The organism is Pseudomonas sp. IT-232MI5 (assembly GCF_949767845.1).
Classification (GTDB): domain Bacteria; phylum Pseudomonadota; class Gammaproteobacteria; order Pseudomonadales; family Pseudomonadaceae; genus Aquipseudomonas.
In genome coordinates this window covers 56747-114417 of record NZ_CATKQE010000006.1, presented here as the reverse complement: position 1 = coordinate 114417, position 57671 = coordinate 56747, and the positions used below count along the sequence as shown (strand labels likewise).

Sequence of the window (57671 nt, the reverse complement as noted above, 5' to 3'; positions counted from 1 at the left end):
AGCAGATGGCCGTTGAGGTCATAGGCGTACGCCGTGCGCCGACCATCAAAACCGCTTTCCTGGCGAATCAGCCCGGTCGGCGTGTAATCCAGCCGGTACTTTTCCCCGGACTCGTTTTCAATCTCGGTGAGCAGCAGTTGCGCATGGTCGTAGCGGTACTGCACCTGCGTGCCGTCGGGGTTGATCCGCCGCGAGACCAGGTGCAGGTCGTCGTCGTATTCGTAGCGGGTGATGCGCCCGAGTTCATCGCGCTCGGCAGTGACCTGACCGTAGGCGCCGTAGCTGTAGGCGCGGGTGCTGCCGGTAGGAAATGTCGTCTGGATCAGTCGGCCAACCGCATCCCAATGCTGACGGGTGACCGCACCGTGTTCGTCGGCGGTTGTGGTCCGTCGCCCCAGTGCGTCGTAGGAAAAACGCCGCACGCCGCCGTCGGGCAAGGTCTCTTCAATGAGTTGGCCGAGGGCATTCCAGACCAGCCGATGCCGGCTGCTGTCCGGGTAACGGATCGACAGCAACTGGCCACGAGTGTCGTAGTAGTAATGGGTAACCTGACCATCGGGATCGACCGCTTCGGTGACATCGCCCTCGGCATTGCGCCGGTAGATCCACACCGCGTCACCGCGAGAGCGTTTATGCAGGAAACCGTTGCGATACTCGTAGGACGTTGGCGCGTCAGCCGGCGGAATCAGCGCCACCAGCCGTCCGACCTCGTCGTAGCGGTATTCGGTGACCGCACCCAAGGCATCCTGTTCGGCGATCAACCGCCCCGAAGAGTCGTACGCCTTGAGCTGCTTGCCACCATCCGCTGAGACTTTACTCACCAGCCGCGCACGATCATCGTGGACGTAAGTCTCTTCGGTGCCATCGACGTAATGCACTGCGACACTGCCGTCGTCGTTCCAGACGTAACGCGTGTCCATCTGCGAAAACGACGCCCAGTGGCGCACGCAACGCGCAGCCTTGCCCGACCGTTCCCACTCCCAGAAGAAGCTCGCGCCGCCCGCCAGTTGTCGTTGCAGGATCACGTGAGCGTCGTCGTAGTCGTAACGCTCGCTGTCACCGACGGCGTTGCTGGCCTCGATCAGGTGTTGATAAGCGTCGTAGCGGTAACTGACCAGCGCCTGTTCAGTGCTCCAGGCACCGTCGCGAAACATCTGGTAATCCACACCGAGCAACTGCGCCCGGTCATAGCGCAACAACAGCGAACGCCCGGCGCCGTTGTCCAGTCGCTGCACCCGGTCAGAGCGATCGCGCTGCACCGTCAGACGGTTGCCATAGCTATCGCTGATCGCCGTCAGCCGTCCTGCGCGAAAGTGATAGAACCGCGCCGTTTCCCCGGCCAGCGCCAGGATCAGCTCTTCCGGTTCATCCCCCAGAAAGATCGCCGCCCGCGACAGGCTGTTGTGAATCGCCGGTCGTTCAACGCTCGGCACTGGAAAGCGGGTACGACGGTTTTCGTGATCGACCCAAACCACCTCATCAGCGAAAAACTCCAGCCGATGCGCCAGCGAATGACTCCAGCCAAACCCCAACCCGACATCGATTTCGGCGGCACTGCTGCGATACAACCGCGTGAACTCAAACGGCAACACGCCATCGAGCACCGCATCGCTCAGGGTCAGCAGTTCTTCACCGGTGACCATCGACACCGGGCAGCCGTTGGTGCAGGTGCGCGGCACGCAATCGGCGCTGTCGCCGTTGGGGTTTTTCGCCTGATCCGGCGAGTCGTCGTGAGGCTCATGCCGTTCCATTCGGCTCGAAGCGCCAGGCTTGTCCCGCACCACAGGCGCCGGATTCGGCACCGTCAACACCAGCGAATCGGCCTGACGAATGTTCAGCGGTATCGACGGTGTCGGTTTCAACTCAACGTCACGCGCGTGAAACATCAGTGGCTTCAACGCGCCCGCGTGTCTATTCAGCTCCGGCGCAGAAGTCAGTTCCGCCAACCGCAACGCGGATGCCGCCAACCACTCTCGAGCCCGGGGCGACTTGATCTTCGCCAGCACTTTGCTGCTCAAACGCAGTGGCACGCCGACGCCACCCGACAACGACGTCAGCAGAAGACCGATCAGCAGTTCGGCCCGAACCTCGGCCACCACTTCAGCCAGATACTGCGGCGGGAGCATCTTCAACCAACTGGTAAACGCGGCCAGATGAATGAACAGCAGCGGTTCGTCACTGAGGACCAGCAGACCGTTGGCAATGGCGTCGCTGGAGGCATTCAACAACGCCTCAAGCTCGGCCTCGCTGAGGTATTCCAGCAATTTTTCACTGTTGGCCTGCAAATCGGCGAGCAGGGCGAATACCTGGCGGATGTCATCCCAAACACCATTCAGTGCTTTCTCGAATCCACGCCAGTCGGCCTGTTGCAGCTGACCGTAACGCTCAAGAAATCCGGCGCTGGAAAACTCCGTCCACTGTGGTTGAAACCCTGCCCACTCAGCGCGCAGCCAGCCTTCCAGGCCTGCAACGACACCTTGATAAGAGGCATACAGAGCACGCACATGGTCGGTGGAAACATCGGGAAAGAAGGTGATGCGATAACGCTGGCCCCGATCGCAGTCGGTCACCTGCAGAATGCCGCTGGGGCCGATGGTGTAATGCAGCGCTTCGCCGAAAGTCAGCACGCCGCCGACATCGGCAAGCACCGGCTCGAGGGTCACCGGGGTATCGCCAATCGGCACAAACCGCGCGGCGTCGAACATGTGCACCAGCGTCAGCGCCCCGCTGGCCGGGCACATGACCACCGATGAACTGAGCGGCTGACGCGACTTGATCGGCGCGCTGAGGCGCACGTCGTTGCCGACAGTAAACACCTGCTCGACATCCAGCGCGGTCCCGGTCCAGAACTGCTCGGCCCAAGCGTCGTAGTGGTTCAGACACAGGTGAAACTCGCGGATCAGGTGTTCGAAGTCCGGCTCATCGGGATTCAAAGCAGCAACAACGAGCAGGCCGATGCTGTTGTTCAGGACCAGAAGCCGATCGGTTGGAAGCATTCGCAGTCTCTCGCGCACATCAAAAAGGTGCGGGGACTTTGCGGGGGATCAATCAGGAAAGAAGTCGGGCGAGTAGGCGTTATCTGTAGGATGTTTCGCTAAATATCTGCGAGTAGTTCATCGCCCAACAAACATTGCCCGTTGCTCAATGTCCGTCGCGCTCGTTATGCTGCTGAACCCTTTAATCAGATCCGCGTAGCGGCACCAACCGTGCCGCCCGGGATGTCTTTGTTAACGGATCCGATGATGAATGCACCGCTGAAGGCGTTCGGCCCGATCAAGGCCGTGATTTTCGATATGGACGGTTTGCTGCTGGACACCGAGGGCATTTACACCGAAGTCACCTCGCTGATTGCCCAGCGTTACGGGCGCACCTTCGACTGGAGCATCAAGCAGAACATCATTGGTCGCGGGGCCAACGATCTGGCCAATTACGTGGTGCAGGCACTGGATCTACCGATCACCGCCGAAGAATTTCTGGTGATTCGCGAGCCGCTGATGCGCGAGCGTTTTCCCACCGCACAAGCGATGCCGGGTGCCGAAGAGTTGATCCGCCATCTCAAGGCGCACAACATCCCGATTGCCGTGGGGACCAGTTCCTCGCGTCAGTCGTTCGGCCAGAAAACCACGCTGCACCGCGACTGGTTCGCGCTGTTCGATTTCATTGTCACGGCAGACGATCCGGAAGTTGGCGCGGCCAAACCGGCGCCGGATATCTTTCTGACCGCTGCCCGACGCCTGGGCGTGGCACCTGAGGATTGCCTGGTGTTCGAGGATTCACCGTTCGGTGTGACCGCCGCGAAAGCCGCCGGCATGACCGCGATCGCCATCCCCGATGCCGCCATGGCCGATGAAAAATACGCACACGCTGACGGGATTCTTCGTAGCCTGAAAGCGTTCACGCCAAGTGCCTGTGGCTTGCCGGCGCTGGAATGGGCGTAAACATCTGACAAAAAAACGCCGCCCCTGTGTAAACAGAGGGGCGGCGTTTTTCGTTCAGTCGACTCAGATAAATCAGGCGCCGAAACCACCGTCGATGGTCAGGCTGGCACCGGTGATGTAACCGGCTTCCGGGCCTGCCAGATAGGCAACGAAACTGGCGATTTCTTCGGCTTTGCCGTAACGACCGACCGCCATCAGCGGGATCAGGCTTTCGGCGAAATCACCGTGCGCCGGGTTCATGTCGGTATCGACCGGGCCGGGTTGCACGTTGTTGACGGTGATGCCACGAGGACCGAGGTCGCGGGCCAGACCTTTGGTCAAACCGACCAGCGCCGATTTGCTCATCGCATACACACCGCCGCCGGCGAAGGGCATGCGGTCGGCGTTGGTGCTGCCGATGTTGATGATGCGTGCGCCTTCGCCCATGTGTTTGGCGGCTTCCTGGGAAGCGATGAAAACGCTGCGAATGTTGATTGCCACGGTCTGGTCGAAATCTTCGAGTTTGAAGTCTTCCAGCGGTGCAACAGCCAGCACGCCAGCGTTGTTGACCAGAATGTCGAGGCGGCCAAAGGCTTCGACCGTGGCGCTGACGGCGTGGCGGATGGCGGCGGCATCGGCGCTGTCGGCCTTGATCGCCAGGGCTTTGCCGCCGTTGCTGGTGATGCTGTTCTGCAACTCTTCGGCTTTCGCCGCGGAGCTGACGTAAGTGAAGGCTACTGCAGCGCCTTCAGCGGCCAGACGTTTGACGATGGCTGCGCCGATACCACGGGAACCGCCTTGAATCAGAGCGACTTTGCCGCCGAGGTGTTGAGTGGTCATGTTCGATCTCCAGAGTGTTCAAGGCGGGAGTGCCTTGGTGTTGGTGGCGAGTATCGGCGTAGTATCGACAACTGTGTAGACCATGATTGCTATAGTCTGTGTAAACCAGAAGTTTATAGTGGCGATCATGGAAACCTTCAGCAGCATTGAATGCTTCGTGCGCAGTGCCGAAGTCGGCAGCTTTGCCGAGGCCGCACGACGCTTGAGTCTGACCCCGGCAGCCGTCGGCAAGAGCGTGGCCAAACTCGAGGTTCGGCTCGGCGTGCGGCTGTTCCAGCGTAGTACACGCAGCCTGACACTGACCGAGGCCGGACAACTGTTTCTGGATCAAGTCAGCGGTAGCCTGACCACCATTCAAAATGCCGTGGCCAATCTCTCCAGCGTCGAAGGGCTGCCGGCGGGAACGCTGAAAGTCAGCATGGGCGCCGCGTTTGGCTGTCTGCATATCGTGCCGATGCTGGGTGAGTTTCTGCAGCGCTACCCCGCGATCAATCCGGACTGGCATTTCGATAATCGACAGGTCGATCTGATCGCCCAGGGCTTTGATGCGGCCATCGGTGGCGGTTTCGAACTGCCGCAAGGCGTGATCGCGCGCAAGCTGAGTCCGGCGCACCGGATATTGGTCGCGTCTACCGACTATTTACAGGCCCATCCGCTGATTATCGAGCCGGATGACCTTAATCATCACGACGGCATTCTGATCCGCTCGCCGCAGACCGGACGCGTGCGTTCCTGGCAATTGACCGGACGCAATCCACAGAACTGTCAGCCGTTGATGCTCAAGGCGCGGATGACCATGAGTGATTCCGAGGCCGCTTGCAGGACAGCAGCGCAAGGCTTGGGAATTGCGCTGGTGAGTATGCCGTTTGCGGTGGGGTACTTGGAGGCGGGGACGTTGCAGCGGGTGTTGCCGGACTGGTTTGTCGATGATGGCAACATCTCGATCTATTACGCCGAACATAAGTTGTTGCCGGGCAAGACGCGGGCGTTTGTCGATTATGTGATTGAGCAGTTTGCGGAGCAGGGGTTGGCGCGGCGGTTCAGTGCTATCTGAGCAAGGTATCAGACCGAGGTGTGGCCTTCGCGAGCAGGCTCGCTCCCACATTTGGAGTGCACTTCCCCTGTGGGAGCGAGCCTGCTCGCGAATGGGTCGACTCGGTTTTCGCTGATGACCTCAGCGGGCAAACCGCCCCGGCCAGCCAATGATGTTCTTCGGCCGTGGCGTTGCATAAGTCCGCACTTTCGACGTCGACAAGCGCAAGCGCACCAGCGATTCCGCAATCGTCACCGCTGCTGTCACCCCGTCCACCACCGGCACGCCAGTGCGTCGACGAATCTGTTCATCCAGCCCGGCCATGCCACCGCAACCCAGGCAAATCACCTCGGCTTTGTCCTGCGTCACCGCCAGTTCAGCCTGATGCACGATCGCTTCCAGGGCGCGTTGTGGTTCGTGCTCCAACTCTAGAACGGCCAGACCACTGGCCCGAACAGAAGCACACCGATTCCACAGACCGGACAATTTCAGCCGATCCTCAATTAACGGCACGGTGCGATCCAGCGTGGTCACCACCGAATAGGCATGGCCGAGAAACATCGCCGTACTCGCCGCCGCATCAGTGATATCCACCACCGGCACATTGAGCAATTCCTGCAGGCCTTCGCGGCCGTGCTCGCCGTAACCGGCCTGAATCACCGCATCGAACGGCTGATCGTAAGACATCACCCGATCCATTACCGCGATGGCCGCCAGATAGCTTTCGAAGTTGCCTTCAATCGAGTCGGCACCGAAGTACGGTGTCAAACCGACGATTTCGGTACCGGGTGACGCAACAGCCTGCGCCGAGCGGGCGATGGCTTCGGTGATGGATTCGGTGGTGTTGACGTTGGCCACGAGAATACGCATGGGGAAATCCTTATAGCGGGCAGTTCTGCGGCCCGAAGTCCGGGCCGCGAGGGAGTTAATGGCAGACGTTGTCGACAGCGATCGATTCGCCGCTGATGTCGGCGTAGTGCGGTTGGCGTTTGGCGATGATCAGATAGAGCATTCCGGCGATCCCGGCGCCGATCAGCCAGGAGAACGGCGAGACACTGTGGAAACCCGGGACCAGCGCCAGGACGATGGCAATCAACGCCGCAGGAATAAACGCCGCCACCGCGCGGAAATTGACGCCTCGGCTGTAGTAATAGGCGCCGTTGGGATCTTCGCTGTAGAGCTGCGGCACGTTGATCCGGCCTTTGCGGATCAACCAGTAGTCGACCATGATCACGCCGTACAACGGGCCGAGCAGGGCGCCGAGGCCAGACAGGAAGTACACGATCACCAACGGGCTGTTGTAGAGATTCCACGGCAGGATCAACACGGCGATGGTGGCGCTGATCAGCCCGGCGCGGCGGAAGGTCAGGTACTTCGGCGCCAGGTTGCTGAGCACGAAGGCCGGGGCGACGAAGTTGGCCATGATGTTCACCGCCACGGTGACGATCAGGAACGCCAGGCAACCGAGTACCAGAAAGAAGGTGTTGGGAATCGAGGCAATGATCTCGGTCGGGCTCTCGATGATCCGGCCATTGATCTGAAATTGCGCACCGCACAGCAGGACGGTAATCGCAGCGAACACCAGAATATTCACCGGCAAACCCCAGAAGTTTCCTACCTTGATGGTCTTGCGGCACGGCGAAGAGCGGGCGAAGTCGCAGAAATTCAGAATCAGCGTGCCGTAGATCGCCAGCCACAACGCGCCGCCGGCAAAGATGTTGCGCCACATCTCGCCACCGGTCAGCGGTTCGCGGATCGACCAGGCGATGGTCGCGTCCGCCTGGAAGTACATCCACGCGGCGAGGGCGGCCACGGTCAACAGAATCACCGGCCCGGCAAACGCTTCATAACGGCGAACCATCTCCATGCCATAGGCCAGAATCGCCAGTTGCACGAACCAGATCGCCACGAAGCACACCCAACCCAGCGTCGACAGGCCAAGAATCGAGTCGTGGTCGTACTCGGCGAAGCCCGGATGCACGGCAGTCAGCAGTACGCGGAAAACCACTGACGCCAGATACGTCTGAATCCCGAACCAGGCAATGGCGATTACTGCCCGGATCAGTGCAGGAATTTGCGCGCCGTGGATGCCGAAACTGATCCGGCTGATCACCGGAAACGGCACGCCGGTTTTCTGCCCCATGTAACCGGACAGGTTCATGAAGAAGTACACCAGCGCCGCGCCGATCCCCAGCGACAGCAGAATCTGCCAGCCACCCAGACCCAGGGCGTAGAGGCCGATGGCGAACGAGTAGTTGGCGATGTTGTGCACGTCATTCGTCCACAGGGCGAAGATGCTGTATTTGCCCCAGCGCCGACCTTCGGCCTTGGTCGGCGCGAGATCATTGTTGTGCAGGCGCGGACTGAGTTGTAACGGCTCGCTCAGACCGTCATGAGGTAACGGTTGAGCGGGGACAGAGGCGGGCAGATTCAGCGCGATGTTGTTGGAGAGACTTGTACGCATTCCGGCAGGCTCCTGATGTTCAAGGCTGCGATGACTGTGCATAAGCCGTCAGGCTCGACAAATCTTCGTCGCAGCAGTGAAAGCATCACTGGTTACGGGGCATCTGCAGCCTGTACGGGATAGGGCGCTTCAGGCTTGCGGATCGAAAGTGGTTTTATGTTTTGCAGTTTTGTATACAAAACATGCATGCACCAAAGCCAGATTTGTGCCAGTTGCGGATCTATAGGCGGCCGTGTTCATTTCGAAAAATTATCGATGAGTGCTAAGTCTTTGAAATTGGCTGGTTAAAAATTGACCGTTCGAACAGGTATTTATTTTTGGCGGGGGATTTTGATGGCGGGCGGAGGCGAGGTGCTTTTGGCAGGGATGTAACTTTTCAGGGCGCTGAAAGTAAAAAGTGCACACATAAATGGCACCGATGGTGACATTCGTGTGTACACATTTATGGAGTCGCTACAAATCCATGTAGGAGTGAGCCTGCTCGCGATAGCGGTGTATCAGCCAAAAAATTCATCGACTGAGACACCGCTATCGCGAGCAGGCTCACTCCTACAGGGGGAAATCAGCGCGGCAGGGAGTTACGCTTTGCTAATGATATTCCCGGCATGCAACCCGCATTCTTTCTGCGTCGCCTCTTCCCACCACCAGCGGCCTTCGCGCTCGTGCTGGTTCGGCAGGACAGGGCGGGTGCACGGTTCGCAGCCGATGCTGATAAAGCCGCGCTCATGCAGGCTGTTGTACGGCAGCTCGAGCATGCGGATGTAACCCCAGATCTCTTCGCTGGTCATCTGCGCCAGCGGGTTGAACTTGTACAGGGTGCGCTCCGGGGTGGAGAACGCGGTATCGATTTCCATCACCGCCACGGCGCTACGAGTGCCCGGGCTCTGGTCGCGGCGCTGGCCGGTTGCCCAGGCGTTGACGGCGGACAGTTTGCGCCGCAAAGGTTCGATCTTGCGGATGCCGCAGCATTCGCCGTGGCCGTCCTTGTAGAAACTGAACAGGCCTTTTTCCTTCACGAACGGTTCCAGTTTCGTGTAGTCCGGCGACACCAGTTCGATGTCGATCTTATAGTGCTCGCGCACCTGATCGATGAAGCGGTAGGTCTCCGGGTGCAGACGGCCGGTGTCGAGGCTGAACACCTTGACGTTCTTGTTGAGCTTCCAGGCCATGTCCACCAGCACCACATCTTCGGCGCCGCTGAAAGATATCCACAAGTCATCGCCGAACTCGGCAAACGCGAGTTTGAGAATGTCTTGCGCGGATTTGTTGGCATAGGTCGTGGCGAGTTCCACGACGTCGAACGTTGCACTCATCAGGGCGGCTTCCTACAGGTCGGTGGCGCTGGGCGCTCTATATGGGGCTGATGGTAACAAAAAGCTGCACGGCTCGGGGGCCTGCCGTGCGTTGCGCGTCTGCCTGTGAGTCGCTAGAGTTCGGCATCGCTCGACTCAAATAATCAATACAAACGGGAGTGTCTTGTGGAAATTGCTTGCCTGGATCTTGAAGGGGTGTTGGTGCCGGAAATCTGGATCGCCTTCGCCGAAAAAACCGGAATCGAATCCCTCAAGGCCACCACCCGGGACATTCCCGATTACGACGTGCTGATGAAGCAACGTTTGCGCATCCTCGATGAGCACGGTTTGAAGCTGTCGGACATTCAGGAAGTGATCGCCACACTGAAGCCGCTGGACGGCGCGGTGGAGTTCGTCAACTGGCTGCGCGAACGCTTTCAGGTGGTGATTCTGTCGGATACGTTTTACGAGTTTTCACAGCCGCTGATGCGCCAGTTGGGCTTCCCGACCTTGCTTTGCCATCGCCTGATCACTGACGAAACCGGGCGGGTGACCAGCTATCAGTTGCGTCAGAAAGATCCCAAGCGCCAGTCGGTGCTGGCGTTCAAAAGCCTGTATTACCGGGTGATTGCAGCGGGGGATTCGTATAACGACACGACGATGCTGGGCGAGGCGGATGCGGGGATTCTGTTCCACGCGCCGGAGAATGTGATTCGCGAGTTCCCGCAGTTCCCCGCGGTGCACACCTTTGCCGAGTTGAAGCAGGAGTTCCTTAAGGCCTCAAACCGCGACCTCAGCCTGTAAACCCAACCACCTGACGATCATTCCCACGCTCTGCGTGGGAATGCCTCAACGGACGCTCCGCGTTCGGCTTTGGATGGGACGCGGAGCGTCCCGGGCTGCATTCCCACGCGGAGCGTGGGAACGATCATTACTCAGAGGTTTTGCAGGGTTTCGAGGAGGATTCTGACTTTGGTGATCGACTCCTGATACTCAGCCTGCCAATCCGAGTCAGCGACAATCCCGCCACCGCCCCAGCAACACACCTGCCCATCCTTGACCAACAGACTGCGAATCGCGATGGAGCTGTCCATCTCGCCGCGCACGTCCAGGTACAGCAACGAGCCGCAATACAACCCGCGCCGGGTCGGCTCCAGTTCATCGATGATCTGCATTGCACGAATCTTCGGCGCGCCGGTGATCGAGCCGCCGGGGAAACTGCCGGCAATCAAATCCAGTGCGTCGCGATCATCGGCCAGTTCACCGGTGACGCTACTGACCAGGTGATGCACGTTCGGATAGCTTTCCAGGCTGAACAACTCCGGCACCCGCACCGAACCGATGCGGCAAGTGCGGCCGAGGTCGTTGCGCAGCAGGTCGACGATCATCAGGTTTTCCGCACGATCCTTGGGGCTGGCCAGCAGTTCGGCGGCGTTCGCGGTATCTTCGGCTGGCGTCAGGCCACGCGGGCGAGTGCCTTTGATTGGCCGGGTTTCCACCTGACGCTGGCTGACTTTGACGAAGCGCTCCGGCGACAGGCTCAACACGGCGCCGCCGTCGGGCAGGCTCTGGAAACCGGAGAACGGCGTTGGGCAGGCCTTGCGCAATGCGCAGTAAGCCAGCCATGGGTCGCCCTGGCACGAAGCGCGGAAGCGTTGGGCGAAGTTGACCTGATAGCAGTCGCCGGCCTGGATGTAATGCTGAATGCGTTCGAAGGCTTGGCGGTAGTTGTCAGCCGAGAGATCGGCGGTCATTGGCTGGTTCAGTTTGAACGGCGCCATCAACTCGACAAGCGGCTGACTGAACAGCGCGATCAGCCGCTGTTTCTCGCTATCGATCACGGATGGATGAAACACCAGTTGGCTGCTGGCCGTCTGGTGATCGCTGATCAGTGCCCAGGCGTACAGGCCAAAACGTGCATCCGGTAATTGCAGATCATCGCGGGCCTGGCTCGGCAGGTTTTCCAGATGGCGGCCGAAGTCGTAGCTCAGATAGCCGATCAAACCGCCGGCGAAGGGCAGGTCGAAACCCGTTGGCAAATCAGCTTCGCCGAGGCGATTCAGATTGTCGCGCAGACGCTGCAGGAAGTGATCGCCGCTTTCGTCCGGCATTACCGCCAGTTGTTCCAGCGGCCAGGCGCTGAGCAGGTCATAACGGCCACGGTCGGCACTCGGTCGGCCGCTGTCGAGCAGCACGGCGCCAGGCGCGTTGCGGATGGCCGCGAAATAGTCGGCGGGATTGGCGCGGTAGGGCAGCGGGTGTACGGAGCAGGTCAACATGGGCGGGGCAGATCGGCCGTTGAGGCGGGGTGGGGATTGTAGTCCTCTCTCGGCTGTCAGATCAAAATCAAAAGCCTACCCCCTCACCCCAGCCCTCTCCCCCAAGGGGGGCGAAGGGGAAAGGGAGCAGATCGGGGGCTTTTCCAAACTTGGGTTCGGCTCGATATCTTGGGGGATGGAGCCGATCTGCATGCTTTTCAAGGCCAGGGTTCGGCTTGATATTTTGGGGGAAGGGAGCAGATCTCCATGCCTTTCAAGCCTGAGTTCGACTCAAGACGTTCAGGTCGGCGTACCTCCAACATCCACCTCGGTCAGTCCCCTCTCCCTTTGGGAGAGGGTTAGGGTGAGGGGCTCTTCAGCTTTTAGCCCTCGACAGCAGGAATATGCCCAAACATTTCCTGGGTAAACGCCACCCGCTCTTCAACCGATTCCGTCACCCCACGCGCCTTCAGCTCTTCCAGTCGCGCTTCCACCGCGTGCGTGCGCAATGTCAGCCCACAGTCATTGGCGATCTGGATATTCAGCCCCGGCCGCGCATTCAGCTCCAGAATCAGCGGACCTTTCTCCTGATCGAGCACCATGTCCACGCCGATATAGCCCAACCCGCACAGCTCATAACAGCCCGCGGCGAGTTTCATGAAACCGTCCCAGTAGGGCAGTTGCACGCCGTCCACCGCATTGGTGGTGTCCGGGTGTTTGGTGATGATGTTGTTCAGCCAGGTGCCGCGCAGGGTCAAACCGGTCGCCAGATCGACACCCACGCCAATCGCGCCCTGGTGCAGGTTGGCCTTGCCGCCCGACTGCCGGGTCGGCAGGCGCAGCATCGCCATCACCGGATAACCCATCAGCACTATGATGCGGATGTCCGGCACACCTTCGTAGCTGATGCTTTTGAAGATCTGATCCGGGGTCACGCGGTATTCGATCAGCGCCCGGTCACGATGGCCGCCCAGCGAATACAGGCCAGTGAGGATGCTCGAGATGTGATGCTCAAGCTCTTCGTGGGCGAGGATTTTGCCCGATACCGTGCGATAGCGACCTTCGAAACGGTCGGCGATGACAATGATGCCGTCACCGCCAGCGCCTTGGGCCGGTTTGATCACGAAGTCGCTGCGCCCGCCGATGATCTCGCCGAGCTTGTCGATTTCCTTCTCGGTGGAAATCACGCCATACAGCTCTGGCACGTGAATGCCGGCCGCGATGGCGCGCTCCTTGGTGATGATCTTGTCATCGACGATCGGGTACAGGCTGCGCTTGTTGTACTTGAGCACGTAGTCGGCGTTACGCCGATTGATGCCCATGATGCCCCGCGCCTCGAGGGCCTTCCAGGTCTTCCAGAAACCGAACATCAGGCGTCAGCCTTCTTCAGGAAAGCCTTGAAACGCACCAGTTCGGTCAGGCGGTAGCCGCGATAGCGACCCATCGCCAGCATGAAACCGACCAGAATCAGCAGGATCGCCGGGAAGGTGAACACGAAGTACACCAGCTCAGGCACGGTCATGATCAGGTGCGCCAGAGAAGCGGCGAACAGCGTGCCGATCGCGACTTTCATCGCATGGCTGGCGCCGCGCTCTTCCCAGGTGATCGACAGGCGTTCGATGGTCATGGTCAGAATCACCATCGGGAACAGCGCCACCGACAGACCACGTTCCAGCCCGAGCTTATGGCTGAACAGGCTGATCGCCGCGATCAACACCACGACAAAGGTCAGCACCACCGAGAGTCGCGGCAGCATTTGCAGCTTCAGGTGTTCCAGGTACGAACGTAGCGACAGACCCAGCGCGGTGATCACGGTAAACAGCAGAATGCCGAAGCCCAGCTGCGTTTCGCGGAAGGCGAGGGCGATCAGTACCGGGGTGAACGTGCCGAGGGTCTGCAGGCCGATCAGGTTGCGCAGGATCAGGATCACCAGCACACCGATCGGGATCATCACCATGATCATGAACGTCTGTTGGGTCTGCAGCGGCAGGCCGTACAGCGAGTATTCGAGGAAGTTGGCGTCGGTGTTTTCGTCGGTCAGCTTGGCCAGACGAATCGCGTTCATCTCGCTGTTATTCAGGCTGAAGGTCACGTTGGCCTTCTTGCCGCCATCGACGGTGATCAGGTTCTCATCGCCGGTCCACCACAGCAGACGGTCGGTCGGCAGGCCTTGTTCGCCGGTTTCCGGATTGAAGTACAGCCAGTCGTTGCCGTTGAAGCTGCGCAGCCACAGTTCAGGCGTTTGCGGCTGGTCGGCGACGAGGCGGATGGTGTGGACTTTTTCCACCGGCACGTGGGCGATGGACAACAGCAGTTCAACGATTTTGGCTTTGTGCGGCGTCGACGGATCGCCGGCCAGCAGCAGTTTCACGTTGTCGTCGTTAACGTTGTTGACGCGTTTGATCGCCTCGCCAATAAACGTTTCGACGTCGGCGGAATGCTGGCGGATCGGCGCGAGCAGGGCTTCGGCGGCGATTTTCTCCGGGCCTTCGATGACCATGCTGTCGCGGAAGGTCGGGCCTTTGATCTTGGATTTTTCCGCGGTGTAACGCTTGGTCAGCACCAGACGGTAATAAAGCGTCTGATTCCCTTTGGCCCGGCGCGCCGACCAGGTGACCTTGCGGTTGCCGTCGACGCGGTTCACGGCGACGCCGTAGTTATTGGAGATAAAACTCTCGTTGAGGCTGACGTAATCGCGGCTCAACGGCGGCACGAACATCTGGATCTTCACCGGATCCTTGGTGCTGGCGACGAATTCGACCTTGGCGTCGATGTTCCACAAGTCGTCGGTCGCATCTTCGGTCACCGGGATGCCGAGCACGAAAATCTGATAGGCCGTAACCGAAACGCCCAGGAGCACCAGAATGGTGATCAGGATTTTCAGGTGGAAGGTTAGAGAACGCATGGAAATTACTCGGCGGTATGAGCGGCGATGGTGCAGGCGGGTTTGCCGGCAGCGTATTTAAGACTGGGGTCGACCAGCGCGTCGAAGCGTTTCAGCGCCTCGGAGCCAATCAAAAGCGGGTATTGGAACGCACTTCGGTCGGTCAGGTTCACTTCGATGCTGCGCAGCGCTGATCCCATGCAGATATCCAGCTCGATCACCGGACGGGCGGTGTACTTCTTGCCTTCTTCCGGGTCGTAGTCGCCGGCGCGGCGCTTGATCTTGCTGACCCGCGCCAGCGGCCGTTCGATCGGGTGCGAATGCGCGGCGTCGATGGCCAGGTAGAAGCGCACCCAGGACTCACCGTTGCGTTTAAAGCGTTTGATGTCGCGGGCACTCAGCGAGGCGGTTTTCGCCCCGGTGTCGAGTTTGGCCGCGACTTCCAGATTGATGCCGTCAAGCGAAGCGTATTCGTTGAGGCCGTACACGGTTTTTTCCCCCGCGGCGGCGAGGCCGGGCAGGCAAAACAGGGCAAAGAATGTGGGGAAAGGCTTGAGTCTCATAAATCCTGGTGCGCAGCGTTCCGTTTTCGGTTCAGGTCCTTGGCAAAACTTGCGCAAGGCCCTTCGTGTGCCTATCAGCTTTTTATGACAAGCCGTACAAATGGCCAGCAAATGCGGGCGGCATTCTAGCACGGTGGGTTTATGGCGCCAGCGCCTGCACCGGTCTATAAAAGATCAAAAGATCGCAGCCTTCGGCAGCTCCTACATTGGATTTGCGTGCGCCCTGTAGGAGCTGCCGAAGGCTGCGATCTTTTAAGGTTATTAGACGATTGTCGACAATGTCTATTTATCCTTTGACTGATGCGGGCGAATTGGCTAGTTTTTGCCGCATTGGATTTAAAGGTGTCGACAATCATGCTGGATCAACTCGATCCCCCGGTCATCAGCGGCGACGATTCCGAGACGCTTTCGGAAAACGTCTTCCGACGCATTCAGGCGGCCATCGTCAAAGGCGAGATCGCCCCGGGCAGCAAGATCTCCGAGCCGGAGCTGGCGCGCACTTACGGCATCAGCCGTGGGCCATTGCGTGAGGCGATTCATCGCCTGGAAGGTCAGCGCCTGCTGGTGCGGGTACCGCACGTCGGCGCGCGGGTGGTGTCGCTCAGCCACGCCGAACTGCTCGAACTCTACGAAATCCGCGAATCCCTCGAAGGTATGGCCTGCCGTCTGGCGGCCGAACGCATGAGCGTCGAAGAAATCGACGAACTGCGCCGAGTGCTGGAAACCCATGAGCGCGACGCCGCGTTTCAGGCCGGCGTTGGCTATTACCAGCAGGAAGGCGATTTCGACTTCCACTACCGGATCATCCAAGGCAGCGGCAACCGCACGCTGACGCAGATGCTCTGCGGCGAGCTGTATCAACTGGTGCGCATGTACCGCATCCAGTTCTCCACCACGCCGAACCGCCCGCGCCAGGCCTTTGCCGAACACCACCGGATTCTCGATGCCATCGCCGACCGTGACGGCGAACTCGCGGAATTGTTGATGCGCCGTCACATCGGCGCCTCGAAACGCAACATCGCCCGTCATTACCAGGACGGCGCCCACAATAAGACAGCCACTGAACGAGGTGAGTCATGAGTTCCAAGCACAGCACTCCAGGCCAGCGTTTCCGCGATGCGGTCGCCAGCGAGCACCCATTGCAAGTGGTCGGCGCGATCAACGCCAACCACGCGCTGCTGGCCAAGCGCGCCGGTTTCAAGGCGATCTACCTGTCCGGTGGCGGGGTGGCCGCAGGTTCCCTCGGCGTTCCGGATCTGGGCATCACCGGTCTGGATGACGTGCTGACCGATGTTCGGCGGATCACTGACGTTTGCGATCTGCCGCTGCTGGTCGACGTCGACACCGGTTTTGGTTCGTCGGCGTTCAACGTCGCGCGCACGGTCAAGTCGATGATCAAGTTTGGCGCGGCGGCGATTCACATCGAGGATCAGGTCGGCGCCAAGCGCTGTGGCCACCGTCCGAACAAAGAAATCGTCAGTCAGCAGGAAATGGTCGATCGCATCAAAGCCGCCGTCGATGCCCGTACCGATGACAGCTTTGTAATCATGGCGCGTACCGATGCGCTGGCGGTGGAAGGTCTGGAGTCGGCTCTCGATCGCGCAGCGGCGTGCATCGAGGCCGGCGCCGACATGATCTTCCCGGAAGCCATCACTGAACTGGAGATGTACAAGCTGTTCGCCAACCGCGTGAAAGCGCCGATCCTGGCCAACATCACCGAGTTCGGTTCGACACCGCTGTACACCACCGAGCAACTGGCCGGCGCCGACGTGTCGCTGGTGCTGTATCCACTGTCGGCGTTCCGCGCGATGAACAAGGCTGCGGAAAACGTTTACACCGCGATCCGTCGCGACGGCACGCAGCAGAATGTCATCGACACCATGCAGACTCGCATGGAGCTTTACGATCGCATCGATTACCACACCTTCGAGCAGAAGCTCGATGCGTTGTTTGCCGCCAAGAAATAAAGATCAAAAGATCGCAGCCTGCGGCAGCTCCTACATGAACCGCATTCCCTTGTAGGAGCTGACGAGTGCAACGAGGCTGCGATCTTTTGCGAACAACACCGTAATTGCAGATTCCCTAACAAATTCAAGAATTGGAGACAGCAATGGCCGAAGCAAAAGTACTCAGTGGCGCCGGGCTCCGTGGCCAGGTTGCCGGGCAAACCGCACTGTCCACCGTGGGCCAGGCCGGTGCCGGGCTGACCTATCGCGGCTACGACGTGCGTGAACTGGCAGCCGATGCACAATTTGAAGAAGTCGCGTACCTGCTGCTGTACGGCGAGCTGCCAACCCAGGCGCAACTCGAAGAATACCAAGGCAAGCTGAGCAAGCTGCGCGACCTGCCGCAAGCGCTGAAAGAAGTGCTCGAACGCATCCCCGCCGACGCCCACCCGATGGACGTGATGCGCACCGGTTGCTCGTTCCTCGGCAACATCGAACCGGAGAAAGACTTCTCCGAGCAGCGTGACAAGACTGACCGCTTGCTCGCCGCGTTCCCGGCGATCATGTGCTACTGGTATCGCTTCAGTCACGACGGCAAACGCATCAATTGCGTCAGCGACGAGCCAACCATCGGCGGCCACTTCCTGCATTTGCTGCACGACAAGAAGCCAAGCGAACTGCACGTCAAAGTGATGAACGTTTCGCTGATCCTTTACGCCGAGCACGAATTCAACGCCTCGACCTTCACCGCCCGCGTTTGCGCCTCGACCCTGTCCGACCTGTACTCCTGCGTAACGGCGGCGATCGGTTCGTTGCGCGGCCCGCTGCATGGCGGCGCCAACGAAGCGGCGATGGAAATGATCGAGCGCTTCTCGTCGCCGGAAGAGGCGATCAAAGGCACCCTCGGCATGCTCGAGCGCAAGGACAAGATCATGGGCTTCGGTCACGCGATCTATAAGGACAGCGATCCGCGCAACGAGGTGATCAAGGGCTGGTCGAAAAAACTCGCCGATGAAGTCGGTGACAAGGTGTTGTTCGCGGTTTCCGAAGCCATCGACAAGACCATGTGGGAGCAGAAGAAACTGTTCCCGAATGCCGATTTCTACCATGCCTCGGCGTACCACTTCATGGGCATCCCGACCAAGCTGTTCACGCCGATCTTCGTCTGCTCGCGCCTGACCGGCTGGGCCGCGCATGTGTTCGAACAACGCGCCAACAACCGCATCATCCGTCCAAGCGCCGAATACGTCGGCGTCGAACAGCGCAAGTTCGTGCCAATCGAACGTCGCTGAAATGGTGAGGGCCGAATACTGATCTCGAAGCTCACCTAAATCCCTGTGGGAGCTGGCTTGCCAGCGATGACGGCGTCACATCCAACAATGATGCTGACTGACCCACCGCATCGCTGGCAAGCCAGCTCCCACAGGGTTCAGTGTGAATTTTGAGGTCGGTGTCTGGCCCCACCCTTTGAAACTACCGTGACCCGAGTCCTGACCCGATGAACACAGAATTCCGCAAAACCCTGCCCGGCAGCCCTCTGGATTATTTCGACGCCCGCGCGGCGGTCGAGGCGATTCAGCCCGGCAGTTACGACACTCTGCCGTACACCTCCCGCGTGCTGGCGGAAAACCTTGTGCGTCGCTGCGACCCGGCCACGCTCACCGATTCCCTCAAACAACTGATCGAACGCAAACGCGACCTCGACTTCCCGTGGTTCCCGGCGCGTGTGGTCTGCCACGACATTCTCGGCCAGACCGCGCTGGTCGACCTTGCCGGCCTGCGCGACGCCATCGCCTTGCAGGGCGGCGACCCGGCGCAGGTCAACCCGGTAGTGCCGACGCAATTGATCGTCGACCACTCGTTGGCAGTAGAAGCGGGCGGTTTCGACAAGCAAGCGTTCGAGAAAAACCGCGCCATCGAAGACCGGCGCAACGAAGACCGTTTCCACTTCATCAACTGGACCAAAAAGGCCTTCAAAAACGTCGATGTGATCCCGCCGGGCAACGGCATCATGCACCAGATCAACCTGGAGAAAATGTCGCCGGTGATTCAGGTGCGTGAAGGCGTTGCGTTCCCCGACACCTGCGTCGGCACCGACAGCCACACCCCGCACGTCGATGCGCTGGGCGTGATCGCCATCGGCGTCGGCGGCCTCGAAGCCGAGAGCGTGATGCTCGGTCGCGCGTCGTGGATGCGTTTGCCCGAAAGCGTCGGCGTCGAACTGACCGGCAAGCTGCAACCGGGCATCACCGCCACCGACATGGTGCTGGCGCTGACCGAATACCTGCGCAAGCAGAAAGTCGTCGGCGCATGGCTGGAATTCTTTGGCGAAGGCGCGGCGGCGCTGACCCTCGGCGACCGCGCGACCATTTCCAACATGGCCCCGGAATACGGCGCCACGGCGGCGATGTTCTACATCGACCAGCAAACCATCGATTACCTGAAACTCACCGGTCGTGAAGACCAGCAAGTGCAGTTGGTCGAGCAATACGCCAAGCTCACCGGCCTGTGGGCCGACAGTTTGAAAGGCGCGCAATACGAGCGCGGTCTGACTTTCGATCTGTCGTCGGTGGTGCGCAACATGGCCGGGCCGAGCAACCCGCACGCCCGCGTCGCGGTGGCGGATCTGGCCGCTAAAGGCATCTCCGGGCAGTGGGATGACGTGCCGGGGCAAATGCCCGACGGCGCGGTGATCATCGCCGCCATCACCAGTTGCACCAACACCAGCAACCCGCGCAACGTCATTGCCGCCGGCCTGCTCGCACGCAACGCCAACAAGCTCGGCCTGACCCGCAAACCGTGGGTGAAATCCTCGCTGGCGCCGGGTTCGAAAACCGTCGCCCTGTACCTCGACGAAGCAGGGCTGACCACTGAACTGGAGCAGCTCGGTTTCGGCGTCGTCGCCTTCGCCTGCACCACCTGCAACGGCATGTCCGGCGCGCTCGATCCGCTGATCCAGCAAGAGATTATCGACCGCGATCTGTATGCGACCGCTGTGCTCTCGGGCAACCGCAACTTCGACGGCCGCATCCACCCGTACGCCAAGCAAGCGTTTCTCGCGTCACCGCCGCTGGTGGTCGCTTACGCCATTGCCGGGACCATCCGTTTCGATATCGAAAAAGACGTGCTCGGTGTTGTGGACGGCAAGGAAATCCGCCTCAAAGACATCTGGCCGAGCGATGAAGAAATCGACTCGGTGGTGAAGTCTTCGGTCAAGCCTGAGCAGTTCCGTCAGGTCTACATTCCGATGTTCGCCGTCCACGAAGACACAGGCCCGAAAGTCACGCCGCTGTACGACTGGCGCGAGATGAGCACCTACATCCGTCGTCCACCGTACTGGGAAGGCGCACTGGCCGGCGCCCGTCCGCTGAAGGGCATGCGCCCGCTGGCGGTGCTGCCGGACAACATCACCACCGATCACCTGTCGCCATCCAACGCGATCATGCTCGACAGCGCCGCCGGCGAATACCTGGCAAAAATGGGCCTGCCGGAAGAGGACTTCAACTCTTATGCAACCCACCGTGGCGACCACTTGACTGCGCAGCGCGCGACCTTTGCCAACCCGAAACTGTTCAACGAAATGGTCGTGGAAAACGGCAAGGTCAAACAGGGTTCGCTGGCGCGTGTCGAGCCGGAAGGCAAAGTGATGCGCATGTGGGAAGCCATCGAAACCTACATGGAGCGCAAGCAGCCGCTGATCATCATCGCCGGCGCCGATTACGGCCAGGGTTCGTCCCGCGACTGGGCGGCGAAAGGTGTGCGACTGGCCGGTGTCGAGGCGATTGCCGCAGAAGGTTTCGAGCGCATTCACCGCACCAACCTGGTGGGCATGGGCGTGTTGCCGCTGGAGTTCAAGCCGGGCACCGACCGTCACACGCTGGCCATCGATGGCAGCGAAACCTATGACGTAATCGGCGAGCGCAAACCGCGTGCGGATCTGACGCTGGTGATCCATCGCAAGAACGGCGAGCGCGTTGACGTGCCGGTGACCTGCCGTCTGGATACCGCTGAAGAAGTGTCGATCTACGAGGCTGGCGGCGTGTTGCAACGCTTCGCTCAGGACTTCCTCGAAGAGTCGGCGGTTGCCGTTTAAATCAACTGATGCGGGCATGGGATTTTAAGTCCCATGCTTTCGGTAAGGAGCAATATGGCTCACGCACCACAGATTAAAATCCCCGCCACCTACATGCGCGGCGGCACCAGCAAAGGCGTGTTCTTCAGCCTCAAGGATCTGCCCGAAGCGGCGCAGATTCCAGGCCCTGCTCGCGACGCTTTATTGCTGCGCGTGATCGGCAGCCCCGACCCGTACGACAAACAAATCGACGGCATGGGCGGGGCCACTTCAAGCACCAGCAAAACCGTGATCCTGTCGAAAAGCATCAAGGCTGATCACGACGTCGATTACCTGTTCGGTCAGGTCTCCATCGACAAGCCCTTTGTGGATTGGAGCGGTAACTGCGGCAACCTCTCGGCAGCGGTCGGTTCGTTTGCCATCAGCAATGGCCTGGTCGATGCCAGCCGCATTCCGCACAACGGTGTCGCGGTGGTGCGCGTGTGGCAGGCCAACATCGGCAAAACGATTATTGCCCACGTGCCGATCACCAACGGCGAAGTGCAGGAAACCGGTGATTTCGAGCTCGACGGCGTGACCTTTCCGGCCGCCGAAGTGCAAGTCGAATTCATGGACCCGGCGGCAGAAGAAGAGGGCGGCGGCGGTTCGATGTTCCCCACCGGCAACCTCATCGATGAGCTGCAAGTGCCGGGTGTTGGCACGTTCAAGGCGACCATGATCAACGCGGGTATCCCGACGATCTTCGTCAACGCCGCAGACATCGGTTACACCGGCACCGAACTGCAGAGCGCGATCAACAGCGATCCGCAAGCATTGCAGATGTTCGAAACGATTCGGGCTTATGGCGCGTTGCGCATGGGGCTGATATCGAATCTGGATGAAGCGGCGAAACGGCAACATACGCCGAAAGTTGCGTTTGTTGCCAAGCCTGCGGATTACGTGGCCTCCAGTGGCAAAGCGGTTGGCGTTGGGGATGTCGATTTGCTGGTGCGCGCGTTGTCGATGGGCAAGTTGCACCACGCGATGATGGGCACGGCGGCGGTGGCGATCGGGACGGCGGCAGCGATTTCCGGCACCTTGGTCAACCTTGCGGCCGGTGGTGTTGAACGCAACGCCGTGCGCTTCGGGCATCCGTCCGGAACGTTGCGCGTTGGCGCTGAAGCCAGTCTGGAGAACGGTGAGTGGGTGGTGAAGAAAGCCATCATGAGCCGTAGCGCACGCGTTCTCATGGAAGGCTACGTGCGCATCCCGGGTGATTCTTTCTGATTTGAGATTTTTCACCCTCATCGGAACGCCGCCCGCCCATCCCTCTCCCAAAGGGAGAGGGGGCCGACCGAGGTGTCTGGGGTTGTACATCGACCTGAAAGATCGAGTCGATTATGGATTCAGGGGGCCGACCGAGGTGTCTGGGGTTGTACATCGACCTGAAAGATCGAGTCGATTATGGATTCAGGGGGCCGACCGAGGTGTCTGGGGTTGTGCATCGACCTGAAAGATTGCGGCGATTATGGATCCGGGGGCTGATCGAGGTTTTTGAAATTATGCATTGACCCGATCGATTATGGATTCAATGGAGATCGCTCACGTCGGTGAACCTCTAAAGCATCCCCCAATCAGTTCCCTCTCCCTCGGGAGAGGGCTAGGGTGAGGGGCCCCACCCACTGAAGAAACACCAAACAAGCAGGCACCCCAGACCTGCAATCAACCAAACCCGCCAAGCCCTGAGGAAGACCGCACCACTCATCATTCCCGCACAGGAGAACCGCAATGAGCGCCAACGTCGACCTGAACAACCGTCCCGACTACGACCATGTCCTGCAGGACATCGCCGATTACGTCCTCACCTTCAAAGCCCCCTCTGCCGAAGCCCTCGACACCGCCCGCAATTGCTTGATGGACACACTGGGCTGTGGCCTGCTGGCACTGCGTTTCCCCGAATGCACCAAGCACCTCGGCCCGATCGTCGAAGGCACCGTCGTCCCGTTCGGCGCACGCGTTCCCGGTACCTCCTATCGCCTCGACCCGGTCAAAGCCGCGTGGGACATCGGCTGCATCGTCCGTTGGCTCGATTACAACGACACGTGGCTCGCCGCCGAGTGGGGTCATCCATCCGACAATCTCGGCGGGATTCTTGCGGTGGCTGATCACCTCTCACAGAAGCGTCTGGCCAACGCTGAAGCGCCGCTGACCATTCGCGATGTGCTGGAAGCGATGATCATGGCCCACGAGATTCAAGGCGTGATCGCTCTGGAAAACTCCTTCAACCGCGTAGGACTCGATCACGTCATTCTGGTGAAAGTTGCTTCAACCGCTGTCACCGCCAAACTGATGGGCGCCAATCGTGAGCAACTGTTGTCGGCGTTGTCTCACGCGTTTGCCGATGGTCAGGCGCTGCGCACTTACCGGCACGCCCCAAACGCCGGTTCGCGAAAATCCTGGGCAGCAGGGGATGCGTCGAGTCGTGGCGTGCGTCTGGCCGATATTGCCCTGCGCGGCGAGATGGGCATTCCCGGAGTGCTGACTGCGAAACAGTGGGGTTTTTATGACGTGCTGTTCAGCCACACCAACAGTGATCTGGCGTTGAAACCCGAGAACAAACGCGCCTTCAGTTTCTCGCGGCCGTTCGGCAGTTACGTGATGGAAAACGTGCTGTTCAAGATCAGTTTTCCCGCCGAATTCCACGCGCAGACCGCCTGTGAAGCAGCGGTGACGTTGCACCCGCAAGTGCGCAATCGTCTGCATGAAATCGAACGGATCGTCATCACCACTCACGAATCGGCGATTCGCATCATTTCCAAAGTCGGGCCGCTGGCCAATGCCGCCGACCGCGACCACTGCATCCAGTACATGACCGCCGTGCCGCTGGCGTTCGGCAATCTGGTCGCCGAGCAGTACGAAGATGATTTCCACAAGGCGCACCCGATCATCGATGTGCTGCGCGAGAAAATGGTTATCGTCGAAGATCCGCGTTTCACTCGCGAATATCTGGAGGCCGACAAACGCTCGATCGCCAACGCCGTGCAGGTGTTTTTCAAGGACGGCAGCAGCACCGACAATGTCGTGGTGGAATACCCGATCGGTCATCGCCGCCGCCGTGTCGAGGGCATTCCGTTGCTGGAAGACAAGTTCAAAGCCAACCTGGCCACGCGTTTCACAGGCCAGCGCAGCGGCGAAATCTTCGCGTTGTGCAAGGATCAGACGCAGCTGGAGTCCACCCCGGTAAACCGTTTCGTCGACCTATTTGTGATCTGACGAAAAACCTGTAGGAGCTGCCGCAGGCTGCGATCTTTTGACTTTGATTGTAAAAAACAAGATCAAAAGATCGCAGCCTTCGGCAGCTCCTACATGGACCGCGTACGCCATTTTTCGATGGGCAATTTGGTGATCGCAAAGCCGCTCAATAAAATCGCCGAATAGATCATCAGCTCCCGGGACAGGGTTTGTCCCTCGTACCAGGCGCCGATGATCACGGCAAACACCGGGAAAATGATAAACACGAACGACAGGATGATTGGGCTTAGGCGTTTAAGCAGCAAAAAGTAAACGATGAATCCGCCGACCGAGGCCACCAGCCCGAGATAGAACAGGGCGGCCCACGAGCGTGTTGTCACTTGCGCAAACACCGGCGTTTCGACGCTCAATCCGACAATAAATAACATCGCTCCGGCAATGCCGATCGGCAGCGTGTTGTAGGTAATCACGCTGATCGCGCTGCCATGTTTTTTCGTCACCACGTAACACAGCGCATGCATCACCGCCGCACACAGAATCGCCAACACGCCAAGCCATTCGGCCTGATCCAGATGCAGACCCTGGCTGCGAATAATCATGAACAGACTGCCGAAACCGATCGCGATACCGAGCATTTGCGACGGGTAGATTTTCTCGCGCAGAAACAGCGCGGAAAACAGCAGGATAAACACCGGCATGCAACTGAACAGCAGCGCTGTCAGGCCGGACGACACGTGCATCTCGCCATAGTTGAGCAGGTAGTAGGGCAGACTGAAATACGACAGCGTGACGAACACAAAAAACCAGCGGCTTGGTCGAGGAAACAACAGCGGTTCCTTGCGCAACAGCGCAAAGCTCAGGAACAGCGGAAAGGCGATCAGAAAACGCAGGCCGGCAGCGGTCAGCGGCGGCACGCTTTCCACCGCGATCTTGATCCCCAGCCACGTCGTACCCCAACTCAGGCAGACGATCAGAAACAGCGTGCTGGTGAGCAATCCGGCGAGCCAGGGTTTGCTGATGTTCATCGGTGTGCTGACGGCGGTCGACATGCGGCGTGCTCCGAACGGTGGAATTGACCTGATCGTGGAATCGGTCTATTTCTGATTGAACCTGTTTTCAGCACGCTATTCGGGGCGAGAATGACTGTCAAAGTAAGTATTGCCATGGTGTCAATCCTCCGCGACGGCCTCGCCAATGGCGTCGGCGTGAAGTACAAACGCTTGGCCGATGCGGTCGCACAGGCCATCGACGAAGGTGTGATCGATACGGGATGCAAGTTGCCGCCCCACCGATTGCTGGCTGACAGTCTGGGCGTGACCATCGGCACTATCAGCCGTGCTTACGGTGAACTTGAGCGTGTCGGATTGGTGGTTGCTCGCGTAGGAGATGGCACTTATGTGTGTCAGCGCGGGATGGAGCGGCCACAGGACAAAGGCTTTCGTAATGTCAGCGATGAGCCGTCAGCCTGCTTCGACATGAGCCGCAATCAGCCGATGCCAGGACAAGAGGCGGCGTTCATGAGCCAGAGTCTTCAGGAGCTGGCGAGTGATCCACGGGTGTTACGGCAGTTGACTGGATACACCGCTGAAGGTGGGCTGGCACGGCACCGCTTGGCGGGGGCGGTCTGGTTGCAGCACGGGACGTTTGTCCCGCATGTCGATCAGGTGTTGTGCGTCAACGGCGGCCAACATGGTCTGTTGTGCGCGTTGATGGGTTTGCTCAAGGCCGGCGACACGCTGGTCACCGAGCATTTGTCCTACCCGGGATTGATCGGCGTCGCACGTCAGCTCGGGATAAAACTCATTGGCGCGGCGATGGATGACGAAGGACTTGTGCCGTCGGCACTGGAAGAAATCTGCCGTCAGCATCGCGTTTCTGCACTGTATTGCACCCCAACGATCCAGAATCCTACAGCCGCTGTGATGTCGATCCCACGGCGCGAGGCGATTGCCGACCTCTGTCGCCAGTACAACCTGCTGATCATTGAGGATGAAGCCCATGCCGTGCTGGATCGTCAGCGCCCGTTGCCGCTGAGTTATTTCGCGCCGGAGCGTTCGGTGTTGATCGGCAGTTTGAGCAAAGCGGTTTCCGCGGGTTTGCGCGTCGGTTACCTGCACGCGCCGCAAGCGTTGATCGGGCGTTTGAGTGCCGCCATCCGCGCAACGTGCTGGATGGCCAATCCGTTATCGATGGAAGTGGCCAGTCTGTGGATTGAAAGCGGTATGGCCGAGCGTTTGCTGGACGAACAGATCAGCGAGATCGCTCGGCGCAAGGCTTTGGTGGCACCTGTTCTGCAAGGCTTGGACTACAAGACTCACCCTTACAGTCCGCATTTCTGGGTGCAAGTGCCTGAGCTGTGGCGGGCGTCGCAGATTGCGGCGGAGTTGAAGGAGAACAACTATCTGGTGGCCACCGCTGAGGCGTTTGCGGTGGGGCATGCAGCGGTGCCGCAATTTATTCGGGTGAGTGTGTGTAATGCGGTGGGGGATGATCGGTTGTTGCTTGCAGGGTTTGAAGCTTTAAGCCGGGCACTGACAGAGATCGTGTAATCGTTCATCGCGAGCAGGCTCACTCCTACAATGAATCTCTGTCGTCCACATGATCTGTGCCCGCTGAAGATCAACTGTAGGAGTGAGCCTGCTCGCGATAGCGGTCGCACAGACACCAGCAATCTACTTGAACCGCCGCTCCACACCTTTCTCCACCAGAATCTTCGCCGAAATCTCTTCCACCGAAAAATGCGTGGAGTTGATGTTCGGGATGTTCTCGCGGCGGAACAGATTCTCCACCTCACGCACTTCGAATTCGCACTGGGCGTAGCTCGAATAACGGCTGTTGGGCTTGCGCTCATTGCGGATAGCGGTGAGGCGGTCCGGGTCGATGGTCAGGCCGAACAGCTTGTGCTGATGGGCGCGCAGGGCCGTTGGCAGGGTCAGGCGCTCCATGTCGTCTTCGGTCAGCGGATAGTTGGCCGCGCGGATGCCGAACTGCATGGCCATGTACAGACACGTCGGCGTTTTACCGCATCGCGACACGCCCACTAGTATCAAATCGGCTTTGTCGTAATAGTGCGTGCGCGCACCGTCGTCATTGTCGAGGGCGAAGTTCACCGCCTCGATGCGCTCCATGTAATTGGAGTTATGCCCGATCGAATGCGACTTGCCGACGGTGTAGGAAGAATGCTCGGTCAGTTCCTGCTCAAGCGGGGCAAGAAAGGTCGAGAAAATGTCGATCATGAAACCATTGGAGGTTGCGAGAATCTCACGGATGTCCTGATTGACGATGGTGTCGAAGATGATCGGGCGGAAGCCGTCGGTTTCGGCGGCTTTGTTGATTTGTTGTACCATGGCCCGCGCTTTATCCACGCTGTCGATGTACGGTCGCGTGAATTTGCTGAAGGTAATGTTTTCGAACTGCGCCAGAAGGCTTTGACCCAGGGTTTCGGCAGTGATGCCGGTGCCATCGGAGATGAAGAAAGCAGATCGTTTCATTTGCACCTTGGGCCTTAAGCTAGTAACGAATCTTGGATATGATAGGCGCGATTTGTCGGCCGCGATTGGCCCGCATTCTCACTTATTTTCCAGGTCCAGGCCATACAACCGGCCAAGGCTCCCCCGGGCCGCCGGTTTCTGAGCTTTTCCAACACAGTTAGTGGAGAGATCACCTTGGTAGAGTACGTAGTTTCCCTCGATAAGCTCGGCAAACACGATGTTGAGCATGTGGGGGGCAAGAACGCATCCCTGGGCGAGATGATCAGTAACCTGGCAGGCGCCGGTGTTTCGGTCCCCGGCGGCTTCGCCACGACGGCTCAGGCTTATCGTGATTTCCTCGAACTGAGCGGCCTCAACGACCAGATCCACCAGGCCCTCGACGCGCTCGACGTTGATGACGTCAACGCCCTGGCCAAGACCGGCGCGCAGATCCGTCAATGGATCATGGAAGCCGAATTCCCTGAAAAACTGAATGCCGAAATCCGCACCGCGTTTGCCGCGCTGTCGGCCGGCAACCCTGACGTGGCCGTGGCCGTGCGTTCTTCCGCCACCGCCGAAGACTTGCCGGACGCCTCGTTCGCCGGTCAGCAGGAAACCTTCCTGAACATCCGTGGTGTGGAAAACGTTATCCGCGCCGCCAAAGAGGTGTTCGCTTCGCTGTTCAACGACCGTGCGATTTCCTACCGCGTGCACCAGGGCTTCGACCACAAACTGGTCGCCCTGTCGGCTGGCGTGCAGCGCATGGTGCGTTCGGAAACCGGCACTGCCGGCGTGATGTTCACCCTCGATACCGAATCCGGTTTCCGTGACGTGGTGTTCATCACCGGCGCCTACGGCCTGGGCGAAACCGTCGTACAAGGCGCGGTCAACCCGGACGAGTTCTACGTGCACAAGGGCACGCTGGAGGCCGGTCGCCCGGCGATCCTGCGTCGCAACCTGGGCAGCAAAGCCATCAAGATGATCTACGGCGACGAGGCCAAGGCCGGTCGTTCGGTCAAGACCATCGACGTCGACAAGGCTGACCGCGCGCGTTTCTGCCTGTCCGACGCTGAAGTCAGCGAACTGGCCAAGCAAGCGATGATCATCGAGAAGCACTACGGCTGCCCGATGGACATCGAGTGGGCCAAGGACGGTGACGACGGCAAGTTGTACATCGTGCAGGCGCGTCCGGAAACCGTGAAAAGCCGCACCCAGGCCAACGTCATGGAACGTTACCTGCTGAAAGAAACCGGCACCGTGCTGGTGGAAGGTCGTGCGATTGGCCAGCGTATCGGCGCCGGTAAAGTGCGCATCATCAAGGATGTCTCCGAGATGGACAAAGTCCAGCCGGGCGACGTGCTGGTTTCCGACATGACCGACCCGGACTGGGAACCGGTGATGAAGCGCGCCAGCGCCATCGTCACCAATCGTGGCGGGCGTACTTGCCACGCAGCGATCATCGCTCGCGAGCTGGGCATCCCGGCAGTCGTCGGTTGCGGCAACGCCACCCAATTGCTGAAGGATGGCCAGGGCGTGACCGTGTCCTGCGCTGAAGGCGACACCGGTTACATCTTCGAAGGCGAGCTGGGCTTCGACATCAAGAAGAACTCCGTCGACGCCATGCCGGAGCTGCCGTTCAAGATCATGATGAACGTCGGCAACCCGGATCGTGCCTTCGACTTCGCGCAACTGCCGAACGCCGGTGTCGGCCTGGCCCGTCTGGAGTTCATCATCAACCGCATGATCGGCGTCCACCCGAAAGCGCTGTTGAACTACGACGGTCTGCCGCAGGAAATCAAAGACAGCGTCGACAAGCGTATCGCCGGTTACAACGACCCGGTCGACTTTTACGTCGACAAACTGGTGGAAGGCATCAGCACCCTGGCGGCGGCGTTCACGCCGAAGAAAGTCATCGTGCGCCTGTCGGACTTCAAGTCCAACGAATACGCCAACCTGATCGGCGGCAAGCTGTACGAGCCGGAAGAAGAAAACCCGATGCTGGGCTTCCGTGGCGCTTCGCGTTACATCAGCGAATCGTTCCGTGACTGCTTCGAACTGGAATGCCGTGCGCTGAAACGTGTGCGCAACGAGATGGGCCTGACCAACGTCGAAATCATGGTGCCGTTCGTCCGTACCTTGGGCGAAGCGAGTCAGGTCGTCGATCTGCTCGCCGAAAACGGCTTGAAGCGCGGCGAAAACGGTCTGCGCGTGATCATGATGTGCGAGCTGCCATCCAACGCGATCCTTGCTGAAGAATTCCTCGAATTCTTCGACGGCTTCTCGATCGGCTCCAACGACTTGACTCAGCTGACTCTGGGTCTGGACCGCGATTCCGGTATCATCGCGCACCTGTTTGACGAGCGTAATCCGGCGGTCAAGAAACTCTTGGCCAACGCGATTGCCGCGTGCAACAAAGCCGGCAAGTACATCGGTATCTGCGGTCAGGGTCCTTCGGACCACCCGGATCTGGCCAAGTGGCTGATGGAGCAGGGCATCGAAAGCGTTTCGCTGAACCCGGATACCGTGCTGGAAACCTGGTTCTTCCTCGCCGAAGGCCAAACCCCGGCTTGATCAACATGTGAACGGACCGCGTCTCCCTGTAGGAGTGAGCCTGCTCGCGATAGCGTCATGACAGTCAGCATCGATTCGAATGACACACCGCCATCGCGAGCAGGCTCACTCCTACACGATTCGGCTCCTTATGATTCAAACAGGGCGGGGTCTCCGGATGCCGCCCTTTTTTGTGCAAGAGCATTATGCAAAGCAGCAGTGACCTATTTCCTGTCGCCCTGATCAGCGCCGAACGGCGTGGCGATCTGAGCGAAGACGTGTATCGCCTGAAACCCGGCAACAGTCCCGACTGGTCTGTGGAAATCGCTGTGACCCGTTTGGGCATGGCCGATGACTCGGCGCCTCGCGGTGTGCCGGTGATTTTGCTGCACGGCAGTTTTTCCAATCGCCGTTTCTGGTTCTCACCCAAAGGTCTGGGCCTGGGCGCGTATCTGACGCGACTGGGGTTTGACGTGTGGATTCCGGAAATGCGCGGTCACGGCTTGTCGCAGCGCAACGAGGAATACCGGCGCAACCGTGTCGCCGACTATGCCCGTTACGATCTGCCGGCGATTGCCGCGTTCGTGCGTGAGCAGAGCGGGCAGATTCCACACTGGATCGGCCATTCGCTGGGCGGCATCACCTTGGCCGCGGCGCTCGGTGGCGAATACCTTGGCGAGCCTGCCGTAGCTTCTGCGGCGTTTTTCGGTACTCAGGTCAGCCGCACCTATTGGCCGCTGAAAATCCCGCCAGTGGAGTGGAGTGGGCGCTTTATTCTCAAGCGCTTCGCGCAACTGTCGGGTTCGCGCCTCAAGCGTGGCCCGGAAGATGAGCCGATCGGCCTGGCGCTGGAAAGCATGCGCTGGTACGGCTTGTTCGGCCGTTTTGGCGACAAGGACAAGGATTGGTGGGCGGGTCTGGCGGACGTCAAGGTGCCGGTGCTGGCAGTGACGGCGGCGGGGGATCATCAGGATCCGGCGTGGGCCTGTCGCAAGTTGTTCGAGCAGATCGGCTCCGAGCACAAGCAGTTCATCAATCTGGGCCGCGAGCAGGGTTTTACCGATAATTTCGGTCATGTCGAAATGTTGGTGAGCAAAGCGGCGCAGACTGAGGTGTGGCCGTTGGTGGCGCGCTGGTTGAACGATCAGCGCACGCCATTGCTGGACGAGAAGCCTGATCTGGCTGCTGCGGTCTGAGACGGGGCAGGGTAAAGGGCATTTCGTTCAGGTCGGCTTGCGGCTAAGATATGACGAATTGTGCGGTTCTGGTCATATTCGGTGGCAGTTTAGCGATTACGTTTCAGGGTTTGTTCAGGTTCATTCAGCGAACATTCAATGAGCTAAGGTAAACAGCGACCACCGGAACTCGTCTCTTCAGAACGCGGCATCCTTGATCGTCTTGCTTTTTACAGGAGTTTTTCGATGAACCATTACCTTACGCCTGACCTGTGCGACGCCTATCCGGAGCTGGTGCAGGTGCTGGAACCGATGTTCAGCAATTTCGGTGGCCGTGATTCGTTCGGCGGCGAAATCGTGACCATCAAATGCTTCGAAGACAACTCGCTGGTCAAGGAACAGGCTGAACTCAAGGGCAACGGTAAAGTCCTGGTGGTCGATGGCGGCGGTTCGCTGCGTCGCGCGCTGCTGGGTGACATGATCGCCGAGAAAGCCGCTAAAAACGGCTGGGAAGGGCTGGTCATCTACGGCTGCATCCGTGACGTCGACGTCATTGCGCAGACCGATCTGGGCGTGCAGGCTTTGGCCAGCCACCCGATGAAAACCGAAAAACGCGGCATTGGTGACCTCAACGTCCCGGTGACTTTCGCTGGTGTGACGTTCCACCCGGGCCAGTACATTTATGCGGACAACAACGGCGTGATCGTCTCGCCGAGTCCGCTGCAGATGCCTGAATAAGATTTTCGACAAAGGGATGCGGATGTTCGAGGAAGAAAACGCGCAATGGGGGCTGGTGCATGCCCTGGTGCTGGACGGAAAAGGCGGTGCGCGTTCGATAGCCCGGACTGAGCTCGACGATTTGCAGCTGCAGGCCCATGAAAGCCTGTGGCTGCATTGGGATCGCAGCCATCCGCAAACGCAGACCTGGCTGCGCAAATCCAGCGGTCTCAATGAATTCACCTGCGATCTGCTGCTGGAAGAGAACACTCGACCGCGCCTGTTGCCGTTGCCGGATTCCGAGTTGCTGCTGTTTCTGCGTGGGGTCAATCTCAATCCGGGTGCAGAGCCGGAAGACATGGTATCGGTGCGCATTTTCGCTTCAGCTCAGCGGGTGATTTCCCTGCGTTTGCGCCCATTGCGTGCCACCGATGAACTGCTGGTGCAATTGGCGGACGGCAAAGGCCCGAAAACCTCGTCTGAACTTATCCTTTATCTAGCGCAGTTCCTCACCAACAAGGTGCAGGATCTGGTCACTTGCCTCTCGGAAATCGCCGATGAGGAAGAAGAAAAAATGGATGCCGACGAACGGTATACCCCCGAGCATGGCGCCATTCTGCACATCCGCCGCCGGGCCGCTGGGTTGAAGCGTTTTCTTGCGCCGCAGCGGGATATTTTCGGACAACTGACGCGGATAAAACTGCCGTGGTTTGTCGATGACGATGCCGATTACTGGAACGAATTGAACAACAGCCTGACCCGCTATCTCGAAGAACTCGAATTGACCCGAGAGCGCGTGGGGCTTGTGCTGGAGGCTGAAGATCGGCGTTTGAGCGAGCGCATGAATCGCACCATGTACCGCTTCGGCATCATCACCTGCATTTTTTTGCCGATGAGTTTTATCACCGGTCTGCTGGGCATCAACGTCGGCGGAATTCCGTTCTCCAGCAGCCCTTATGGTTTCCTGATCGCCTGCTTGACGGTGCTCGCCCTGGCCTTCGGTCAGTGGTGGTTATTCCGTCGTTTGCGCTGGGTCTGACGATGGCGCATGTGACCCGACCAAATCTGCCCGCGTCTTTCACAGACATCACGAGAGGTGCGTATGCACGATCCGTTTGAACAGTCTTTGCGCGACATGCTCAACGCTTCGCCGTCCAGCCGCGACGACGATGCGTGCCTGGGCCGCGTACTCAAAACCGCCAACCGCCAGGTCGGCGCCGGTGATTTGTTCAGCCTGCTGGGCCGCTGGCTGCCCGCGCTGATGATCGCCCTGAATAACGGCTCGGCCCATGTCTCGCCGGTTTCCCGTCGTAAACCTACCGCTCGCACTGCTGATAAGGCTGATTGAATATGGAACTCGACCTCTGGACTCAGAGCCTCGTCACTGCAATGACTGCGTTGTGGACCAAAGTAGCCAACTTCATCCCGAACCTGTTCGGCGCACTGGTCGTGCTGCTGTTGGGTTTCGTCGTGGCCAAGCTGCTCGATACCTTGCTCTCCAAGCTGCTCGCCAAACTGGGTCTTGATCGCCTGATGGGTGGTACCGGGCTGACCAAGTTGATGTCGCGTGCGGGGCTGCAAGTTCCGATTTCAACGCTGATCGGTAAAATCGTTTACTGGTTCGTTCTGCTGATTTTTCTGGTTTCTGCAGCAGAATCCCTTGGCCTCGAGCGAGTTTCGGCTACGCTGGATATGTTGGCGCTCTATTTGCCGAAAGTATTCGGCGCGGCGCTGGTGTTGCTGGTGGGTGTTTTGCTCGCACAACTGGCCAACGGGCTGGTGCGCGGGGCGGCAGAAGGTGTGGGCCTGGACTACGCTTCGGGGCTTGGGCGAATTGCCCAGGGGCTGGTGATCATCATCAGCATCTCGGTCGCGATCAGTCAGCTTGAGGTCAAGACCGACCTGCTGAACCATGTGATTGTCATCGTTTTGATTACCGTTGGTCTGGCTGTTGCGCTGGCCATGGGTTTGGGAAGCCGGGAAATTGCCGGTCAGATTCTTGCGGGAATCTATGTGCGTGAGTTGTATCAGGTTGGGCAACAAGTGCGTGTTGGCGAGGTCGAAGGCCAGATCGAGGAGATCGGCACGGTTAAAACCACATTGCTGACCGATGAGGGTGAGCTAGTCTCTCTTTCCAATCGGATCCTGCTGGAACAGCATGTGAGTAGCCGCTAATCCGGCAAACCCTGCTAATGTATGCCGCCGCGAAATGCCAGCTGATGCTGGTCGCGGTGGACATTGACCTGACTGTCGGCACGACTTGTTTTGAATAAAGCCCAAACGCTATCCACGCGCTACGACCCCCGCGAGCTCTCTGATGAGGAGTTGGTCGCGCGCTCGCATACCGAGCTGTTTCACGTAACGCGCGCCTATGAAGAACTGATGCGGCGTTACCAGCGAACATTATTTAACGTTTGTGCGAGATATCTTGGGAACGATCGCGACGCAGACGATGTCTGTCAGGAAGTCATGTTGAAGGTGCTGTATGGCCTGAAGAACTTCGAGGGGAAATCGAAGTTCAAAACGTGGCTCTACAGCATCACGTACAACGAATGTATTACGCAGTATCGGAAGGAACGGCGAAAGCGTCGCTTGATGGACGCATTGAGTCTTGACCCCCTCGAGGAAGCGTCCGAAGAAAAGGCGCCGAAACCCGAGGAGAAGGGCGGACTTGATCGCTGGCTGGTGTATGTGAACCCGATTGACCGCGAAATTCTGGTGCTTCGATTTGTCGCAGAGCTGGAATTTCAGGAGATCGCAGACATCATGCACATGGGTTTGAGTGCGACAAAAATGCGTTACAAACGTGCTCTAGATAAATTGCGTGAGAAATTTGCAGGCATTGCTGAAACTTAGTTCAGCGCAAATATCTCTTACGTGTAGGCAAGTTCTGATAGACTTGCCGCCGAGTTGTCCCCCGGTTTGCGGGACTGCTTCACAATCACCAGATGGGGATTTAACGGATGAAACTGAAAAACACCTTGGGCTTGGCCATTGGTTCTCTGATTGCCGCCACTTCGTTCGGCGCTCTGGCACAAGGCCAAGGCGCAGTTGAAATCGAAGGCTTCGCAAAGAAAGAACAATTCGACAGCGCTCGTAACTTCAAGAACAACGGCAACCTGTTCGGCGGTTCGATCGGTTACTTCCTGACCGACGACGTTGAACTGCGTCTGGGCTACGACGAAGTGCACAACGTGCGTTCCGACGACGGTCGTAACATCAAGGGCGCGAACACCGCTCTGGACGCTCTGTACCACTTCAACAACCCAGGCGACATGCTGCGTCCGTACGTATCGGCTGGTTTCTCCGATCAGAGCATCGGTCAGAACGGTTCCGGCGGTCGTAACCGTTCCACCTTCGCCAACGTTGGCGGCGGTGCCAAGCTGTACTTCACCGAGAACTTCTACGCCCGTGCCGGCGTTGAAGCTCAGTACAACATCGACCAGGGCGACACCGAGTGGGCTCCTAGCGTTGGTATCGGTGTGAACTTCGGTGGCGGCTCCAAGCCTGCTGCTGCTCCAGTTCCAGCACCAGCTGAAGTCTGCTCCGACAGCGACAACGATGGCGTTTGCGACAACGTTGACAAGTGCCCGGACACCCCAGCCAACGTAACTGTTGACGCTGACGGCTGCCCAGCAGTTGCTGAAGTTGTTCGTGTTGAGCTGGACGTTAAGTTCGACTTCGACAAGTCGGTTGTGAAGCCAAACAGCTACGGCGACATCAAGAACCTGGCTGACTTCATGAAGCAGTACCCATCCACCACCACTACTGTTGAAGGTCACACTGACTCCGTCGGTCCTGACGCTTACAACCAGAAACTGTCCGAGCGTCGTGCAAACGCCGTTAAGCAAGTTCTGACCAACCAGTACGGTGTTGAATCGTCCCGCGTTCAGTCTGTTGGCTACGGCGAATCCCGCCCAGTTGCTGACAACAAAACTGAAGCTGGCCGCGCTGTAAACCGTCGCGTAGAAGCGCAGGTTGAAGCTCAAGCTAAGTAATTAGCTGCCGCTCTGAGAAAAGCCCGGCTTAGGCCGGGCTTTTCTTTGTCTGCGATTTGGCTTTGCAGTTTTAAAAGATCGCAGCCTTCGGCAGCTCCTACATGAAATCTGCATACGTCCTGTAGGAGCTGCCGCAGGCTGCGATCTTTTGCTCTTCAACAATGGCTGCCACCGCACCAATTACCAAAATCGCCGGGCTTTTCAGCCCAAACCTGAACGCATCAGCACTCATGCTCGCCAGATCACTCCGGCATTCGCGCTGCTCTGGCAACGACGCATTCTCGATCATCGCCACCGGCGTATCCGCTGCCATCCCGCCCGCCAGCAACTGATCGCGAATCTCGCCCAGCTTGGCCACGCCCATATAAACCACCAGCGTTGTGCCGCCCTGCGCCAGTGCCTGCCAGTTCAACTGGCTGTCATCCTGAGTATGCGCAGTCACCAGCGTCACCCCGCGTGCGACCCCACGCAACGTCAGCGGAATATCGCACTGCGTCGCCCCGGCCAGCCCGGCGGTGATGCCATTGACCAACTCCACCTCGACGCCACGCTCACGCAGCCAATGCGCCTCTTCACCCCCTCGACCGAAAATGCACGGATCGCCACCCTTGAGCCGCACCACACACTTGCCGTGGCGGGCATAGCGCAGCATCAGTCGATGAATGAACGCTTGCGGTGTCGAGCGGCAACCACCGCGTTTACCCACGGCAATGATGCGCGCATCAGGGCAGTGCTCCAGCACCGCCTCGTTGACCAGATCATCGATCAGCACCACGTCGGCCTCGCGCAGAGCGCGCACCGCTTTGAGGGTCAGCAGTTCCGGATCGCCGGGGCCCGCGCCTACCAGCCAGACTTTTGCATTCATGCTGCTTTCCTCATCAGATGATGGCGACCGGCTGCAACTCGGCAGCCAGCAAACGCTTTATTTCCGGGACGCACGAACCGCATTGCGTGCCGCAACCCAAATTGCTTTTCAAGCCTTGCAGATCCAGCCCTTGGCGAATGCCGGCGCAGACCGCGTTGAGGCTGACGTTGTTGCAGTTGCACAGGGTCTTATCCGCAGCGATCTGCGCCCCGGCACTGCCCGGCGGCGCACTCATCGGTGCCAGCAACCAACGCCGCAGTTGTTCGTCGGCACGGCCTTCCAGCCACAACCCTTGCAGCCAATGCCGGGCGAGGGTTTCGCCGGCCAGGCGAATCGCGGTGATTCGGCCGTTTTCAATACGCACGCGCTTGCCAATGGCCCGGCGCGGATCGTCATAGGCCAAAACCGGACCGTCGATCAGCGACAGGCATCGGTCGATTTCACTGAGTAATTGCGCATCCGGTGCCTCGCTGCTGGCAGCGCGTATCAGCAATGCCGATCGTTCACGTCCGACAAGGCTGAGGCTAACGTAGGAAAATGCCTCACAGAGCGGTCGTAGCGTCTCGAAGTGCCGTTGAACATCACCTTCGATCAGTGCGAAAAGCTGCCACGGCAGATTGACCGGTTCCAGGCGCACGCCGCTGTGTTTGAGTTCCGGTTGTTTCGACAAAGGATCGAAGGCCGGCAGGGTCAGGCTGTTCACGCCGCCCTTGAGGAAGCGATCGCCCCAGTGCATCGGTAGAAACGCTTGTCCCGGACGTACGCTGTCATCACTAGCGACCGCAACAATTACCGCGCCGCGACGACTTTTCAGATTGACCAGATCGCCCGGCTGCAAACGATGCCGGCGCATTTCATCTGGATGCAGGCTCAACACCGCTTCGTTGACATGCCCGAACAGTTGCGCCGCCGTACCGGTGCGGCTCATACCGTGCCATTGATCACGCAAGCGGCCAGTGATCAACGTCAGTGGAAAGCGTGCATCGCGTTGTTCTTTGGCGGCACGATACGGGTCGGCGATGAATTGCGCGCGCTCGTTGGCGGTTGGGAAAATCCCGTCTTCGTACAGTCGTGGCGTTCCTCGCCGCGCTCCGACAGGGAAGGGCCATTGCTGCGGTCCGATCTCGTCGATCAGCGCGTGACTGATCCCGGACATATCCAGATCCCGCCCACGCGTCAGCCCTTTGAACTCATCGAACAGTTGCGCAGGTTGGGTGAAAGTAAACAGGCTCGATGCAGAGGGGCGCAGACGTTTCTCCAGACGCTGCGCGAAATCTACCGTAATCGCCCAATCCGGCCGCGCCTCACCCGGTGGGAGAATGGCTTTGCGCACGTGGGAAATGCGTCGCTCGGAATTGGTCACCGAACCTTCTTTCTCGCCCCAACTGGCGGCGGGCAGCAGCAGATCGGCGAATGCTGCGGTTTCAGTCGTGCGAAAGGCTTCTTGCAGAACCACAAACGGGCAAGCTTCCAGCGCCGCGCGCACCGCACTCTGATCCGGCATCGATTGCGCAGGGTTGGTGCAGGCAATCCACAACGCCTTGATCTTGCCGCTGCGCACTTGCTCGAACAGTTCGATGGCGCTGAGACCAGTGCTTTCCGGCAACCGATCAACGCCCCAATAAGCCGCCACTTCAGCGCGGTGTTCAGGGTTGGCCGCGTCTCGATGGCCCGGCAACAGATTCGACAAACTACCGGTTTCGCGCCCGCCCATGGCGTTCGGCTGACCGGTGAGGGAGAAAGGTCCTGCACCCGGACGACCGATTTGCCCGGTGGCCAAGTGCAGATTGATCAACGCGCTGTTTTTTGCGCTACCGGCCGTGGACTGGTTCAAACCCATGCACCACAACGACAGAAAACTCGGCGAAGTGCCAACCCATTCGGCGCATTGCTGCAGTTGCTCGACGCTGATGCCGCATAACTGTGAAACCATTTGTGGGGTGTAATCGCGCACCAGATTCTTCAATTCGGCGAGGCCATCGGTGTGCGCCTTGACGAAGTCGCGATCAATCCAGTCTTCCCACAACAGCAGGTACAAAATCCCATGGAATAAAGCGACATCGGTACCGGGCAGAATCGCCAGGTGCAGATCGGCGAGGTCGCAGGTGTCGGTGCGTCGTGGATCAATGACGATGACTTTCATCTGCGGGCGGCGGGATTTTGCTTCCTCCAGCCGACGGAAAAGTACTGGATGGGCGTAGGCCATGTTACTGCCGACGATCATCACGCAATCGCTGAGCTCCAGGTCCTCATAGCTGCACGGCGGGGCGTCGGCGCCGAGGCTGCGTTTGTAGCCGACCACGGCTGAAGACATGCACAGGCGTGAATTGCTGTCGATGTTGTTGGTGCCAACCAACGCCCGCGCCAGTTTGTTGAAGGCGTAGTAGTCCTCGGTCAGCAACTGTCCGGAGATATAGAACGCGACGCTGTCCGGGCCGTGTTCGGTGATGGTTTCGGCGAACACGTTGGCGGCATGTTCCAGCGCAGTGTCCCAATCCGTGCGGCTGCGCGCCAAGCCTTTGCCCAAACGCAGTTCCGGGTACAGCGCGCGGGCCGCGAGGTCGCCGGTCAGGTGCAGGGTCGAGCCTTTGCTGCACAGTTTGCCGAAGTTGGCCGGGTGCGCCGGATCGCCGCTGACGCCGAGGATGCGCTCGCCGTCATGCTCGATCAGCACGCCGCAGCCGACCCCGCAATAACAGCAGGTCGAGGCGGTCGTCTGGCGGTTCATCAGATGGCGTCCCGCAGAGCCAGTTGCACACGACCGTTTTCGACTCGCGCTGGGTGATGGTGCGCGCAACCGATGTCCGGCGCCTGCGCCTCGCCGGATTGCAGGTCGATCTGCCAATTGTGCAGCGGACAGGCCACGCGTTTTCCGTAGATCAAACCTTGTGACAACGGCCCACCCTTGTGTGGGCAGCGGTCGTCGAGGGCGAAAACTTCGTCGTCGCTCGTACGAAAAATCGCAATGTCACCTTTCGGCCCGGCAATGATTCGCGAACCGAGGGTATTGATCTCGTCGAGGGCACAGATATCCAGCCAGTTCATGCCGGCACCTCCAGGTTTTTCACTGAAATTACGTCGAATTCTTTCTTCAGTTGCGGCTGCGCCAGACGTTCTTTCCACGGATCCTGTTCGAACGACAGGGAGAATTGCAGGCGTTCGTTCAGCGCTTTGCGGCGCTCCGGGTCTTCCAGCACGGCTTTCTTGATGTGTTCCATGCCGACCCGTTGCAGGTAGTGCACGGTGCGTTCGAGGTAGAAGGCTTCTTCGCGATACAGCTGCAGGAATGCGCCGTTGTATTCGCGCACTTCTTCGGCGGTTTTCAGCTTGACGAAGAATTCGGCGACTTCGGTTTTGATCCCGCCGTTACCGCCGATGTACATCTCCCAACCGGAGTCGACGCCGATGATTCCTACGTCTTTGATCCCCGCTTCCGAGCAGTTGCGTGGGCATCCGGAGACAGCCAGTTTCACTTTATGCGGCGACCACATGTTGAACAGGTCGTGCTCAAGCTCGATGCCCAGTTGTGTCGAGTTTTGCGTGCCGAAGCGGCAGAACTCACTGCCGACGCAGGTTTTCACCGTGCGGATGGATTTGCCGTAGGCATGCCCGGACGGCATGTCGAGGTCTTTCCAGACGCCAGGCAGATCCTGCTTCTTGATGCCGAGCAAATCGATGCGCTGGCCGCCGGTGACCTTGACCATCGGCACGTTGTACTTGTCGGCCACATCGGCAATCCGCCGCAGTTCCGAAGGATTGGTCACGCCGCCCCACATGCGTGGTACCACCGAGTAGGTGCCGTCCTTCTGGATGTTGGCGTGTGCACGTTCGTTGATCAGGCGCGATTGCGGATCGTCCTTGGCTTCGCCGGGCCAGGTGGAAATCAGGTAATAGTTGAGGGCCGGGCGGCACGTTGCGCAACCGTTCGGCGTGCGCCAGTTGAGGTAGCTCATGGTGCCGGCGATGGTCAGCAGATGCTGCTCGCGAATGGCTTGGCGGATCTGTCCGTGGTTGAGGTCGCTGCAACCGCAGATGGCTTTTTCGCTTTTCGGTTTGACATCCGCTGCGCCGCCGACGGTGTTGATCAGGATCTGCTCGACCAGTCCGGCGCAGGAGCCGCAGGAGCTGGCCGCTTTGGTGTGTTTCTTCACCTCATCGACGCTGAACAGGCCGTGTTCCTGAATGGCTTTGACGATAGTGCCTTTGCACACACCGTTGCAGCCGCAGACTTCGGCGGTGTCGGCCATGACCATGGCTTTGTCCTGGCCCTGATGTCCTACGTCACCCAAAGCGTTTTCGCCAAACATCAGGTGATCGCGGATCTCGCCGATGGCGTGATTCTCACGAATCTGGCGGAAATACCAACCGCCATCTGCCGTATCGCCGTACAGACAGGCGCCGACCAGCACGTCATCCTTGATCACCAGTTTTTTGTACACGCCGCCGATCGGGTCGGAGAGGGTGATGGTTTCCGTACCTTCGCCGCCCATGAAGTCGCCAGCGGAAAACAGGTCGATGCCGGTGACTTTGAGTTTGGTCGAGGTCACCGAACCCTGATAACGGGCGAAGCCCAGTTGTGCGAGGTGGTTGGCGCAAACCTTGGCCTGCTCGAACAGTGGCGCGACCAGACCGTAGGCAATGCCACGGTGGCTGGCGCACTCGCCGATGGCGTAGATGCGTGGGTCGTAAGTTTGCAGGGTGTCGTTGACCAGGATCCCGCGATTGCACGGGATGCCGGCCTTTTCCGCGAGTTCGGTGTTGGGGCGAATACCGGCGGCCATCACCACCAGGTCGGCGGGGATAATGTCGCCGTTCTTGAATTGCACCGAGCCGACCCGGCCATTGCCGGCGTCATGCAAGGCCTGGGTCTGTTCGCACAGACGGAAATGCAAGCCACGGGATTCAAGGGCGCTTTGCAGCAGTTGACCGCTGGTTTTATCGAGTTGGCGTTCCAGCAACCATTCGCCGATGTGCACCACGGTGACGTGCATGCCGCGCAACATCAGGCCATTGGCGGCTTCGAGGCCGAGCAGGCCACCGCCGATGACCACCGCGTGTTTGTGGGTTTTCGCGGTGTCGATCATCGCCTGGGTGTCGGCGATGTCGCGATAGCCGATCACGCCGTGCAGGGTATTGCCGGGGATCGGCAAGATGAACGGTGTCGAGCCAGTGGCGATCAGCAGGCGATCGTATTCGGCTTCGGTGCCGTCCTCGGCGATCACCCGGCGTTTGACCCGGTCAATCTCCACCACTTTGCGGTTGAGCAACAACTTGATGTTGTTTTCCAGGTACCAGTCGAGGTCGTTGAGCACGATCTCCTCGAAGGTCTGCTCACCGGCCAGCACCGGCGAGAGCAGGATGCGATTGTAGTTGGTGTGTGGTTCGGCGCCGAAGACGGTGATGTCGTACAGCTCGTTGCTCAGCTTGAGCAATTCTTCGAGGGTGCGGACCCCGGCCATGCCATTGCCGATCATCACCAGTTTGAGTTTTTTCATCAGGTTCTCCGGGAGCTGCGGCTGGCCTCTTGTGGGCAGTCAGGCCTTGCTCGACAAATTTTGCGCAAACAAAAAAAGGCGTCCCGCTAGTTGCCTAGCGAGGACGCCTTTGTCCTGGTCCCGTTCTCTCGGGAAGCGCAGCCTTCGTCGTTGAAGGTTGGGCTTTATGTGTGTGTTGAGAGGGGTAATGCAGTGGTTGTGCCAAGTGGGAACAGTGGCGGGTTTATTGGGGTTTGGCAGGTTCTGAGGGTGATTTTTTGCACTGAATCGAGGCGGGTTGCTCGTTCGTGGGGCGCTCAGGTAGATGGATTTGTGGTGATTGGGCTGACGTCATCGCGAGCAGGCTCACTCCTACAGTGGAACGCGTTTCGAATTGTAGGAGTGAGCCTGCTCGCGATGGCCGCGACGCGGTGTCAGTGATGAAACAACAAAACCAGAAGCACCAGATTCCCGAGCAACGCCAGCAATGCCATCGTCCGCCAGACCTTCAGCGGCTCCCGCTCCAATAACGGTCGAGGCCGCACACTCAAACTCTGCCGCTCGCCCTGTTCCAGCACCAACAACCACTCTTCAGCCGTTTCAAACCGTTGTTGCGGATCCGCCGCCACGCCACGCTGCAGACTCTGCGCCAACCATTCCGGCAGATCAGGCCGATAGCGACTGGCGCTCACCGGCAGACCAAAGCGCGGCCGCTGAAACGCTTCAATCTCGCCATAAGGAAAATGCCCGGTAAGCAGGAAATACAGGGTCACGCCGACTGCATACAAATCCTGCTGCGCACTCGGCGGATCACCGCGAAACGCTTCCGGGGCGATGTAACTTGGGGTTCCGGGCAGCGTTGACGGCGCGTCTTCGGACAAGCCCGGGCAATACGCCAAGCCAAAATCCAGCAGGCGTAACTCGCCGTCGTCACCCCAATGCAGGTTTTCCGGTTTGATGTCCCGGTGCAGAATCTGCCGCCGATGCAAAAGCCCCACCGCGCGCAGCAGGCGCTCGGCGATATCCTGCCATTGCGCCAGCAGCAATGGGCCGGACTGCTGAAACAGCTGAGCCAGCGTTGTCCCGGAATATTCGCGCATCACGTAGTACAAATGCTGACGCTGCTGGCAGGCATGGACTTCAGGAAAGTGCCGGCCGGCCACGCGTTTCAGGAACCATTCCTCGGACAGCAGCGCTTGCCCGGCGCGAGGATCATCGCTGGAGCGCGACGGCAGGGTTTTCAACAGCCATGCCTGGCCTTGTCCATCGACAACCCGATACAGCAGCGATTGCTGACTCTGAGCGACAATCCCCTGAACCTGCCAGCCTTCGAAGGATTGGCCAGGTTTCAGCGGCGGCGGCAGGGGCCATTGCTGCAAATGAATCAATGCATCGCCGATATTCGCTTCACCCAGTGCATCGACGCGAACCAGCAATGCACTGGCATTGTCCTGACTCCCCGCCAGATGCGCGGCATTGACCAGCGTCTGCGCGGCGCTGTGCAGATCCGGTTGATCACGCAGAATCGCGGCAATCGCGGTATCGCCCAGCGTCGACCAGACTCCGTCACTGAGCAGCACAAAGCTTTCACCGTCACGCAGCTCACCGTCGAGGAAATCCAGCACCAGATGCTGATCCAGCCCCAATGCACGCTTGAGCACATGCTGCATGCCCGGCTGCTCCCAGACATGATCCTCCGAGATCCGCTGCAAACTATCGTCGTGCCAGCGATACACCCGGCAATCGCCGACGTGGGCGAGGGTAAAACGCCGACCGCGCATGACCAAAGCACTGACCGTGGTGAGCAACGGTTGCCCACCACCGTTGGCCTGCAACCAGCGATTTTGCGCGAGCAGCAGTCGGTCCAGTGCCTGCGCCACGCTCCAGGTTTCCGGTGTGGCGTAGTAGTCGAGCGCCAGCGCCTGCAAGGTCGAACGCGCAGCCATTCCGCCATCGGCACACTGGCTGACGCCATCAGCGATAGCGAACAGATAACCCTTGCTCGCCGCCAGCGCCGGAGCGGGCGTGACCAAGCGCAAAGCGTCCTGATTCTCCGCACGCGGGCCGGTGGCGCTGGCTTCGGCAAAACTCAGTTGCAGGGCCATCGACGCTTCAGACCCGCGCTGCCGTCACCGCCGCCGAACCCCAGGTGGTTCTCCAGCGACGCTTGACGCCGTGCAGGCCAAACCACGCCAACACGCCTAGGCTGGCGAACAACCACAGGGCCAGTTGATAACTGCCGGTGCTCTGTTTGATCGCGCCCATGCCGGCGGCCAAGGCAAAACCGCCGATGCCGCCGGCCATGCCGATCAGTCCGGTCATGACGCCGATCTCCAAGCGAAAACGCTGCGGCACCAGTTGGAACACCGCACCGTTGCCTGCCCCTAAACCGAGCATGGTGCAGACGAAAAGTGCCAGCGCCGCGTAGGAACTCGGCAGGTTGAAACCGACCGCGGCGATGCAGACGGCGGCGACGGTGTACATCGCCAGCAGTGTGCGGATACCGCCAAAGCGATCAGCCAGTGCGCCACCCAGCGGTCGCATCAAACTGCCGCCGAACACGCAGGCGGCGGTGTAGTAACCGGCCGTCACCGGACTCAGACCGTATTGATCGTTGAAATAGCCGGGCAGGGCGCTGGCCAGACCGATGAAGCCGCCGAAGGTCACGCTGTAGAAAAACATGAACCACCAGCTATCGCGGTCGCCCAAGGCTTTGAAGTAGTCAGCCATGGCTTTGGCTTTCGGCCGCTCAGGGGCGTTTTTTGCCAGCCAGGCGAACAATACCAACGTCAGGATCAACGGAATCAACGCGAAGCCGAAGACATTGCTCCAGCCGAACGCAGCCGCCAGTACCGGAGCGAGCAGTGCGGCAAATACGGTGCCCGAGTTGCCCGCACCGGCGATGCCCATGGCTTTGCCCTGATGCTGCGGCGGGTACCACTGCGACGCCAGTGGCAGAGCGACGGCAAACGATGCGCCAGCCATGCCGAGGAACAGGCCGAGTATCAGCGCCTGCTCGTAGCTATGAATGCCGATTTTCCAGGCACCGAACAGTGCGCAGATCACGATGACCTGGCCGATCAGCCCGGCGGTTTTCGGCGACAGCCGATCGGCGAGCATGCCCATCACAAAGCGCAGCACCGCGCCAGCGAGGATCGGCGTGGCGACGACGAGGCCACGTTGTTGTGTGGTCAGGTGCAGGTCGGCGGCAATCTGCACCGCCAGCGGGCCGAGCAGGTACCAGACCATGAAGCTCAGGTCGAAATAGAGGAAGGCCGCGAACAGAGTCGGGGTGTGGCCGGATTTCCAGAAGCTTGAATTCATCGCGCACCTCAGCTGAAAAGAGTCTCGAAAGGAGTCATGCAACAGCAGGTGGGGCGCCGCCACGGCCGCACCACCGACCCCGGGCTGTGGGGCCAAAACGCAAAAACGCCGCTACCTGATGCGCCGGTTGGGGCGAACGGGTGAGCGACGTCTTTGTCGTGGGTGGGGCAACCGCCGTTGGTTACCTGTGCGTTTTACTTAGCGAGATTTGTGCCAACAGGCGGAAAATCAAAAGCCCCTCACCCTAGCCCTCCCGAAACGTCGGACCGCCCAGAGGGAGAGGGGACTGATTGGGGGATGCTCGAGAAGTACGCCGACCTGTGATTTTCTGCTGTGAATCCATAATCGACTCGGTCTTTCAGGTCGATGTTTGACGCCAGACACCTAGGTCAGTCCCCTCTCCCTCCGGGAGAGGGCTAGGGTGAGGGGCTTTTCAAGCGTTCAGTACTTTCAGCCAAGCAACTCACTCATCGCAATAATCTGCTCCGCCACCTGAATCAGCTTTTGCTGCCGGCTCATCGCCTGGCGCCGCATCAGGGTGTAAGCCTCTTCCTCATTGCAATCCTTCATCTTCATCAGCAACCCCTTGGCCAGCTCGATGCGCTTACGCTCAGCCAGTTGCTGATCACGCGCCTGCAACTGCGCCCGCAACGCCTGATCACTCTCGAAGCGCGCCATTGCTACATCGAGAATCGGCTGCAGACGCTGTGCATGAATGCCTTCAACGATGTAGGCGCTGACCCCGGACTTGATTGCCTGGCGCATCACCCCCGGATCATGCTCATCGGTAAACATCACAATTGGCCGTGGCTGGTCGCGGCTGACCAGCACGACTTGCTCCATGACATCGCGGCTCGGTGACTCGGTATCGATCAGGATTACGTCCGGGCGCACCGTTTCGACGCGCGCGGGCAGGTCGATGGTCAGGCCGGACTCGTCGATCACCTCGAAACCGGCTTCAGTCAGCGCGGCTTTCAGGCGACCGACTTTTTTCGCCGTGTCATTGATCAGCAGAATGCGCAACATGTTCGCGGTCTCCTGTCAGCGGCGGGCGAGAAGGGGAGCGTCGTCGTTCAACGCATGCAGTTTGAAGCTGCGCGCGTAAGCGGCCGGGTCGCTGCCGTCCCAGATTTTGCCGTCGAGCAACTGGCTGCTGCGCATGTCGGTGCCCCACGCCGCCACGCCGACAGCGGTGGCGGCGTCGCGGTAGATATCCAGTTGCTGAACCTGACGGGCGACGGCGAGGTAATCCGGATCTTCGCGCAGCAGGCCCCAGCGGCGGAACTGGGTCATGAACCACATACCGTCCGACAGATACGGCAGATTCACCTCGCCGTTGCCGTGAAAACGCAGCGCGTGCGGATCCTGCCAGCGATTGCCAAGGCCATCGGCATAGTCACCGAGAAAACGCGGCTCAATGCACGAAAGCGGAGCGTCCAGATATTCCGGCGCGCTGAGCAACTGCGCGGTGCTGCGGCGGTTTTCCGGACTTTCTTCGATAAAGCGACTGGCTTCAAGGATCGCCATCACCAGCGCCCGTGCCGTGTTCGGATACTGCTCGACAAATTCACGGGTGCAACCAAGGACTTTTTCCGGGTGATCGGGCCAGATGGTCTGACTGGTGGCCAGGGTAAAACCCAGATTCTGCTGCACCGCGCTAGCAGCCCAAGGCTCGCCGACGCAAAAACCATCGATGCGTCCGGCTTGCAGATGCGCAACCATTTGCGGCGGCGGCACCACCACGCTGTCGACATCCTGTAACGGATGAATGCCCTGACTCGCCAACCAGTAATACAGCCACATCGCATGAGTGCCAGTGGGAAACGTCTGGGCGAAGGTGAGTTTTGCGCGGCTTTGGTGCACGTGGCGGTCCAGCGCTTCAGGACTGGTCACACCAATGTTCTGCAGGCCGTGGGACAGGTTGAGACTTTGACCGTTTTGGTTCAGCCCCATCAACACCGCCATGTCGCTCGACGCCCCACCGCCAATGCCCAGATGCACGGCGTAGATCAGACCGTACAGACTGTGCGCAGCATCCAGTTCACCGCTGACCAGTTTGTCGCGCAGGTTGGCCCAGGAGCTTTGGCGCTTGAGATTCAGGGTCAGCCCGTAAGGCTGGGCAAAGCCCTGCGTGGCCGCGACGACAACCGATGCGCAGTCGCTCAACGCCATGAAACCGAGGTTGATTGCAGTCTTTTCCGGAGCATCGCTGCCATTGACCCAGGCCAGTGGCCCTACCGAAGGTTCATTCATACACCGCCACCTCGAAAAAAAGCGCCGCCGCGGACTTTGCGCAGGCAAAACCCGGGACGACGCCATTGTCCTTGCCCGCCTGCCGTCATTGGCCTGCGCGCTGATAGTCAAGGAGGGTGCAAGGCATATGCCACTGCCAGTGATTTGCGCGTGCGCCTCGCGCGGCAGGTCGATGCCCGGCTATAATCGCCGCCTCTTTTCGCCGCCCGAGTCATTGCCGCCCATGTATTCCCTGGCCCGTCAGCTGTTGTTCAAACTTTCCCCGGAAACCTCCCACGATCTGTCGCTGGATCTGATCGGCGCGGGTGGGCGTTTGGGCCTCAACGGCTTGCTGTGCAAGGCGCCGGCGAAGAAACCGGTGACGGTCATGGGCCTCGAGTTTCCGAACCCGGTAGGTCTGGCGGCTGGTCTGGACAAGAATGGCGCGGCCATCGACGGTTTCGCACAGCTGGGTTTCGGTTTTGTTGAAATCGGCACCGTGACCCCGCGTCCGCAGCCGGGCAACCCGAAACCACGGATTTTCCGCTTGCCGGAAGCCGAGGCGATCATCAACCGCATGGGTTTCAACAACCTCGGTGTCGATAACCTGCTGGCGCGTGTGGCCGCAGCGAAATACAAAGGCGTGCTGGGCATCAATATCGGCAAGAACTTCGATACCCCGGTTGAACGCGCGGTCGACGACTACCTGATCTGCCTGGACAAGGTTTATGCCCACGCCAGCTACGTCACGGTCAACGTCAGTTCGCCGAACACCCCGGGCCTGCGCAGCCTGCAGTTTGGCGATTCGCTCAAGCAGTTGCTCGCGGATCTGGCCACGCGCCGTGCCGAACTGGCCCTGCGTCACGGCAAGCATGTGCCGCTGGCGATCAAGATCGCGCCGGACATGACCGATGAAGAAACTGCGCAGGTCGCCCAGGCGTTAATCGAAACCGGCATGGACGCGGTAATCGCGACCAACACCACCCTCAGCCGTGTTGGCGTTGAGGGCATGGAGCATGGCGACGAGGCGGGCGGGTTGTCTGGCGCGCCGGTGCGTGAGAAGAGTACGAATACCGTGAAGGTGCTGGCCAGTGAATTGGCGGGGCGGTTGCCGATCATTGCGGCTGGCGGGATTACCGAAGGCAAGCATGCGGCGGAGAAGATTCTCGCCGGTGCGAGCCTGGTGCAGATCTACTCCGGCTTCATCTATAAAGGCCCGGCGCTGATCCGTGAATCCGTAGACGCGATCGCCGCCTTGCGCTGATCCATAGACACCACTGTTCCCTTGTAGGAGTGAGCCTGCTCGCGATAGCTTTCTTTCGGTCACTTCATCAGCGACTGACAGACCGCTATCGCGAGCTCCTACAGGTTTTGTGTATGGCACAGATAATGTGACAGGCATAAAAAAGGGCTCCTCGAAGGAGCCCCTGGGCCGCAGCCCGCCGTCCGGGAAGGACGTGCATGGTAAGTCGTTACAAATTCAGATTGTCGTGTCGGAATAAGTGCCCTGTGTCAGCCGACGGCGTGAAGTTCGTTGAGTCTGTGGATTCCCGCAGTGCCGGTCATACCGTCCCAGTTGTCGCCGCGTCCTTCTCGCCAGCCGTTAATCCAGGCTTGACGTACCGACGGTAGAGTAAATGGGCAAAGCTCACGGGATTTGCCACCAACGCCATATTGATATCCGCGCAAAAATGCTCTTTCCAACGGATCACGCTTAAGTCTTCTCATAGGGTGTTTCCCTCACTTGTTGACTGTTTTGTATCGCGTTGACCTCAACTGAGGTCTGGCAGAAAAAACCTGCCATGGTGCGGCTCGCTGCCGGCGTGGCGAGCCAAGGTGTTGACGCCGTTGCGACGTCAACCTGTGTTCAGTTCTAACCAATGAGTCACACCGAGGGAATGATCGTTTTGTCATAAGGACGTAACGAAATTAGTGCTACAGCCATAAGTAACGACGGGTTTCATGCACGGTTTTTCAGCAAACCCCGGTATGATCGGCCCCGCGCTGGATGATGGGGTTAATTCTTTAGTGAGAATGACCCACGTTTGCGCTGGGGTATAAAGCGACGAAGGGTCGCTTTAAGACTTTTTGTTTCATCAACTTTTTTATCTGTCCCGGCATCTAAGCTCTTTTAACCCGAGCAGCGGGGATGGAACGGCACACCTTCGTGCCACGCGGGCGTTCTTTTAGAAAAGCGCCTGATTGAAAACCGGATCGGCAATGCGTTGCCGATTCACTAGCCAAAGGCTCTGGAAATACCATGTCCGACCGTTTCGAACTCTTCCTCACTTGCCCTAAAGGCCTTGAAGGCCTGCTCATCGAGGAAGCCGTCGGGCTTGGCCTTGAAGAAGCGCGCGAGCACACTTCCGCCGTGCGTGGCATGGCGACCATGGAAACCGCTTATCGCCTGTGCCTCTGGTCGCGTCTGGCCAACCGCGTGCTGCTGGTGCTCAAGCGTTTCCCGATGAAAGACGCTGAAGACCTGTACCACGGTGTGCTCGACATCGACTGGCAGGATCACATGCTCAGCGATGGCACCCTGGCTGTTGAATTCAGTGGCCATGGCTCGGGTATCGACAACACCCACTTTGGCGCCTTGAAAGTCAAAGACGCCATCGTCGACAAACTGCGCACCCCACAGGGCGACCGTCCGTCGATCGACAAGCTCAACCCGGACCTGCGCATTCACCTGCGTCTGGATCGCGGCGAAGCGATTCTCTCCCTTGATCTGTCCGGCCACAGCCTGCATCAGCGCGGTTACCGTCTGCAGCAGGGCGCTGCACCGTTGAAGGAAAACCTCGCGGCGGCGATTCTGATCCGTTCCGGCTGGCCGCGCATTGCTGCCGAAGGCGGCGCGCTGGCTGACCCGATGTGCGGTGTCGGTACGTTCCTCGTCGAAGCCGGCATGATTGCCGCCGACATGGCGCCGAACCTGCGTCGTGAGCAGTGGGGCTTTACCGCGTGGCTCGGTCACGTGCCGGCACTGTGGAAAAAACTCCATGAAGAGGCCGTCGAGCGTGCCGCTGCCGGTCTGGCCAAGCCACCGTTGTGGATTCGTGGCTACGAAGCCGATCCGCGTCTGATTCAGCCGGGCCGCAACAACGTTGAGCGTGCCGGCCTGAGCGAGTGGATCAAGATCTACCAGGGCGAAGTGGCGACTTTCGAGCCGCGTCCGGATCAGAACCAGAAAGGTCTGGTGATCTGCAACCCACCGTACGGCGAGCGTCTCGGTGACGAAGCCAGCCTGTTGTACCTCTACCAGAACCTAGGCGAGCGTCTGCGTCAGGCTTGCCTGAACTGGGAAGCGGCGGTGTTCACCGGCGCGCCGGATCTGGGCAAGCGCATGGGTATCCGCAGCCACAAACAGTATTCGTTCTGGAATGGCGCGCTGCCGTGCAAACTGCTGTTGATCAAAGTGCTGCCGGATCAGTTCGTCACCGGTGAGCGTCGCACTCCGGAACAGCGTCAGGCCGAGCGCGAGCAAGCCGCTTACGATCAGACCCCGGACGAGCCGCAAGAACGCAAGTTCAACAAGAACGGCAACCCGATCAAACCGACGCCGGCTCCGGCGCCAGTGATCGAGCAGCCGCGCTTGAGCGAAGGCGGGCAGATGTTTGCCAACCGTCTGCAAAAAAACCTCAAGGCCATGGGCAAGTGGGTCAAGCGCGAAGGCATTGATTGCTACCGTGTCTACGATGCCGACATGCCCGAGTACGCGATGGCGATCGACCTGTACCACGATTGGGTGCACGTCCAGGAATACGCCGCGCCAAAATCCATCGACCCGGAAAAAGCCTCGGCGCGCATGTTCGATGCCCTGGCGGCCATTCCGCAGGCGCTGAACGTCGACAAGAGCCGCGTGGTGGTCAAACGCCGCGAACGCCAGAGCGGCACCAAGCAGTACGAGCGTCAGGCTGCGCAGGGCAAGTTCAATGAAGTCAGCGAGGGCGGCGTGAAGTTGCTGGTCAACCTCACCGACTACCTCGACACCGGTCTGTTCCTCGACCACCGGCCAATGCGCATGCGTATTCAGAAAGAGGCCGCCGGCAAGCGCTTCCTCAATCTGTTCTGCTACACCGCGACCGCCAGCGTGCACGCGGCCAAGGGCGGTGCGCGCAGTACCACCAGCGTTGACCTGTCGAAAACCTACCTCGACTGGGCGCGTCGCAACCTGTCGTTGAACGGTTTCTCCGACAAGAACCGTCTGGAGCAGGGCGATGTGATGGCGTGGCTGGAGAGCAGCCGCGACGAGTACGACCTGATCTTCATCGATCCGCCAACCTTCTCCAACTCCAAGCGCATGGAAGGCGTCTTCGACGTGCAGCGTGATCAGGTGCAGTTGATTGACCTGGCCATGGCGCGTCTGGCGCCGGGCGGTGTGCTGTATTTCTCCAACAACTTCCGCAAGTTCCAGTTGGAAGAAAACCTCGCCGAGCGTTACGCGGTCGAGGAAATCAGCGCGCAGACCATCGATCCGGATTTCGCCCGTAACACCAAGATCCACCGCGCCTGGAAAATCACGGCTCGTTGACGCTTTGCGCAATTGGATCCACAGAGCCTTGATTTTTAAAGGCTCCGTGGATCTGCCCGCGCTAGCTAAATTAGTGGCTAATAGCTATAACTCACACACGGTCAATGGGGTTTTCCCGTAAATGCTGGCGTAGTGAGTTGTCCTTATGTCGTTGCACCCCGTGCGCCCAAAGATTCTGGGTTTTATCAGCGAAGACGTCTCGGCCTGGCTGGTCGCGGTGCTGGTATTGCTCGCCGGCGGGATTCTCACGGGGCTGCTCGCCTGGGCCACCCTCAATCAGTTTCAGCAACAAACCCGCCAGCGTTTTCAACTGCTGACCAACGAACGTTACACCCGCATCGAAGAACGCTTTCAGGACCAGGAGCAACGCCTCGACGGCCTGCGCCGCTTCTTCGCCAACTCCGAATCGGTGTCCCGCACCGAATTCGACGGTTACACCCAACCCTTATTGATGCGTACCCAGGCCTATTCGTTTGCCCTCAAGGTCAATGGAGCCGAGCGCGCCGCATTCGAGCAGCGGGTGCGTGATGAAGGCCTGAGTAACTTCACCTTGCGTGAACTGAATGCCCAGGGCGAGCTGCAACTGGCTGGCGTGCGCGATGAATACGTGCCGGTGCTCTACAGCCAGACGCAAAGCCGGCTCGGCTCACCGTTGGGTTATGACCTGCTCGCGCAACCCTTGCGTCGTGACACCCTGCAACGGGCCGACAAGCTCGGCGGACTGGCGGTGTCGCAACCGATGCACCTAGTCAGCATTGAGCCGTCCTACGCGCGCGGCGTGCTGCTGGTGGCGCCCGTGAGTCACAGTGGCGAGCAGCAATCCTTTGGCTACGTCATGGCGGTGATCAGCATGCGTCAGTTGCTGGCCGACGGTTTGCCGGACGCTTTCCATGACTATCTGTCGGTGCGCATTCTCGACATGTCGACCAATGATCAGCACGAAGTGTTGTTCGAGTCGACCAACGAGCCGGCGCCGAGCGACCTGTCGGCCACGCGGTTACTGCGCATGGCCGATCACGACTATCAGGTCGATATCTTGCCGAGCGACGCCTTCGCACAGGCAAATCATTCGTCGGTCGGCAGCGTAATCATCCTCGGTGGCTTGCTCAGTCTGCTGCTCAGCGCCTTGCTCTACGTGTTGGTCAGTCAGCGTCAGCGCGCCTTGCGCATGGTCGAACTGCGCACCCAGGAGCTGCACGCCAGCGAACAGGAATTGCGCGGCACCCACGGTCAGTTGCGCGGCGTGTTGAATGCGGCGACGCAGGTGGCAATCATCGCCACCGACTTGCGCGGCGTGATCAACACCTTCAACCCCGGCGCCGAACAAATGCTCGGCTACAGCAGCGCCGACGTCGTCGGGCACATGACCCTGGAAAACCTGCATCTGCCCCGAGAACTGACAGCCCGCGCCGCCGAGCTAAGTGCGCGTTACGGTAAAAGCATCCCGACCTGCCACGCGATGTTGGTCGAGGGCGGCGAAGTCGGTGGCCACGAGGCTCGCGAATGGACGCTGGTACGCAGCGATGGCAGCCATATTCCGGTGAACATGCTGGCCACCCCGGTGCTCGATGAGCAGGGTTTGTGGGTCGGACATCTGGCGATCTGCATCGACATCACCGAGCGCAAGCGCGTGCACGAGGTGCTGGCGGCGCGGGACGTGTTGCTGAAGAAACTCAGCGCGCATGTGCCCGGCGGCATCTATCAGTTCAAGATGGAATTCGATGGGCGCTTCAGTGTGATCTACGCCAGCGACGGCATCCGCGAGATCTACGAACTGGAGCCGGATGTGCTGCTGTTCAACGCCGAGGCGATCTTCACGCGCATTCATCCACAGGACGTCACCCGTGTGCGCTCTTCCATTCGCACTTCGGCCGACAGCCTCAGCCCGTGGCGCGAAGAATACCGCGTGCAATTGCCCGAGCGCGGCTTGCGCTGGGTGCGCGGCGAAGCGACGCCGGAAGAACTGCCGGGCGGCGGCGTGCTGTGGCATGGCTATATTTCGGATATTTCCGACCTGAAACGTGTGGAAGAAGAATTGCGCGCGCTGTCGGTGACCGACTCGCTGACTGGTATCCACAACCGCCGCTATTTCCAGGAACGCCTGACCACGGAAATGGCCCGGGTCGAGCGCGGCGGGGGCGAACTGTCGGTGATTATGCTCGACATCGACCATTTCAAACGTATCAACGATCAGTACGGTCACGCTGTGGGCGACCGGGTGCTGCAAGCGGTGTGCGAGCGCATCGGCCATCGTCTGCGGCGTACCGATGTGTTTTGTCGGTTGGGCGGCGAAGAGTTCATGGTGCTGTGCCCGGACATCGACGGCGAACACGCGTACATGTTGGCGGTTGAGCTGTGGCAGGGTTTGCGCAGTGCGCCGGTGGATGTGGTCGGCGTGGTCACCGCGAGTTTCGGTATCGCCAGTTGGCGACCGGGGGAGGGCGCGGATGCGCTGTTGCTGCGGGCGGATTCGGGTGTGTATATGGCAAAGCAGCGCGGGCGTGATCGTGTCGAGCAGATGAGCTGACTTCAATACAGCGCAACCCCTGTGGGAGCTGGCAAGCCAGCTCCCACAGGTTTTTGTGGTGTTGCTTGAACTGCGTTACAAAACCGAAGCGGTCTGCGCCAGTTTCGGCTGTTTGTACAGATCCAGCAGCACCTGATCCAGCACCGACGATGCACCAAACGGCGCCTTGTCGTTGAGGATCGCTACCACCGCCCAGGTATTGCCATTCACGTCGCGGCTGAAACCGGCAATCGCCCGCACGGTGTTCAAAGTACCGGTCTTGACGTGCGCCTCACCGCGCATCGCCGTGGTTTTCAGGCGCTTGCGCATGGTGCCGTCGGTGCCGGCGATCGGCAGCGAGCTGATGTACTCGGCGGCATACGGGCTGTGCCACGCCGCTTGCAGCATGCTCGCCATCTCGCGGGCGCTGACCCGTTCTGCGCGAGACAAACCGGAGCCGTTTTCCATCACCAGATGCGGTGCAGTGATGCCTTTCTTCGCCATCCACTGACGCACTACGCGTTGCGCTGCCTTGGCGTCGTCACCGTCGGCGTCGTTGCGGAAGCGTTGGCCAAGGCTGAGGAACAGCTGCTGGGCCATGGTGTTGTTACTGTATTTGTTGATGTCGCGGATGATCTCCGCCAGATCCGGCGAGTAGGCACGGGCCAGCAGCTTGGCATTGCCCGGTGTCGAGGCCAGACGATCCTTGCCTTGAATGCTGCCGCCCAGCTCTTTCCAGATCGCGCGCACTGCGCCGGCGGTGTAAGTCGCGTGGTCGAGCAGCGACAGATAAGTCTGCGAACTGCAGCCTTCGCCCAACTGGCCGGCCACGGTCACGGTCACGCTGCCATCGGCTTGCGGCACGGGGTTGTAGCGCACGCCGCCGGTGCATTGCTTGGAGGGCAACGCCTTGACGGTGTTTTCGATGCGCACGCTGGCGATTGGCGGCTCAACCGAGATAAGCACCCGGCCGTTATCGTTACGGGCAACAAAGCGCAGGGCTTTGAGGTTGACCAGCAACGAATCGGGTTTGACCAGGAACGGCTTGTTCTCGTCATTGCCGTCATCGTTGAATTCCGGCAGCACTGGCTGCACGAAGAAGTTGCGGTCGAGCACCAGATCACCGGTGATCTGCGTCACGCCGTTGGCGCGCAGGTCGCGCATCAGCAGCCAGAGTTTTTCCATGTTCAGTTTCGGATCGCCGCCACCCTTGAGGTAGAGGTTGCCGTTGAGAATGCCACCGTTGAGGTCACCGTCGGTGTAGAACTCGGTCTTCCACTGATGGTTCGGGCCGAGCATTTCCAGCGCCGCGTAGGTAGTCACCAGTTTCATGGTCGAGGCCGGGTTGACCGACACGTCGGCGTTGAACACGGTCGGCGTGCCCGGGCCGTCGAGCGGCACCATCACCAGCGACAGAGCGCTGGGCTGCAATTTGCTCGCCTTGAGGGCTTTTTCGACATTCGGGGTGAGGGAGGTGTTGATGGTGGCAGCAGAAACATTCAGGGCCAGTGGCAGAAGAAGGCCGGCGAGAAACAGTGGACGCAACGATTTGATCATATGAAATAAAACCCTACAGCCGAGGGGAAAAAAGACGAGGACATGGATGAAAAGGTCCTCAGTGGTCACGAAAGTGTCGGCATTATGCCCCAAGGTGTAACCGATTGTGCCGTCCTCGGGGTGGCGATTCGTTGATTTTTTTACAGACGGTCGGCCGCTGTGTCCAGAGAGGCGGGCAATCGATTGCTTAAACTGGTAAAGTGCCCGCCGTATTTACTTAAGAGGATTGTTCCAATGGCGACTAACCGTTCCCAGCGTCTGCGCAAAAAACTGTGCGTTGATGAATTTCAAGAGCTGGGTTTCGAACTGAACCTGGACTTCAAAGAAGACTTGTCCGAAGAAGCCATTGACGCTTTCCTCGAAGCATTCATCAAAGAAGCCATGGAAGCCAACGGTCTGGGTTATGTTGGCGGCGACGACTTCGGTCTGGTATGCCTGCAGAAGCGTGGCTCGGTCAACGAAGAGCAGCGCGCTGCCGTTGAAGCCTGGCTGAAAACCCGCTCCGAGCTGACCAAGTATGAAGTCAGCCCGTTGCTGGACGTTTGGTATCCGGAAAAGCCGATCAACGCGGCTAAGTGATACTGAAAAAAACGGCGACCTGAGGGTCGCCGTTTTTTTTCGTCTGGTGTTTGGGTGTTTGGTTTGGGATTTGTGGTGAGGCTACCCCTCACCCCAGCCCTCTCCCGAAGGAGAGGGGGCCGATTTATGGGCTGTTCAAAACCTGATTCGACTCGGTATCACGTGTCGCTATAACTCCCGCATACAACACGGT

Annotated in this window: 43 protein-coding genes (1 of these 43 cut by a window edge); 22 read left to right on the top strand and 21 right to left on the bottom strand. The window is 59.5% G+C overall.

Annotated elements, in window-relative coordinates; translation table 11 throughout:
• Nucleotides 1-2996 carry the 5' portion of an RHS repeat-associated core domain-containing protein gene (locus ACM6JQ_RS06230; protein ID WP_414893408.1) on the bottom strand. 1783 nt of this gene lie to the left of the window's left edge, so only the first 2996 of its 4779 coding nucleotides appear in the window; its start codon is at nt 2994-2996; its stop codon lies beyond the left edge, outside the window.
• A gap of 246 nt (nt 2997-3242) precedes the next feature.
• On the opposite strand from ACM6JQ_RS06230, the gene ACM6JQ_RS06225 reads away from it, so the two are divergent.
• Nucleotides 3243-3938: an HAD-IA family hydrolase gene (locus tag ACM6JQ_RS06225; RefSeq protein WP_007916451.1), complete on the top strand. Its 696-nt coding sequence runs from the start codon at nt 3243-3245 to the stop codon at nt 3936-3938.
• A gap of 72 nt (nt 3939-4010) precedes the next feature.
• Here ACM6JQ_RS06225 and ACM6JQ_RS06220 read toward each other — a convergent pair whose 3' ends face one another.
• Entirely contained in the window at nt 4011-4757 is a 747-nt protein-coding gene (locus ACM6JQ_RS06220) for a 3-oxoacyl-ACP reductase family protein (protein WP_007916450.1), read from the bottom strand.
• A 127-nt stretch (nt 4758-4884) separates the two neighbouring features.
• Here ACM6JQ_RS06220 and ACM6JQ_RS06215 point away from each other — a divergent pair, with 127 nt between their 5' ends.
• Nucleotides 4885-5811: a LysR family transcriptional regulator gene (locus ACM6JQ_RS06215; protein WP_414893407.1), complete on the top strand. Its 927-nt coding sequence runs from the start codon at nt 4885-4887 to the stop codon at nt 5809-5811.
• A 120-nt stretch (nt 5812-5931) separates the two neighbouring features.
• Here ACM6JQ_RS06215 and ACM6JQ_RS06210 read toward each other — a convergent pair whose 3' ends face one another.
• The 3 genes from ACM6JQ_RS06210 to ACM6JQ_RS06200 form a co-directional block, all read right to left on the bottom strand.
• A complete protein-coding gene (locus tag ACM6JQ_RS06210) occupies nt 5932-6660 on the bottom strand; it encodes an aspartate/glutamate racemase family protein (RefSeq protein ID WP_414893406.1) in 729 nt (242 codons plus the stop codon).
• A 55-nt stretch (nt 6661-6715) separates the two neighbouring features.
• Nucleotides 6716-8254: an NCS1 family nucleobase:cation symporter-1 gene (locus ACM6JQ_RS06205; RefSeq protein ID WP_123374751.1), complete on the bottom strand. Its 1539-nt coding sequence runs from the start codon at nt 8252-8254 to the stop codon at nt 6716-6718.
• Nucleotides 8255-8832: 578 nt separating this feature from the next.
• Nucleotides 8833-9567, bottom strand: a complete 735-nt coding sequence (locus ACM6JQ_RS06200; protein ID WP_414893405.1) for a phosphoadenylyl-sulfate reductase — start codon at nt 9565-9567, stop codon at nt 8833-8835.
• A 165-nt stretch (nt 9568-9732) separates the two neighbouring features.
• Between ACM6JQ_RS06200 and thrH the strand changes: the two genes are divergently transcribed.
• Entirely contained in the window at nt 9733-10350 is a 618-nt protein-coding gene (gene thrH / locus ACM6JQ_RS06195; RefSeq protein ID WP_007916444.1) for a bifunctional phosphoserine phosphatase/homoserine phosphotransferase ThrH, read from the top strand.
• A 131-nt stretch (nt 10351-10481) separates the two neighbouring features.
• Here thrH and pabB read toward each other — a convergent pair whose 3' ends face one another.
• The 4 genes from pabB to ACM6JQ_RS06175 form a co-directional block, all read right to left on the bottom strand.
• The gene (pabB, locus tag ACM6JQ_RS06190; protein ID WP_007916442.1) at nt 10482-11825 is read right to left on the bottom strand and encodes an aminodeoxychorismate synthase component I; all 1344 of its coding nucleotides are present in this window, start codon (nt 11823-11825) and stop codon (nt 10482-10484) included.
• Between the two features lie 362 nt (nt 11826-12187).
• Nucleotides 12188-13174, bottom strand: coding sequence for an alpha-L-glutamate ligase-like protein (locus tag ACM6JQ_RS06185; RefSeq protein ID WP_095189425.1), 987 nt, complete (start codon nt 13172-13174; stop codon nt 12188-12190).
• On the bottom strand, nt 13174-14709 hold the full coding sequence (locus ACM6JQ_RS06180; RefSeq protein WP_007916437.1) for an inactive transglutaminase family protein: 1536 nt from the start codon (nt 14707-14709) through the stop codon (nt 13174-13176). The genes ACM6JQ_RS06185 and ACM6JQ_RS06180 overlap by 1 nt, the downstream gene beginning before the upstream one ends.
• Before the next feature lie 5 nt (nt 14710-14714).
• Nucleotides 14715-15251 (bottom strand): ATP-dependent zinc protease, encoded by a 537-nt coding sequence (locus ACM6JQ_RS06175; RefSeq protein WP_007916436.1) that lies wholly within the window; start codon nt 15249-15251, stop codon nt 14715-14717.
• 357 nt (nt 15252-15608) lie between these two features.
• Here ACM6JQ_RS06175 and ACM6JQ_RS06170 point away from each other — a divergent pair, with 357 nt between their 5' ends.
• From ACM6JQ_RS06170 to prpD, 6 genes are all read left to right on the top strand, one after another.
• On the top strand, nt 15609-16331 hold the full coding sequence (locus tag ACM6JQ_RS06170) for a GntR family transcriptional regulator (RefSeq protein ID WP_172828118.1): 723 nt from the start codon (nt 15609-15611) through the stop codon (nt 16329-16331).
• Nucleotides 16328-17218, top strand: coding sequence for a methylisocitrate lyase (gene prpB, locus ACM6JQ_RS06165; protein ID WP_007916432.1), 891 nt, complete (start codon nt 16328-16330; stop codon nt 17216-17218). Before ACM6JQ_RS06170 ends, prpB begins: the two co-directional genes overlap by 4 nt.
• A 143-nt stretch (nt 17219-17361) precedes the next feature.
• Nucleotides 17362-18489, top strand: coding sequence for a 2-methylcitrate synthase (gene prpC, locus ACM6JQ_RS06160; protein WP_414893404.1), 1128 nt, complete (start codon nt 17362-17364; stop codon nt 18487-18489).
• Nucleotides 18490-18695: 206 nt separating this feature from the next.
• On the top strand, nt 18696-21290 hold the full coding sequence (gene acnD, locus ACM6JQ_RS06155) for a Fe/S-dependent 2-methylisocitrate dehydratase AcnD (protein WP_414893403.1): 2595 nt from the start codon (nt 18696-18698) through the stop codon (nt 21288-21290).
• 54 nt (nt 21291-21344) lie between these two features.
• Nucleotides 21345-22535 carry a 2-methylaconitate cis-trans isomerase PrpF gene (gene prpF / locus ACM6JQ_RS06150; protein ID WP_123374755.1) on the top strand — a complete coding sequence of 397 codons (1191 nt, stop codon included), beginning with the start codon at nt 21345-21347 and terminating at the stop codon, nt 22533-22535.
• Between the two features lie 501 nt (nt 22536-23036).
• Complete coding sequence (prpD, locus tag ACM6JQ_RS06145; RefSeq protein WP_414893402.1) at nt 23037-24521, top strand: 2-methylcitrate dehydratase; 1485 nt, start codon at nt 23037-23039, stop codon at nt 24519-24521.
• 89 nt (nt 24522-24610) lie between these two features.
• Here the strand turns inward: prpD and ACM6JQ_RS06140 are convergent, their stop codons facing one another.
• Nucleotides 24611-25525: a DMT family transporter gene (locus tag ACM6JQ_RS06140; protein WP_185051897.1), complete on the bottom strand. Its 915-nt coding sequence runs from the start codon at nt 25523-25525 to the stop codon at nt 24611-24613.
• 114 nt (nt 25526-25639) lie between these two features.
• Between ACM6JQ_RS06140 and ACM6JQ_RS06135 the strand changes: the two genes are divergently transcribed.
• Nucleotides 25640-27049, top strand: a complete 1410-nt coding sequence (locus tag ACM6JQ_RS06135) for a PLP-dependent aminotransferase family protein (protein ID WP_007916422.1) — start codon at nt 25640-25642, stop codon at nt 27047-27049.
• A 123-nt stretch (nt 27050-27172) separates the two neighbouring features.
• On the opposite strand, the gene ACM6JQ_RS06130 is transcribed toward ACM6JQ_RS06135, so the two are convergent.
• Nucleotides 27173-27991, bottom strand: coding sequence for a pyruvate, water dikinase regulatory protein (locus ACM6JQ_RS06130; RefSeq protein WP_007916411.1), 819 nt, complete (start codon nt 27989-27991; stop codon nt 27173-27175).
• A gap of 174 nt (nt 27992-28165) precedes the next feature.
• Between ACM6JQ_RS06130 and ppsA the strand changes: the two genes are divergently transcribed.
• The 8 genes from ppsA to ACM6JQ_RS06090 all read left to right on the top strand — a co-directional run bounded on the left by ppsA (nt 28166) and on the right by ACM6JQ_RS06090 (nt 36410).
• Nucleotides 28166-30541 carry a phosphoenolpyruvate synthase gene (gene ppsA, locus ACM6JQ_RS06125; RefSeq protein WP_007916410.1) on the top strand — a complete coding sequence of 792 codons (2376 nt, stop codon included), beginning with the start codon at nt 28166-28168 and terminating at the stop codon, nt 30539-30541.
• A 185-nt stretch (nt 30542-30726) separates the two neighbouring features.
• Nucleotides 30727-31716 carry an alpha/beta fold hydrolase gene (locus tag ACM6JQ_RS06120; protein ID WP_414893401.1) on the top strand — a complete coding sequence of 330 codons (990 nt, stop codon included), beginning with the start codon at nt 30727-30729 and terminating at the stop codon, nt 31714-31716.
• Between the two features lie 225 nt (nt 31717-31941).
• Complete coding sequence (gene rraA / locus ACM6JQ_RS06115) at nt 31942-32433, top strand: ribonuclease E activity regulator RraA (RefSeq protein WP_077571828.1); 492 nt, start codon at nt 31942-31944, stop codon at nt 32431-32433.
• Nucleotides 32434-32455: 22 nt separating this feature from the next.
• The gene (locus ACM6JQ_RS06110) at nt 32456-33451 is read left to right on the top strand and encodes a zinc transporter ZntB (RefSeq protein WP_007916404.1); all 996 of its coding nucleotides are present in this window, start codon (nt 32456-32458) and stop codon (nt 33449-33451) included.
• Between the two features lie 63 nt (nt 33452-33514).
• Nucleotides 33515-33760, top strand: a complete 246-nt coding sequence (locus ACM6JQ_RS06105; protein ID WP_007916402.1) for a hypothetical protein — start codon at nt 33515-33517, stop codon at nt 33758-33760.
• Nucleotides 33761-33762: 2 nt separating this feature from the next.
• On the top strand, nt 33763-34587 hold the full coding sequence (locus ACM6JQ_RS06100) for a mechanosensitive ion channel family protein (RefSeq protein WP_007916401.1): 825 nt from the start codon (nt 33763-33765) through the stop codon (nt 34585-34587).
• A gap of 90 nt (nt 34588-34677) precedes the next feature.
• Nucleotides 34678-35268 (top strand): RNA polymerase sigma factor SigX, encoded by a 591-nt coding sequence (gene sigX, locus ACM6JQ_RS06095; RefSeq protein ID WP_011333251.1) that lies wholly within the window; start codon nt 34678-34680, stop codon nt 35266-35268.
• Nucleotides 35269-35375: 107 nt separating this feature from the next.
• The gene (locus tag ACM6JQ_RS06090) at nt 35376-36410 is read left to right on the top strand and encodes an OmpA family protein (protein ID WP_007916399.1); all 1035 of its coding nucleotides are present in this window, start codon (nt 35376-35378) and stop codon (nt 36408-36410) included.
• A 97-nt stretch (nt 36411-36507) separates the two neighbouring features.
• On the opposite strand, the gene cobA is transcribed toward ACM6JQ_RS06090, so the two are convergent.
• The 8 genes from cobA to ACM6JQ_RS06050 all read right to left on the bottom strand — a co-directional run bounded on the left by cobA (nt 36508) and on the right by ACM6JQ_RS06050 (nt 48326).
• Entirely contained in the window at nt 36508-37275 is a 768-nt protein-coding gene (gene cobA, locus ACM6JQ_RS06085; RefSeq protein ID WP_007916397.1) for a uroporphyrinogen-III C-methyltransferase, read from the bottom strand.
• Nucleotides 37276-37288: 13 nt separating this feature from the next.
• Nucleotides 37289-40003 carry a molybdopterin-dependent oxidoreductase gene (locus tag ACM6JQ_RS06080; RefSeq protein WP_414893400.1) on the bottom strand — a complete coding sequence of 905 codons (2715 nt, stop codon included), beginning with the start codon at nt 40001-40003 and terminating at the stop codon, nt 37289-37291.
• A complete protein-coding gene (nirD, locus tag ACM6JQ_RS06075) occupies nt 40003-40320 on the bottom strand; it encodes a nitrite reductase small subunit NirD (RefSeq protein ID WP_095111819.1) in 318 nt (105 codons plus the stop codon). The genes ACM6JQ_RS06080 and nirD overlap by 1 nt, the downstream gene beginning before the upstream one ends.
• Complete coding sequence (nirB, locus tag ACM6JQ_RS06070) at nt 40317-42770, bottom strand: nitrite reductase large subunit NirB (protein WP_414893398.1); 2454 nt, start codon at nt 42768-42770, stop codon at nt 40317-40319. Before nirB ends, nirD begins: the two co-directional genes overlap by 4 nt.
• A 413-nt stretch (nt 42771-43183) precedes the next feature.
• Nucleotides 43184-44854: a protein kinase domain-containing protein gene (locus tag ACM6JQ_RS06065; protein WP_414893397.1), complete on the bottom strand. Its 1671-nt coding sequence runs from the start codon at nt 44852-44854 to the stop codon at nt 43184-43186.
• A 7-nt stretch (nt 44855-44861) separates the two neighbouring features.
• Complete coding sequence (locus ACM6JQ_RS06060; RefSeq protein WP_095111816.1) at nt 44862-46073, bottom strand: nitrate/nitrite transporter; 1212 nt, start codon at nt 46071-46073, stop codon at nt 44862-44864.
• Between the two features lie 450 nt (nt 46074-46523).
• Complete coding sequence (locus ACM6JQ_RS06055; RefSeq protein WP_007916390.1) at nt 46524-47099, bottom strand: ANTAR domain-containing response regulator; 576 nt, start codon at nt 47097-47099, stop codon at nt 46524-46526.
• A gap of 15 nt (nt 47100-47114) precedes the next feature.
• A complete protein-coding gene (locus ACM6JQ_RS06050; RefSeq protein ID WP_414893396.1) occupies nt 47115-48326 on the bottom strand; it encodes a CmpA/NrtA family ABC transporter substrate-binding protein in 1212 nt (403 codons plus the stop codon).
• Nucleotides 48327-48549: 223 nt separating this feature from the next.
• Here ACM6JQ_RS06050 and ACM6JQ_RS06045 point away from each other — a divergent pair, with 223 nt between their 5' ends.
• Nucleotides 48550-49569 (top strand): quinone-dependent dihydroorotate dehydrogenase, encoded by a 1020-nt coding sequence (locus ACM6JQ_RS06045; RefSeq protein WP_007916374.1) that lies wholly within the window; start codon nt 48550-48552, stop codon nt 49567-49569.
• Nucleotides 49570-49817: 248 nt separating this feature from the next.
• Here ACM6JQ_RS06045 and rmf read toward each other — a convergent pair whose 3' ends face one another.
• Nucleotides 49818-50033: a ribosome modulation factor gene (rmf, locus tag ACM6JQ_RS06040; RefSeq protein ID WP_003223300.1), complete on the bottom strand. Its 216-nt coding sequence runs from the start codon at nt 50031-50033 to the stop codon at nt 49818-49820.
• A gap of 532 nt (nt 50034-50565) precedes the next feature.
• On the opposite strand from rmf, the gene rlmKL reads away from it, so the two are divergent.
• Complete coding sequence (gene rlmKL, locus ACM6JQ_RS06035; RefSeq protein ID WP_414893395.1) at nt 50566-52836, top strand: bifunctional 23S rRNA (guanine(2069)-N(7))-methyltransferase RlmK/23S rRNA (guanine(2445)-N(2))-methyltransferase RlmL; 2271 nt, start codon at nt 50566-50568, stop codon at nt 52834-52836.
• 145 nt (nt 52837-52981) lie between these two features.
• On the top strand, nt 52982-55363 hold the full coding sequence (locus ACM6JQ_RS06030; protein ID WP_414893394.1) for a diguanylate cyclase: 2382 nt from the start codon (nt 52982-52984) through the stop codon (nt 55361-55363).
• A gap of 75 nt (nt 55364-55438) precedes the next feature.
• Here ACM6JQ_RS06030 and dacB read toward each other — a convergent pair whose 3' ends face one another.
• Nucleotides 55439-56899 (bottom strand): D-alanyl-D-alanine carboxypeptidase/D-alanyl-D-alanine-endopeptidase, encoded by a 1461-nt coding sequence (gene dacB, locus ACM6JQ_RS06025; protein WP_007916366.1) that lies wholly within the window; start codon nt 56897-56899, stop codon nt 55439-55441.
• A gap of 234 nt (nt 56900-57133) precedes the next feature.
• Between dacB and ACM6JQ_RS06020 the strand changes: the two genes are divergently transcribed.
• Entirely contained in the window at nt 57134-57478 is a 345-nt protein-coding gene (locus ACM6JQ_RS06020; protein WP_007916365.1) for a YggL family protein, read from the top strand.
• Nucleotides 57479-57671: the final 193 nt, after the last annotated feature.

Bases quoted from the DNA above. Each gene is read 5' to 3' on its own strand.
- nirD (WP_095111819.1), bottom strand. From the start codon at position 40,320: ATGAACTGGCTGGATATCTGTGCCCTCGACGAGATCAATACCCTCGGT.
- ACM6JQ_RS06130 (WP_007916411.1), bottom strand. From the start codon at position 27,991: ATGAAACGATCTGCTTTCTTCATCTCCGATGGCACCGGCATCACTGCC.
- ACM6JQ_RS06210 (WP_414893406.1), bottom strand. From the start codon at position 6,660: ATGCGTATTCTCGTGGCCAACGTCAACACCACCGAATCCATCACCGAA.
- ACM6JQ_RS06200 (WP_414893405.1), bottom strand. From the start codon at position 9,567: ATGAGTGCAACGTTCGACGTCGTGGAACTCGCCACGACCTATGCCAAC.
- ACM6JQ_RS06020 (WP_007916365.1), top strand. From the start codon at position 57,134: ATGGCGACTAACCGTTCCCAGCGTCTGCGCAAAAAACTGTGCGTTGAT.
- ACM6JQ_RS06185 (WP_095189425.1), bottom strand. From the start codon at position 13,174: ATGTTCGGTTTCTGGAAGACCTGGAAGGCCCTCGAGGCGCGGGGCATC.
- nirB (WP_414893398.1), bottom strand. From the start codon at position 42,770: ATGAAAAAACTCAAACTGGTGATGATCGGCAATGGCATGGCCGGGGTC.
- ACM6JQ_RS06050 (WP_414893396.1), bottom strand. From the start codon at position 48,326: ATGAATGAACCTTCGGTAGGGCCACTGGCCTGGGTCAATGGCAGCGAT.
- ACM6JQ_RS06215 (WP_414893407.1), top strand. From the start codon at position 4,885: ATGGAAACCTTCAGCAGCATTGAATGCTTCGTGCGCAGTGCCGAAGTC.
- prpD (WP_414893402.1), top strand. From the start codon at position 23,037: ATGAGCGCCAACGTCGACCTGAACAACCGTCCCGACTACGACCATGTC.
- prpB (WP_007916432.1), top strand. From the start codon at position 16,328: ATGAGTTCCAAGCACAGCACTCCAGGCCAGCGTTTCCGCGATGCGGTC.
- ACM6JQ_RS06205 (WP_123374751.1), bottom strand. From the start codon at position 8,254: ATGCGTACAAGTCTCTCCAACAACATCGCGCTGAATCTGCCCGCCTCT.
- ACM6JQ_RS06065 (WP_414893397.1), bottom strand. From the start codon at position 44,854: ATGGCCCTGCAACTGAGTTTTGCCGAAGCCAGCGCCACCGGCCCGCGT.
- ACM6JQ_RS06060 (WP_095111816.1), bottom strand. From the start codon at position 46,073: ATGAATTCAAGCTTCTGGAAATCCGGCCACACCCCGACTCTGTTCGCG.
- rmf (WP_003223300.1), bottom strand. From the start codon at position 50,033: ATGAGAAGACTTAAGCGTGATCCGTTGGAAAGAGCATTTTTGCGCGGA.
- ACM6JQ_RS06105 (WP_007916402.1), top strand. From the start codon at position 33,515: ATGCACGATCCGTTTGAACAGTCTTTGCGCGACATGCTCAACGCTTCG.
- ACM6JQ_RS06175 (WP_007916436.1), bottom strand. From the start codon at position 15,251: ATGAGACTCAAGCCTTTCCCCACATTCTTTGCCCTGTTTTGCCTGCCC.
- ACM6JQ_RS06220 (WP_007916450.1), bottom strand. From the start codon at position 4,757: ATGACCACTCAACACCTCGGCGGCAAAGTCGCTCTGATTCAAGGCGGT.
- ACM6JQ_RS06055 (WP_007916390.1), bottom strand. From the start codon at position 47,099: ATGTTGCGCATTCTGCTGATCAATGACACGGCGAAAAAAGTCGGTCGC.
- rraA (WP_077571828.1), top strand. From the start codon at position 31,942: ATGAACCATTACCTTACGCCTGACCTGTGCGACGCCTATCCGGAGCTG.
- dacB (WP_007916366.1), bottom strand. From the start codon at position 56,899: ATGATCAAATCGTTGCGTCCACTGTTTCTCGCCGGCCTTCTTCTGCCA.
- ACM6JQ_RS06090 (WP_007916399.1), top strand. From the start codon at position 35,376: ATGAAACTGAAAAACACCTTGGGCTTGGCCATTGGTTCTCTGATTGCC.
- pabB (WP_007916442.1), bottom strand. From the start codon at position 11,825: ATGTTGACCTGCTCCGTACACCCGCTGCCCTACCGCGCCAATCCCGCC.
- prpC (WP_414893404.1), top strand. From the start codon at position 17,362: ATGGCCGAAGCAAAAGTACTCAGTGGCGCCGGGCTCCGTGGCCAGGTT.
- ACM6JQ_RS06100 (WP_007916401.1), top strand. From the start codon at position 33,763: ATGGAACTCGACCTCTGGACTCAGAGCCTCGTCACTGCAATGACTGCG.
- ACM6JQ_RS06135 (WP_007916422.1), top strand. From the start codon at position 25,640: ATGACTGTCAAAGTAAGTATTGCCATGGTGTCAATCCTCCGCGACGGC.
- ACM6JQ_RS06120 (WP_414893401.1), top strand. From the start codon at position 30,727: ATGCAAAGCAGCAGTGACCTATTTCCTGTCGCCCTGATCAGCGCCGAA.
- rlmKL (WP_414893395.1), top strand. From the start codon at position 50,566: ATGTCCGACCGTTTCGAACTCTTCCTCACTTGCCCTAAAGGCCTTGAA.
- ACM6JQ_RS06225 (WP_007916451.1), top strand. From the start codon at position 3,243: ATGAATGCACCGCTGAAGGCGTTCGGCCCGATCAAGGCCGTGATTTTC.
- prpF (WP_123374755.1), top strand. From the start codon at position 21,345: ATGGCTCACGCACCACAGATTAAAATCCCCGCCACCTACATGCGCGGC.
- ACM6JQ_RS06140 (WP_185051897.1), bottom strand. From the start codon at position 25,525: ATGAACATCAGCAAACCCTGGCTCGCCGGATTGCTCACCAGCACGCTG.
- ACM6JQ_RS06110 (WP_007916404.1), top strand. From the start codon at position 32,456: ATGTTCGAGGAAGAAAACGCGCAATGGGGGCTGGTGCATGCCCTGGTG.
- acnD (WP_414893403.1), top strand. From the start codon at position 18,696: ATGAACACAGAATTCCGCAAAACCCTGCCCGGCAGCCCTCTGGATTAT.
- ACM6JQ_RS06030 (WP_414893394.1), top strand. From the start codon at position 52,982: ATGTCGTTGCACCCCGTGCGCCCAAAGATTCTGGGTTTTATCAGCGAA.
- ACM6JQ_RS06180 (WP_007916437.1), bottom strand. From the start codon at position 14,709: ATGCGTTCTCTAACCTTCCACCTGAAAATCCTGATCACCATTCTGGTG.
- cobA (WP_007916397.1), bottom strand. From the start codon at position 37,275: ATGAATGCAAAAGTCTGGCTGGTAGGCGCGGGCCCCGGCGATCCGGAA.
- ACM6JQ_RS06045 (WP_007916374.1), top strand. From the start codon at position 48,550: ATGTATTCCCTGGCCCGTCAGCTGTTGTTCAAACTTTCCCCGGAAACC.
- ACM6JQ_RS06080 (WP_414893400.1), bottom strand. From the start codon at position 40,003: ATGAACCGCCAGACGACCGCCTCGACCTGCTGTTATTGCGGGGTCGGC.